General features: G+C 63.6%; 54 protein-coding genes (2 of these 54 cut by a window edge). 27 read left to right on the top strand and 27 right to left on the bottom strand.

Annotation, left to right across the window (positions count from 1 at the left end):
• The 5 genes from DMP05_RS04215 to DMP05_RS04195 form a co-directional block, all read right to left on the bottom strand.
• Positions 1-383, bottom strand: the start of a protein-coding gene (locus DMP05_RS04215; protein ID WP_123219300.1) for a hypothetical protein. It extends 535 nt beyond the left edge of the window; only the first 383 of its 918 coding nucleotides appear in the window; the start codon lies at positions 381-383; its stop codon lies beyond the left edge, outside the window.
• A gap of 76 nt (positions 384-459) precedes the next feature.
• Positions 460-3537 (bottom strand): type I restriction enzyme subunit R domain-containing protein, encoded by a 3078-nt coding sequence (locus DMP05_RS04210; protein ID WP_123219299.1) that lies wholly within the window; start codon positions 3535-3537, stop codon positions 460-462.
• 3 nt (positions 3538-3540) lie between these two features.
• Complete coding sequence (locus DMP05_RS04205) at positions 3541-4854, bottom strand: restriction endonuclease subunit S (RefSeq protein WP_123219298.1); 1314 nt, start codon at positions 4852-4854, stop codon at positions 3541-3543.
• The gene (locus tag DMP05_RS04200; protein ID WP_211326853.1) at positions 4854-6920 is read right to left on the bottom strand and encodes a type I restriction-modification system subunit M; all 2067 of its coding nucleotides are present in this window, start codon (positions 6918-6920) and stop codon (positions 4854-4856) included. The genes DMP05_RS04205 and DMP05_RS04200 overlap by 1 nt, the downstream gene beginning before the upstream one ends.
• A gap of 8 nt (positions 6921-6928) precedes the next feature.
• Entirely contained in the window at positions 6929-7135 is a 207-nt protein-coding gene (locus tag DMP05_RS04195) for a hypothetical protein (protein WP_123219296.1), read from the bottom strand.
• 909 nt (positions 7136-8044) lie between these two features.
• Here DMP05_RS04195 and DMP05_RS04190 point away from each other — a divergent pair.
• The gene (locus DMP05_RS04190; protein ID WP_123219295.1) at positions 8045-8410 is read left to right on the top strand and encodes a YraN family protein; all 366 of its coding nucleotides are present in this window, start codon (positions 8045-8047) and stop codon (positions 8408-8410) included.
• Between the two features lie 71 nt (positions 8411-8481).
• Here the strand turns inward: DMP05_RS04190 and DMP05_RS04185 are convergent, their stop codons facing one another.
• Entirely contained in the window at positions 8482-8772 is a 291-nt protein-coding gene (locus DMP05_RS04185) for a hypothetical protein (RefSeq protein ID WP_123219294.1), read from the bottom strand.
• 251 nt (positions 8773-9023) lie between these two features.
• Here DMP05_RS04185 and DMP05_RS04180 point away from each other — a divergent pair, with 251 nt between their 5' ends.
• The 6 genes from DMP05_RS04180 to DMP05_RS04155 all read left to right on the top strand — a co-directional run bounded on the left by DMP05_RS04180 (position 9024) and on the right by DMP05_RS04155 (position 14886).
• Entirely contained in the window at positions 9024-9791 is a 768-nt protein-coding gene (locus DMP05_RS04180) for a ParA family protein (protein WP_123219293.1), read from the top strand.
• Complete coding sequence (locus DMP05_RS04175) at positions 9788-10717, top strand: ParB/RepB/Spo0J family partition protein (protein WP_123219292.1); 930 nt, start codon at positions 9788-9790, stop codon at positions 10715-10717. Before DMP05_RS04180 ends, DMP05_RS04175 begins: the two co-directional genes overlap by 4 nt.
• 218 nt (positions 10718-10935) lie before the next feature.
• Positions 10936-11361, top strand: coding sequence for a ribbon-helix-helix domain-containing protein (locus DMP05_RS04170; protein ID WP_123219291.1), 426 nt, complete (start codon positions 10936-10938; stop codon positions 11359-11361).
• A gap of 2 nt (positions 11362-11363) precedes the next feature.
• Positions 11364-12665, top strand: coding sequence for a relaxase/mobilization nuclease domain-containing protein (locus DMP05_RS04165; protein WP_123219290.1), 1302 nt, complete (start codon positions 11364-11366; stop codon positions 12663-12665).
• A complete protein-coding gene (locus tag DMP05_RS04160; RefSeq protein WP_123219289.1) occupies positions 12662-13237 on the top strand; it encodes a hypothetical protein in 576 nt (191 codons plus the stop codon). The genes DMP05_RS04165 and DMP05_RS04160 overlap by 4 nt, the downstream gene beginning before the upstream one ends.
• 437 nt (positions 13238-13674) lie before the next feature.
• Positions 13675-14886 (top strand): ATP-binding protein, encoded by a 1212-nt coding sequence (locus DMP05_RS04155; RefSeq protein WP_244595034.1) that lies wholly within the window; start codon positions 13675-13677, stop codon positions 14884-14886.
• A 220-nt stretch (positions 14887-15106) separates the two neighbouring features.
• On the opposite strand, the gene DMP05_RS04150 is transcribed toward DMP05_RS04155, so the two are convergent.
• From DMP05_RS04150 to DMP05_RS04070, 17 genes are all read right to left on the bottom strand, one after another.
• A complete protein-coding gene (locus DMP05_RS04150; protein WP_123219288.1) occupies positions 15107-15832 on the bottom strand; it encodes a class B sortase in 726 nt (241 codons plus the stop codon).
• Positions 15833-15897: 65 nt separating this feature from the next.
• Positions 15898-18999, bottom strand: coding sequence for a VaFE repeat-containing surface-anchored protein (locus DMP05_RS04145; RefSeq protein WP_123219287.1), 3102 nt, complete (start codon positions 18997-18999; stop codon positions 15898-15900).
• A 9-nt stretch (positions 19000-19008) separates the two neighbouring features.
• The gene (locus DMP05_RS04140; RefSeq protein WP_123219286.1) at positions 19009-19500 is read right to left on the bottom strand and encodes a DNA gyrase; all 492 of its coding nucleotides are present in this window, start codon (positions 19498-19500) and stop codon (positions 19009-19011) included.
• Between the two features lie 66 nt (positions 19501-19566).
• Positions 19567-19962, bottom strand: a complete 396-nt coding sequence (locus tag DMP05_RS04135; protein WP_123219285.1) for a hypothetical protein — start codon at positions 19960-19962, stop codon at positions 19567-19569.
• 17 nt (positions 19963-19979) lie between these two features.
• Positions 19980-20990, bottom strand: a complete 1011-nt coding sequence (locus DMP05_RS04130) for a VirB6/TrbL-like conjugal transfer protein, CD1112 family (protein WP_425303943.1) — start codon at positions 20988-20990, stop codon at positions 19980-19982.
• Positions 20990-21709: a hypothetical protein gene (locus tag DMP05_RS04125; protein WP_123219284.1), complete on the bottom strand. Its 720-nt coding sequence runs from the start codon at positions 21707-21709 to the stop codon at positions 20990-20992. Before DMP05_RS04125 ends, DMP05_RS04130 begins: the two co-directional genes overlap by 1 nt.
• Before the next feature lie 13 nt (positions 21710-21722).
• On the bottom strand, positions 21723-23285 hold the full coding sequence (locus DMP05_RS10230) for a C40 family peptidase (RefSeq protein WP_280176481.1): 1563 nt from the start codon (positions 23283-23285) through the stop codon (positions 21723-21725).
• A gap of 23 nt (positions 23286-23308) precedes the next feature.
• Positions 23309-25705 carry a VirB4-like conjugal transfer ATPase, CD1110 family gene (locus DMP05_RS04115; protein ID WP_123219282.1) on the bottom strand — a complete coding sequence of 799 codons (2397 nt, stop codon included), beginning with the start codon at positions 25703-25705 and terminating at the stop codon, positions 23309-23311.
• Positions 25683-26111 carry a PrgI family protein gene (locus DMP05_RS04110; protein WP_123219281.1) on the bottom strand — a complete coding sequence of 143 codons (429 nt, stop codon included), beginning with the start codon at positions 26109-26111 and terminating at the stop codon, positions 25683-25685. The genes DMP05_RS04115 and DMP05_RS04110 overlap by 23 nt, the downstream gene beginning before the upstream one ends.
• A 10-nt stretch (positions 26112-26121) precedes the next feature.
• Positions 26122-26340: a hypothetical protein gene (locus tag DMP05_RS04105; protein ID WP_123219280.1), complete on the bottom strand. Its 219-nt coding sequence runs from the start codon at positions 26338-26340 to the stop codon at positions 26122-26124.
• A gap of 186 nt (positions 26341-26526) precedes the next feature.
• Positions 26527-28371 carry a VirD4-like conjugal transfer protein, CD1115 family gene (locus DMP05_RS04100; RefSeq protein WP_244595033.1) on the bottom strand — a complete coding sequence of 615 codons (1845 nt, stop codon included), beginning with the start codon at positions 28369-28371 and terminating at the stop codon, positions 26527-26529.
• Positions 28368-28958, bottom strand: a complete 591-nt coding sequence (locus DMP05_RS04095; RefSeq protein ID WP_123219279.1) for a hypothetical protein — start codon at positions 28956-28958, stop codon at positions 28368-28370. Before DMP05_RS04095 ends, DMP05_RS04100 begins: the two co-directional genes overlap by 4 nt.
• 41 nt (positions 28959-28999) lie before the next feature.
• Positions 29000-29269, bottom strand: a complete 270-nt coding sequence (locus DMP05_RS04090; protein ID WP_229087884.1) for a helix-turn-helix domain-containing protein — start codon at positions 29267-29269, stop codon at positions 29000-29002.
• Positions 29270-29618: 349 nt separating this feature from the next.
• Positions 29619-30773, bottom strand: coding sequence for an Lrp/AsnC family transcriptional regulator (locus tag DMP05_RS04085; protein ID WP_123219277.1), 1155 nt, complete (start codon positions 30771-30773; stop codon positions 29619-29621).
• Positions 30770-31288: a plasmid mobilization protein gene (locus DMP05_RS04080; protein WP_123219276.1), complete on the bottom strand. Its 519-nt coding sequence runs from the start codon at positions 31286-31288 to the stop codon at positions 30770-30772. Before DMP05_RS04080 ends, DMP05_RS04085 begins: the two co-directional genes overlap by 4 nt.
• Complete coding sequence (locus DMP05_RS04075) at positions 31278-32372, bottom strand: site-specific integrase (protein ID WP_123219275.1); 1095 nt, start codon at positions 32370-32372, stop codon at positions 31278-31280. Before DMP05_RS04075 ends, DMP05_RS04080 begins: the two co-directional genes overlap by 11 nt.
• Positions 32362-32586: a DNA-binding protein gene (locus DMP05_RS04070; RefSeq protein WP_123219274.1), complete on the bottom strand. Its 225-nt coding sequence runs from the start codon at positions 32584-32586 to the stop codon at positions 32362-32364. Before DMP05_RS04070 ends, DMP05_RS04075 begins: the two co-directional genes overlap by 11 nt.
• 133 nt (positions 32587-32719) lie before the next feature.
• Here DMP05_RS04070 and DMP05_RS04065 point away from each other — a divergent pair, with 133 nt between their 5' ends.
• From DMP05_RS04065 to DMP05_RS03965, 20 genes are all read left to right on the top strand, one after another.
• On the top strand, positions 32720-33151 hold the full coding sequence (locus tag DMP05_RS04065; protein ID WP_123219273.1) for a helix-turn-helix domain-containing protein: 432 nt from the start codon (positions 32720-32722) through the stop codon (positions 33149-33151).
• A gap of 1012 nt (positions 33152-34163) precedes the next feature.
• Positions 34164-34874, top strand: coding sequence for a hypothetical protein (locus DMP05_RS04060; protein WP_148039689.1), 711 nt, complete (start codon positions 34164-34166; stop codon positions 34872-34874).
• Positions 34875-34876: 2 nt separating this feature from the next.
• Complete coding sequence (locus DMP05_RS04055; RefSeq protein ID WP_123219271.1) at positions 34877-35623, top strand: hypothetical protein; 747 nt, start codon at positions 34877-34879, stop codon at positions 35621-35623.
• A gap of 645 nt (positions 35624-36268) precedes the next feature.
• Positions 36269-36424: a helix-turn-helix domain-containing protein gene (locus DMP05_RS04050; protein WP_280176480.1), complete on the top strand. Its 156-nt coding sequence runs from the start codon at positions 36269-36271 to the stop codon at positions 36422-36424.
• Positions 36425-36502: 78 nt separating this feature from the next.
• Positions 36503-36751: a helix-turn-helix transcriptional regulator gene (locus DMP05_RS04040; RefSeq protein WP_042433145.1), complete on the top strand. Its 249-nt coding sequence runs from the start codon at positions 36503-36505 to the stop codon at positions 36749-36751.
• A 5-nt stretch (positions 36752-36756) separates the two neighbouring features.
• Complete coding sequence (locus tag DMP05_RS04035) at positions 36757-37239, top strand: hypothetical protein (RefSeq protein WP_123219270.1); 483 nt, start codon at positions 36757-36759, stop codon at positions 37237-37239.
• Between the two features lie 14 nt (positions 37240-37253).
• Positions 37254-38042, top strand: a complete 789-nt coding sequence (locus DMP05_RS04030) for an ATP-binding protein (protein WP_161957463.1) — start codon at positions 37254-37256, stop codon at positions 38040-38042.
• 202 nt (positions 38043-38244) lie between these two features.
• The gene (locus tag DMP05_RS04025; RefSeq protein WP_033500213.1) at positions 38245-38778 is read left to right on the top strand and encodes a hypothetical protein; all 534 of its coding nucleotides are present in this window, start codon (positions 38245-38247) and stop codon (positions 38776-38778) included.
• 57 nt (positions 38779-38835) lie between these two features.
• Positions 38836-39387, top strand: coding sequence for a hypothetical protein (locus DMP05_RS04020; protein ID WP_123219268.1), 552 nt, complete (start codon positions 38836-38838; stop codon positions 39385-39387).
• Positions 39384-41201: a VirD4-like conjugal transfer protein, CD1115 family gene (locus DMP05_RS04015; RefSeq protein WP_123219267.1), complete on the top strand. Its 1818-nt coding sequence runs from the start codon at positions 39384-39386 to the stop codon at positions 41199-41201. The genes DMP05_RS04020 and DMP05_RS04015 overlap by 4 nt, the downstream gene beginning before the upstream one ends.
• Positions 41202-41285: 84 nt before the next feature.
• Positions 41286-41501 (top strand): hypothetical protein, encoded by a 216-nt coding sequence (locus DMP05_RS04010; RefSeq protein ID WP_006234636.1) that lies wholly within the window; start codon positions 41286-41288, stop codon positions 41499-41501.
• Positions 41502-41513: 12 nt separating this feature from the next.
• Complete coding sequence (locus DMP05_RS04005) at positions 41514-41939, top strand: PrgI family protein (protein ID WP_123219266.1); 426 nt, start codon at positions 41514-41516, stop codon at positions 41937-41939.
• Positions 41908-44385, top strand: a complete 2478-nt coding sequence (locus DMP05_RS04000) for a VirB4-like conjugal transfer ATPase, CD1110 family (protein ID WP_123219265.1) — start codon at positions 41908-41910, stop codon at positions 44383-44385. The genes DMP05_RS04005 and DMP05_RS04000 overlap by 32 nt, the downstream gene beginning before the upstream one ends.
• Positions 44386-44387: 2 nt before the next feature.
• Positions 44388-45989 carry an NlpC/P60 family protein gene (locus DMP05_RS03995; protein ID WP_238329196.1) on the top strand — a complete coding sequence of 534 codons (1602 nt, stop codon included), beginning with the start codon at positions 44388-44390 and terminating at the stop codon, positions 45987-45989.
• Between the two features lie 30 nt (positions 45990-46019).
• Positions 46020-46718 (top strand): hypothetical protein, encoded by a 699-nt coding sequence (locus tag DMP05_RS09955; protein ID WP_183907123.1) that lies wholly within the window; start codon positions 46020-46022, stop codon positions 46716-46718.
• Between the two features lie 2 nt (positions 46719-46720).
• Positions 46721-47722: a VirB6/TrbL-like conjugal transfer protein, CD1112 family gene (locus DMP05_RS03985; RefSeq protein WP_211326852.1), complete on the top strand. Its 1002-nt coding sequence runs from the start codon at positions 46721-46723 to the stop codon at positions 47720-47722.
• Positions 47723-47831: 109 nt separating this feature from the next.
• Positions 47832-48290 carry a DNA gyrase gene (locus tag DMP05_RS03980; RefSeq protein WP_123219264.1) on the top strand — a complete coding sequence of 153 codons (459 nt, stop codon included), beginning with the start codon at positions 47832-47834 and terminating at the stop codon, positions 48288-48290.
• Between the two features lie 12 nt (positions 48291-48302).
• On the top strand, positions 48303-51032 hold the full coding sequence (locus DMP05_RS03975) for a VaFE repeat-containing surface-anchored protein (protein ID WP_123219263.1): 2730 nt from the start codon (positions 48303-48305) through the stop codon (positions 51030-51032).
• A 72-nt stretch (positions 51033-51104) separates the two neighbouring features.
• The gene (locus tag DMP05_RS03970; RefSeq protein ID WP_123219262.1) at positions 51105-51836 is read left to right on the top strand and encodes a class B sortase; all 732 of its coding nucleotides are present in this window, start codon (positions 51105-51107) and stop codon (positions 51834-51836) included.
• 281 nt (positions 51837-52117) lie between these two features.
• A complete protein-coding gene (locus DMP05_RS03965) occupies positions 52118-53395 on the top strand; it encodes an EcsC family protein (protein ID WP_202875976.1) in 1278 nt (425 codons plus the stop codon).
• A gap of 178 nt (positions 53396-53573) precedes the next feature.
• On the opposite strand, the gene DMP05_RS03960 is transcribed toward DMP05_RS03965, so the two are convergent.
• The 4 genes from DMP05_RS03960 to DMP05_RS03945 all read right to left on the bottom strand — a co-directional run.
• Positions 53574-54128 carry a hypothetical protein gene (locus tag DMP05_RS03960; protein WP_123219261.1) on the bottom strand — a complete coding sequence of 185 codons (555 nt, stop codon included), beginning with the start codon at positions 54126-54128 and terminating at the stop codon, positions 53574-53576.
• Entirely contained in the window at positions 54125-55396 is a 1272-nt protein-coding gene (locus DMP05_RS03955) for a relaxase/mobilization nuclease domain-containing protein (protein ID WP_123219260.1), read from the bottom strand. The genes DMP05_RS03960 and DMP05_RS03955 overlap by 4 nt, the downstream gene beginning before the upstream one ends.
• Positions 55384-55830 (bottom strand): CopG family transcriptional regulator, encoded by a 447-nt coding sequence (locus DMP05_RS03950; RefSeq protein ID WP_123219259.1) that lies wholly within the window; start codon positions 55828-55830, stop codon positions 55384-55386. The genes DMP05_RS03955 and DMP05_RS03950 overlap by 13 nt, the downstream gene beginning before the upstream one ends.
• 211 nt (positions 55831-56041) lie before the next feature.
• Positions 56042-56788 carry the 3' portion of a ParB/RepB/Spo0J family partition protein gene (locus tag DMP05_RS03945; RefSeq protein ID WP_123219258.1) on the bottom strand. Its footprint extends 210 nt past the window's final position, so only the last 747 of its 957 coding nucleotides appear in the window; its start codon lies beyond the right edge, outside the window; the stop codon is at positions 56042-56044.

The raw sequence follows: 56788 nt of genomic DNA, 5'->3' as shown, positions 1-56788 counted from the left end.
GAGAATAGGAGCGCTATCTCGCCTCTACGAGGAACGTAAAGCAGGGTCCTCGTGTGCGCCGTAGGTGCCTGTTCTTCTGTGATGTGGAAGACGGGGTCGGGTTTCGCAAGGTCGAAAAGCTCCCCCTCTTCTCCTCGCTTTCCGGTCAGCGCATCGATGAGGAGAGATTCGGAATCTAATTTCTTGACAGAGTAGATCTTGAGGCAGTCGATTGACGACTTATCCATAAGGGGAATGTTCTCCTCATTGCTGGCCCAGTCGTGGAACAGATCTAGAAGATTGGCTCCATCCAAGTCGGACGGAGCATACGACTCAGCATCTTCTGGCTTTATGCCTTTTTGCCTAAATCGTAGCGATTTTACCCCTAGCGACCTTTTTGGCATTCCCAACTCCTTCTCTCGTGTGCCATGAGCCTCGTGATGTTGACAATCTCGTCTCCGAGAGGCCTCAAATACATTGTTATCGTTCTCTCGACAGTCCGTTGTACAGGTCGTCTACGAGCAGGTGCACGAGATCCTTTCGCACTTCAGGTTTATCGAGAAGGAACGAATACCAGTCCTCGTTCTGCGAGTAGTTGTCTACCAGCGCTTGCTCGGTCTCGTCGTCGATGGTGTTGGCGAAGTTCCTCTTGGGGTTGACCTTCGCGCTCTGACGCACCTTCTCGTTCTTCTCCAGGGAGCCTTTGAGCGCTATGAGGGATCCGGCGGCGATTTCGGTGTCGAACGCCTTGCTGTATCGGGCGTTCCACTCTGCGACAATCTGCGACAGGGTCTCCATGACGTCCTTCGAGAGGCCTGTTCCGATTCCGCGCGCGATAGTCACCTGCGGAGACGGGTCGAGAACTTCACCCTTGTGCTCGGCTCTCTTCTGGACGTCGAAGTCCTCCAGAGTGACCTTATCGGTGATGTCGATACCATCACCGTGACCGCCAGTCGAGAGTTCTCGAATGAGGAACTGACAGAAGCGGTACTCCATGTGCATATGTGTGTCAGTGAAAGGTGCCGACATGGACAAGAAGGCATACTGACGCACGAAGTGGCGGATCACCCTGCGCGCTCTATCTGCCTCGTCCTCCTCCATGGAGAGGACGAGTGATTTGGCCGATCCAAGGATCGCCCACATGCGCCCCTTGTCATCGGCGGTTTGGCGCTTCTTGGCGAGCAGACCATAGAACTCCCGGACGTCGTCTGCGTCGAGCACGCTCAGCTCGAGAAGGTGACGTTCCGTCTCCTTGAGATCAGACAGAGTCAAGGGGTTGTCCAAGACTGTGTTCTCGTAGTACGGGGCGAACGCCTCCGCTATATCCTCGTAGGAGTTCTTGAAGTCGAGCACGAACGGACGCTTCTCGTACGGTGCGCATATCCTGTTGAGGCGCGAGAGCGTCTGCACCGCAGCGAGTCCATGCAGCTTCTTGTCAACGTACATCGCGCAGAGCTTCGGCTGGTCGAATCCCGTCTGGTATTTGTCGGCTACGATGAGAATCCTGTAGTCGGAGCCGTCGAACGTCTCGGGTAGCTTGTCCTCGGCAAGGCCGCCGTTCATGCTCCTTTCGGTGTACTCCTCGCCATCTACCGTGATGGAGCCGGAGAACGCGACAAGCGCCTGGAAGCGCCCGAGCTTCTGTAGGTTCTCGCTGCGCAGTTCATCGTAAGCGAGGCGGTACCTCACCGCAGCCTCACGGCTCCACGTTACGATCATAGCCTTAGCCTTGCCTCCGAGCTCGCCAGCAACCTGAGACACGAAGTGGTCGACCATGACGGCGAGGTTCCCCTTTATCGTCCCGTCTGCGCACGCAATGAGATGCGCGAGCTGCCTTTTGGCGGATGAGGTCTCCAGCTCGGGGTCGTCGGGTACCGACTTGACCACCTTGCAGAACGAATCGTACGTGGTGTAGTTCGAGGTCACATCGAGGATGAACCCCTCCTCGATTGCCTGGCGCATGGAGTAGAGGTCGAACGCCTCTTTCTTACCTTCGGTGTTGAGCGTGCCGAACATATCGAGCGTCCTGCCCGTCGGTGTGGCTGTGAAGCCGATGATGGTCACGTTCTTCTGCCTTCCGGAACGCGCGATGTCTGCGGCTACGACGTCGGAGATCTTCTCCAATGCGGAATCGGACTCGTCGATGTCCGAGAGCGACGCGTTGAGCGACGCCATGGTCTGGCCGGAGGTCGATCCGTGGGCCTCGTCGATAAGCACGGCGAAGCGACTTCCCGTTCCGTCGAACGAACCCGGCTCGAGATTGAGGAACGTCCCCATGGTGCACACGACTATCCTGTGGCCGCCAGCGAGGGCGCGCTTGAGCTTTCCCGACTTCGAGGTCTCGCCGTTCTCATCGGACTTGCCTTCAGAGTCGATCACGCGGACGACGTGCTGGTCGCGCGCCATGTCCAGGACAGCTTCCTGGAGCTGTCGGTCGACGACAATACGGTCGGTCACGATGAGGACTTTGGAGAACAGAGGTTCGTCCTCTCCCTCGGCGTAGAGCGAGGAGAGTTTATGAGCGAGCCATCCGATGGTATTGGTCTTGCCCGAGCCCGCGGAGTGCTCGACGAGGTAATCACGCAGCGTCTTGTTCTTGACGATGTCAGAGGAGATCCTCCTGACGGCCCTCAGCTGCTGGAATCGTGGGAATATGGGCTTAGCGTCCTTAGACTTATTCGTCTTCCTGTCTCGCTTGACGTAAGCGAAATCAAACAGCAAGTCGAACACGGCGTCCTTTGTAAGCACGTCCTCCCACATATACGCCGTGGATGGGCCGTCTGTGCGCACGGGGTTTCCGGCCTCGGTCTCATGCTGCATTCCGCCTCGCCTCACCCCCTGGTTGAAGGGCAGGAACTTCGAGTCGAGACCCTTCAGTTCGGCGCACATCCACACCTGGTCGAGGTCCATCGCGAAGTGGGCTACTGCGCCGACCTTCGGCATAAGCAGGCGCGTTTTGCAGTCGCGGTCCTCCTTGTACTGCCTGATAGCCTCGCGGTAGTCCCACCCGGTGCCAGAAGTACTGCACTTCAGCTCTATGGTGAAGATCGCCAGGCCGTTCAAAAAGATGACGAGGTCTATCCTCTCGTCCTCCTTGTGGTAGACCTCCTCCATGACCGAGAGCTTGTTCTCGTTGTAGAGCGACTTCGCTTCGAAGTCGAATGTAGCGGCGGGACGTGGGTGAACAAGATCCAGTTCAATGCCGGAATCGAACTGCACGCCGTTCCTGACGCATGCGACTAGCCCGTCCTTTGCTATGGCGTCGGAAATTTTCGCGAGGACGGTCTGCTTCGATCCGCCGTTGTAGATGGCGTGGAGCTTGTCCATCTTGTCGGCCTGGGTCTTCTCGAGGAAGGCGAAGAGCATCTCAATGTCCATGGCATGCACGGGGTCATAATCGGTTTTCGCCGTTCTCTCGACATAGTCGTTCCCATTAACAAGTTTCTCGATGACGTAACGCTGGAACTCTTGCTCGGTGAGGGGGTTTCCCGAGCCGACGGACTTACTGCTGAAGTCCAAAGCGTAGTAGTCCTCGGGATAGTGATACACTTCGTCCATGGGCTATGCCTCCTCTTCAACGCGGCGTTTGCCTGTGACGTACTCGTAAATCAGCGACTCACGTCGTCTCTTTAGGACATCAATTTGCCTGCGCTTAATATCAAGAATGCTATTGATATTTGCACAACATGAATCAAGCGCATCGGCAATTCTCTTTTGTTCGCTTATTGGTGGCACAGCAATCGGTTCATTTTTAATAAGCTGCTGGCTGATGTTTGGCTGCGTTCCTCCAATAGCTTTCGATCTCAAATCCTCTTGAGCGGCATTTATAGCGTAGCGAAGGAATCTTGAGTCAAGACGCTTGCCTGGAACCAGTGCGCAGCAAGCTTGGTTTGTGCATGCGTCAATTATTGACAGAGCAGAATTTCCTATAGAAGCTCCGTACATGGCTACAACAACAAACGGTGCTTTGTATACTTTTAGTGCACTGCATTCCACCAACGCTTTGGTCGTAACGTTTGTCGATGTTTTGTTGAGAACCTCTATGTTGTACAGATCGCCTGACTGTATCCAATTGATTGAGCCATCGTAGTATTCGAGATTTCCACTATCCGGCGTTGTGCCACTCGAGGTTTCACATACGTACTTCATTCTCTCGGCAGACCAGTGTTCAGGAATATCGCCAATCCACTCGACTCCGCTCGGCTTGGTCCCGACCGTCTTGTCTAGCCCCTTCGTCACCGCCTCGTGGATGAGGGACTCTTTGTATCGCTCAAGCGTCTCCGCCTGTTTTTCAAGGATTGAAACCTCTTCGTCTAGGTTAAATATTTGCACGTCCAGAAAGCCTGAGATTCGTTCTTGTTCCACCAGAGTTGGGAACGGCAGGAGGAAATGCTTGAAATCACCTTGGAACAAATGCTGAATTGTACTAGCTCCTGCATTGATGTCCTTAAACCAAGATCGGAAAACCTCCGATCGAAGAACGTAATAGAGGAATCGAGTATCGTACTCGCCAGCCTTGGAAGCGATCCTCATAACTCCGCTGTTGAGAGAAGCATGGCCGGGAAGCTCGCCGATGATTGCAAGCTTGCCGATTGTACCGTCTTTGGTTATTAGCAAATCACCCTCTTGAAGCTGAATCTGAACTGCCTCCTCCCAGCGATGTTCTGGTACATGCACGCAAGAGTCCCAGTTCACAGAACCTTTATGGAAATCTGTTCCAGTAACGAGCCAAGCGCCTTCTTCTTGGTACTCGTCGCTTGTAAGGCCTTGCCAGCCAATACGTCCAAATAGATTTGCCAATGTATCTAGCCTGGCGACTCTCCAATCTCCTGGGATGTCACCAATGAACCAACACCCGCTATATACAGCCTCCATCAGTTCATCAACTCCCTGAGTTGATGTTCCAGTTCGTTGAACTCCTCGAGAAGCTTTTCAGAAGATTCAGGTTCCTCATATTTGTAGAAATATCGAGTAAAAGGAATTTCCGCACCTGTCTTGACGTGCTTTTCATCTTCTTCGTCGAACCACTGTGCGTCGGGAACGTACGGGTAGACCTCGCGTTCGCAATAGTCCTCAACGTTCTCGGATAGCTTCACGATCTCAACGTCTTTGGTCGCATCGTCATACACGATAGAGCCATCGCGTTTATGACGGATAGGCGCACGCTTGTCCATAACGCTCATAGCATCGACCACCTTGTCGATGACGGCCTTGCGCTGCGCGGGAGTCTCCTTCACCTTGTAGTCGGGAAGTTCTGCGAGGATGCCCTTCACTTTCTTAGAGAATCCCTCCCAATCGAGAGTCTCCTCTTCCATGACATTCTCGCGCAGAAGCGAGAGCATCTGCTCAAAAACGGGCTCTGCCTCTGCGAGGGAGTCACGTTGCTTCTTTTGCTTCTCGGTTAAATCGGCATCGTCAATCAACGAAAGCTCCTCCGCCTTCGCGGGATTGTGAAAGTCTTCCTTAAATTTCCCTTGGGACAGCGCGTCGATACGTTCATCGGTAATCTGATAACTGCGCTGCAAAGGCTGACGCACCGCATACTCCTTGTAGAGGAACTCCTCACATGGGAGGATATGCGAGAGTTCGCCCTCCTTAAAGGACTTGTAGACTTCGACGATTTCTTCGATCTGGCTGTCGGAGACAATCTTGCGCTTGTTGCCAAGCGACTTGCGCATCTTCTCCCACATGCCCGTAGCGTCTATAAGCTGCACCTTCCCTCGACGCCGCTCGGATTTGTTCTTTGAGAGCACCCAGATGTAGATTCCGATGCCCGTGTTGTAGAACAGATCGCAGGGAAGACCCACGATCGCCTCGATGTAGTCGTTTTCAAGAAGCCAGCGTCTGGTCTGGCTCTCTCCCGAGGACGTGCCGCCAGAGAACAGCGGACTGCCGTTCGAGATGACGCATGCGCGCCCTGCATCAGGGTCGAGTTTGTGTATGACGTGCTGCATGAAGAGCAGCTGCATGTCGCTTTTTGCAGGGAGCCGGTTTTCTCCGAATCTTCCATCCAGCTTCTTCGACTCCGCGATAACCGCCTTCTCCACTCCGTCGGCGGCATCGTTCCCGCCCCAGGCCTGGCCAAAGGGAGGGTTCATAAGCACGAGGCGCATCCGTTCCGTGGGAAAACAGTCTTCTTTCATCGTATCAGCAAGCTTGATGTTCTCCGCGCGCTGCCCTTTGATGAGCATGTCCGCGAGGGCGACTGCATGGGTATCCGGAACTACCTCTTGGCCGTAGAGATAGATGGTGGCGCTTGGACAGGTTTCTTCGAGCTGCTCCTTGGCGACCGAGAGCATTCCTCCGGTGCCGCAAGCGAAATCCCCGACCTTGATAACTTTCCCGGGTTCCGCCAGGTCCTCGCAACCTTCCGCGAGCGCGAGTTTGGTGACAAGGCGAACAACCTCGCGTGGCGTATAATGGTCGCCAGCCTCAGCATTCTCGGAAAATCTTCTGATAACCTCCTCGAACATATATCCCATAGCAACGTTGTTCACGTGTTCCGGGTTGAGGTCAAGCTCGGAGAACTTTCTCACCACGCCGGTGAGCTTTGACCCTTTTGCCATCTTGTCCACGTTCTTTTCGAAGTCAAGGTCAGAAAAGATTTCCTTGATGTTCGGAGAGAACGCGTTGACGTAGGTTTTGATGTTCTTCTTGAGGTTCGGAGCATCAGCCAACAGTTTGGATAGAGTGTACCGACTCGTGTTGTAGAAGGCGTAGCCAGACTTCCGTTTGAGCACCGCCTCGGGCGTCGAAGCATTCTTTTCATAAGCGGCGCATACATCATCCTTGGTTGCAGTGAGCGCGCATTCCAAACGTCTCAATATGACCATTGGAATAATGACGTCACGGTACTTGTCCGGCTGATATGTTCCACGAAGGGTGTTGGCAATGCTGAAAACTGTATCGATTTGACGTTTCACATCTGTTTGATAGCTCACGATTGCTCCTATTTCTGATCTTTCGTCAACTCATCTACAAGGCATTCACGAAGGAGCGAACTGAAAGTGGTACCCCGCAGCTCCGCTTCTTTCTTCGCAGAGTCACGTAAATTCTTCGGAAGTCTGATAGTGATAGCTACTTGATCTCCCTCGGAAAGAAATTGTCGTACTTGCGTTTCGTCGGCTTTGCTTCTTACAAGATCAATGTATTCCATCAAGCATCACTCCTCTTGCATTTGCAATACATAGTATTTTACAACTAAATTCTGACGCCCATTGCCTCGGATATGAGACAGGCAACCTCTGCCCAGCCTCCGGAAATAATTCTTTTCCTTAGAAACCCTTAGGAGGGCTCTACATGACGCTAACGGCATTTTCCGAGTTGAAACGCCCCTTCCTTCGCGGCACACGGCCATCCATAGGCTCGCATCTGTGGGCGCGCTTATCTGCGCATGGCTGTCACAGCACGCGTACATGCAGGAAGAGCCGTGGATTACGGCAGAGGCCGAAGAGCGCGGCAGCCGCCGCTGACGGCAATCGGCCTCATTCCCATATCGTTGCAAACCGCGGAGTGCAGTTCAGTCCTGGCTATCGGCTTCCCGAGAACGAATCGGTCGACATCGCCTCACATTGAAGGATGGCGGTGCCAAACGCTCCTAGCGCTCACGTGCAGGTCGACGAAGAAGCGGGGAACATCTCTGGTTGTGTTGCCGAGTCGGAATGCTGTTGCAAGCTCTTCGCGCGACCTTGTCAACTCTCGAATCACCACTTTCTTTTGCGATGGCCGATGATGCCAGGTCTTCGTCATGCGGACAATCGTTCTGGCTGCCTCGCTCGGCCCAACTGCCTTCGGCTCGAATTCGCGCTCATAGCAGGGTAGCCCATTCAACCGTCCTGAGTTCATTGCGCAGACCCCTATGCCGGGACGTCCTCCTTCGCCTTCCTTGACTCCGCCACACTCGCTCAGAACCAGGCTCGTCAGGCAAGGCGCGAAAAACTTTTGCTGCGCAAAACTCGGGCCCTGCCGGGTTTTCGCTTCACTCCTTGCCTTCGGCCAGAACCTGCGCGGCTTCCGGATCACAAGGCAGGCCAAAGGGGCCGGCCACGAACAAACGGAGGTCATCATGAGCAATTTCGAACTTCAGGAGAAGGCAGTCAAGGCAGCAACCCGTTTCATCGAGCGCAAGGGCTTCGAGCTTCTCGAGACCGGCTGGACTTCCCCCGAGGGAACCACAATCGACCTGATCGCCAGCGACGAGGACTCCCTGGTCTTCATCGACGTCACCGCCACCGAGTACGGCGAGGGAGGCTTCGAGGGCGGCAAGGTCAAGCGCAGCGACCTTGAGATCGCGGCAGCTTCCTGGCTCGCGGGCAACTGCCCCGACGGCGACATCCAGGTCCGCTTCGACATCATCGACATGTTGGTCGTGAGCGCCGACAGGGCCCTCCTGAGGCACCACATCAACGCCTTCAGCTGCGGGGTCGAGTAATCGACCTCCATCCCGGCCCCCGCTGGAGGGCCGGGAGCCCCTCGGGTTCGCCCGAGGGGCTCTTCCGTGCTTTATCGGCCTTCCCTCATGATTCGCTCTGCGGCCGCGATGACGCGGCCTAGCTGGTCGGAGAAGTTCTTCTTCGAGGATGCGTCCATGGACGCGTCGTCCAAGTCGTTGTCCAGAAGCTCGGAGAACGACGCGCCGCCGAACCTCTCGACTGCAAGCTCCTCGACAGCCCTTGCGAACTCCTCGGCGCATTCGGCAGGGATGGCGACGCCGGCTGCGATGTCGTAATCCTCGCGGTCTTCGTACATGTCGATGAGCACGAACTGGTTGTTCAGCTTGGAATAGTCCTTCATAGTCAAGCAACCTTCCTGAAAACGGCGCAATGCCGCAATTGACTCCAGGCATAGTCTTACACGAATTGAACCCCATCCGCTACTGACAAACCTTAGCCGTTGGCTAACTCAATTGATACAAAAACGTATCAGTTTGTGATACCATCGGTAATACAGGATGGAAACTGCGTTCAAGGAACCCATCCAGCCAACCGAATACGCAGCCCCTCACTTCCACGACCTCGGGGCTGCAAGACGCGAAGGAGCTTCCCATGCGCACCCTTGCAGTGAGCAACTACAAGGGCGGGGTGGGCAAGACGACCACGGCCGTTAACCTCGCCGCTATCTACGCGGCGCGAGGCCTGAGGGTCCTGCTCATCGACCTGGATCCCCAGGCATCCGCCACCGACTACTTCGGCCTCTACGACCGCGCGGCCGCGGACGGCAGGACGTCCATCCAGCTTCTCTACGAGAACGCCCCCGTCTCCGAAGTCGCCTACGAGACCGAGATTCCCAACCTTTCCGTCGTCCCGTCCATCATCGAGCTGACCGACCAGAACGAGCTGATGCTGCGAGAGCAGAGGCTCCGCTTCGCGCTGGACGACTGCGCGGGGGACTACGACGTCGCCATCATCGACTGCAGCCCGACCATGAAGAGGCTGGCCTTCAACGCCTACCTTGCCGCAGCCGACTCCGGCATGGTGGTCATCCCCGTGAAGCTCGACTCAACCGTCATGCGCGGAACCGCACTGACGGTAAACGCCATCCAGGCGATCGCTGACGCGCTCCGCATGCCGGTGCCAACCTTCAGGATCCTGCGCACCTGCGTGCCCGGCCGCATGACCAATGCCGAGAAGACCGGCGAGGCGGTGCTGGAAAGGTTCTTCCCGGATCAGCAGCTAGCCAACGTCATCCACGCATCCTCGAAGGTCTGCGAGGGAAGTTGGCAGTGGAAGCCCGTGTCCGTGTTCGAGCCCGGAAGCAGGCCGGCGAAGGACTACGAGGCCCTTGCGGACGAGTTGTGGGAGGCGATGGCATGAGCGCCATGGAAGTAGCCAACGGGTTCAGCATCAGCGGGCTTCTCGATGCCAGCGCACAAACCGCGAACAGGTTCCCCGTGAAGGAGATTCCCCTCGACGACATCAGCGAGCATCCCGGCAACGTCGCGTACTCGATGGACGAGGAGGGGATTGCGAGGCTCGCGGAGTCAATCGAGCGAGACGGCCTGACGGACCTTCCCCTGGTGCGCAGGCTGCAGGGCGGGGGATTCCAGATGATCTCGGGCCATCGAAGGATGGCCGCATTCAGGCTGCTTGCCCAACGGGGTCCCTCCTATTCCAAGCTCCCCTGCAGGGTCATCGCCGACATCTCGGACGAGCAGGCCCTCGTCCTGCTCCATACCGCGAACTTCTTCACGAGGGCGCTGACCGTCACCGAGCGCGCCGCTGCGACAAAGGCCCTGGGCATCCAGGTCGAGCAGATGCGCGCCACCGACCCGACCGTCGCGGGCATGCGCACCGAGGACGTCAAGGCGCGCATCGTGGAGGAGATGACCGGCCGCAAGGTCAGCGGCAAGACCATCAAGCGCGAGGAGGCCATGGCCGACAAGGTCGCAAAGCTCATCCCGGAGTGGCGCGAGGTCGCGGACTCGGGCGAGCTGTCCGCCAAGGCCATCGATGCGCTGGAAAGATCGGGAGAGGCGACGCAGAGATCGGCGTTCGACAAATGGGCGGAGTCGCCGAGAACGAAGGCGGCGACAACCGAGCTGGTCGCCTCGATGACGGCCTCCGAGCCCGCCGCCGACAAGCGGCTTGTAAGCGCCGAGAAGGCGCTTCGCCGCTTCGTCGCGAACCTTCCCAAGAACCCTAGTGCGGCGGACTCCGAGGCAATAGACCGTATCGCGGAGCTGGCCCGCCAGGCCGCGAATGCGGTCTCAGGGCTCACCGATGCCCATGGGGCTCGGTAGAACCCGTCATATTCGAATCGTAGCGAGTAACTCATTGCGTATTACAACGCAATGACTCGTGTCGGAGGTGGGTCGGGGCGCTTCCACCCCGGATGAAAGCAGCATCCGGGAAACCCTCCCCGACCTCCGACAACCGGAAGCGGCAATACGACTTCCACCGTCGCCGCTCCCTTCACGGGGGATCCCCCGTGGCCCCTAAAAGACGCAAGGAGACAACGATGGGCGAATACACGCGCACCGTGAGCTGCCGCATGACAGAGGAGGACAGGCAGCTCCTGGACAAGAGAGCGGAGGCCCTGGAGCTAGCGAACTCCGAGGCAATCCGCGCCCTCCTCAGGCTTCCCATATCGGACCCCGACGAGCTTGCCGCAATAGACGCAGGCAGCCGCGTCGTCGTCATCGACGCGAAGACCATGGGCCGCATCAACCGTGAGCTCATCCGCTGGGGTCGCCACTACAACCAGGCGGTCAGGGCCCTGAACACCATCGCCATGTTCGTGAGGAACAAGGGCGGCATCGACCCGCAGGTCGCAAAGGAGCAGCTAACCAAGGCAGCCACCGAGCTCGAGCTCGTCCAAGGCTCCGTCGAAGAGATCAAGGACATGGTCCAGGCGGTCCACGAGTCCGAGAGGTTCTGGCGGTAGCCATGGCGGTGCTCAAGGCGATCAACGGGCACACAGGATGCGGCCGCATAAAGGACTACCTGGAGAAGGGCGGAAGGGCGCTGATGCGGGACTTCTTCAACCTGTCCTGGGACGAGGTCGAGGACAGGGGCTTGGACGAAGCCCTCAAAGACGAAGTGGAGTGGGCTCTTGAGATGGACGCGCTTCGTCACGACTACGGAAACGACGAGCCGTGGAAAGGGAAGCGCGCCATTACCTTCCGTCACTACGTCATCTCGCCAGACCCTGGCGACAACATCGACCTCGAGGGATTACGTGAGCTAACTCGTGCCTGGGTGAGGAAGCATTTCTCCGACTATCAGGTGGCCGTCATCTACCACGACGACAACAGGCAAAGGATTCCGCATGCCCACATCGTGGTGAACAACACGAACCTCGAGACGGGAAACCGGCTGCACATCCCGAATGCACTGGACATGAACCGCAGCCTCCAGGAGGTGGCGAAGGCCAGGGGGCTGACGGCCTTCGACAACGAGATGCCGAAGGGCAGGGTGGGGCAGAGCGACCCCAAAACCCCTCCCCGACCTCGAACACGGTGGGCCTCGTACATCAACAAAGCCGAGCGCGGAATCCTCGACGCCGGCGCGTACTCGTGGGTCAGCGACATCAGGAACAGGGTGTCCGTGGCGAAGGTGCTGTCACGCAACGAGGGCGAGTTCATGCGCATCCTGGAGCTCATGGAGGTCGAGGTCGCCGAAAACTCGGCGCACGCGCCACGCGAGGACTGGATCTTCTCCCTGGCCGACCAACCGTCGAAGAAGGTCTCCGGGGAAAGGCTCGGTATGTCTTTCGGAAGGATCGCGTTGACGGAGCGCTTCGAGCGCATCGGTTCCTACCATCCGGACGCGGCGTCATCCAGGGCGATCCTGTCACAGGCAACCGATGCGGTTGAGATCAACGACTTGGCAGAGCTGGGAAACCTGGCAAAGACCGTCGAGACGAACGCAAGGTATTCCATCGGATCTAGTTCCGACTACGACGGGCGAATCGAGACCTTGCAAAGGCGTATGGAGCGCGAAACGGAGCCCAAGGCTGCAGCCAAGTGCGCCGAGCGCATCGAGGAGCTGAACGCCGCCAGGGATTACGCAGCCGAGCACGGCCTGGTTCCCAGTGAGACGGCCAGAAACGCCTCCAGAAGCGCTGACGCCGCACGATGGCAATACGAACCCAGAAGCAGGCAAAACGGCTCCCAGAGGGCCGCTCAGGGTTCCTCTGCCGCAAGGCAGCGAGACAACGAGAGACGACGGGAAGGACGCGAACGATGAAGGTTCAGATCAAGTACCGGAACGGTCGGCTGGACGTGTTCGACACGGACTCCTACACGCCCTCCCAGCCGTTCGGAGACGGCTGCATGCTGGCAAACTACGAGGTCCGCTTCGACCAGCTGGAGAAGGGCCTGTGGTTGCAGGCGCATTTCTACGAGACGGACCCGCGCTTCAAGGAGGACCTTGAGGACGACGTTGTCCCAGTCGGCCGAAGGGCCATGGGCTGGCGCTTCCTCCTCGCTGAGGAAGGCGAGCTGAGAGACGTTGAGCAGGTGCTCGTTGACGGAGACCGCATGCTTGTCCGCATGGGTGATGGCCTGGTGGACGTCATGCGGCTCGACTGCGCATCGGCGCTGCTCCTCTCGGATGGAGGCGGACCGTCCTTGGCAAGCCAGCTCCAAGGCGTAGTGGATGCGCTTAGAGCGTCGAATGACGCGATGGATGACGAGGCTGTAGCGAATCTCGCAGGAGCCTCGTGGGAGGCACTGGCATGGGCAAGGGAGCTGCAACCCTTGCAGCAGATTGAGGTTGAGAGCGAAGAGGAAGGTTGGATGGACTATGAAGGCGATTAGGGTGCTTTTAGGAGCCATTGGCGGCTTCTGCAAGTGGCTCATCAAGGCCGTGTTCAGGTTCATGTGAGCCGTCTCCCGCGTCGCGGGGCCGTCGGCACCGCGATCGAACCGTGCCAAAAACACAATGGTTATTACCGTATCAGTGATAGAGGTGATAACTATGACACGTTGCATACCGCAATGGCTCAGTCCCGTAGTGGAAGCCCCGAGCTCACCTGGCTCGGCTCCCGGGAATCGCCCTGGAACCGTCGGCGTCCGCCCGGTAGAACCACCCACAATCGGGATCCGCAAGGACCCCAAGACCCTGGGCGTTTGCAGCGGCCATCCACACACTGTTTTCGTCATTGCATGCAGTTGGCGAATACACAAATCCCCAAAACGGCATATAATTCAATTTTGGGGAATACACACAACGTACGTTGTCGAGGAGGATACCTGTGAAGCTTATTGAACGAACGGCGTACCTTTCGGAGATGTTGGAGCTTGCCGATACGCCGGACATCAAAGTCATCACCGGCGTCCGCAGGTCGGGCAAGTCGAAGCTTCTGGAGGCCCTGGCGCAGAAGATCTCCGAGCGACAGCCCGACGCGAACATCATCCGCATCAACTACAACCTCACGGACTTCGAGGACATCCTGGACTACCGCTCCATGGAGGCATACGTGGAGGAGCGCTACGCGCCCGGCCGGCAGAACTACCTTTTCATCGACGAGGTGCAGATGTGCGCATCCTTCGAGAAGGCGATAAACAGCCTGCACGCCAGGGAGAAGTACAGCATATTCGTCACCGGCTCGAACGCCTTCCTGCAGAGCAGCGATCTGGCGACCCTGTTCGTGGGCAGGACGTACGAGATCCCCGTCTACCCGTTCTCCTTCCGGGAGTACCTCGCATACTACCCGTCCCAGAACATCTACGACAGCCTGACCAGCTACACCTCGGATGGGGGCATGGCGGGGTCGTACCTGTACAGGACCGAGGAGCAAAAGCGGCGCTATATCGACTCCGAGGTCCTAAACGCCCTGGTGGTGCGGGATATCGTGAGCAAATACAAGCTGAAGAACGAGCAGCTGCTCCATGCGCTCATCGACTACCTCATGGACAACGTCGGGAACCTCACGTCCATCCGGTCGATTGCCGACACGCTCGAGTCGAACAGGACGAAGGCCGACCACAAGACGATCGGCAAGTACGTCGACGCGCTGTGCAAGGCGTTCGCCTTCTACCGAATCCGCCGATACGACATCCGCGGAAAGAGGTACCTGAGGTCGGAGGACAAGTACTACCTCGTCGACCAGTCGTTTAGGTTCGCCCGCCTCGGCACCAAGAACATGGACTACGGCCGAGTGCTGGAGAACATCGTCGCCATGGAGCTCCTTCGGCGCGGCTACGAGGTGTACGTCGGCGTGCTGTACAAGAAGGAGATAGACTTCGTCGCCATCAAGCAGGGCGAGAAGCTCTACATCCAGGTTGCGAACAGCATATCCGAGGAGCGCACGTTCGAACGAGAGGTGGCCCCCCTGCTGGCGGTAAGGGACGCCTACCCGAAGATCCTGATAGCGCGCACATACCAGCCCGAATACCAGTACGAAGGCATACGAATTATCGACGCCGCCGATTGGCTGTGCGGTTCGAATCCCCAAAATCAATAGCACTTGCTTTTTGGGGAATGTGCCATGTTCCGATGGTCGGACATACGACATTTTCCTTTGGGATGCCAAACGCAAGGATGCAGATCAAGAGTAGAAGTACATCATTCAGGGACCCTCAATAACGTAACAATGACGCGCTTGTAGCTGGTCCAGAAGCCGCAATGGCCGCCACGGGCGTCTATCGCAGCGGCTCTCTGTACCTATTCCTAAACTCAGCCTCTTATTCGACTGCATAGACGATGGTGCGCTCATGGCCGTTCCAGAGGCCGTAGCTGCAGGTGACGAAGGCATGCACACTCTCGGGATCGGTCGCATTCGGGTCGAGCACCATGTCTGAGCCCTCGAGCGTTTCCTCCCACCACGCAAGAAAGTCCCTCCTATCGACGAAGCCCAGCCTCTTAAACTCGTTGTAGGTGTCCACGACGTCCGCAGCCGCAACATGCAGCCGTTTCTTCTCCTCTGGCGTCTGGAGCAGGATCTCGCAGTGATCCTGCGCGAATGCCTTGTCCGAGTAGCTCGCCATCGCGGCGAACATGCTTCCGTCGTCCATGTGGTGGCCGAACACCATGGCAAGGGGGCTGTCGAACCCCTTCTCGGCACAATCAGAATCCAGGTAAGGGCAGCCGTAGAAGTTCCATTTTCGGTAAACATCGTGGCTCAGGTAGTAGGTCGGGTCAGACGCAGGCGCCTGGCAGATTGGCAGGTCTATGCCGGTTCCGGGGACGGTTATCCAGCCGATGACGTCGGGATTCTGGCTCTTCCAATAGTCCCAGTCCACAGCAGGGAAAGGATCGTCCTCCTCTTGCTCGATGCCGGCCACGGGCGAAGGGTCGACGCGGCCCGCGGTTTCAGAGAACTCCAGGAGTGAGAGCGCTAGCGCCAGGCCGGAGAGGGTCAAGGCGAGGCACGCCGCGAAGGCGGCTCTTGCTTTCGTCGCAGCTTTCATATTCCTCCTATCAGATGAAAGGAGGCGACCAAATGGCCGCCTCCAATTGGCTTCAGGACGAGCGATTAGGACTCGTCGGTTTCGCTGTCAGCGTCCTCGTCCGATTCGATGGAGGCCTGCTTGCGCTTGCGGATCGCGTAGATGCCGCAAGCGGCGCCCGCTGCGATCAGGATGACCACGGCCGCGAAGAGCATGGTGGTGTCGAAGCCGGTTTTGTCGTAGCCCTTGCCGGGCTCGTCAGGGACCTTCGGGGTGTCCGGGTTGTCCACCACGACGGTCTGGCCGTCGTCCTCGATGTCCTGATGGACCGCGATCACGTTGCCGTTGACATCGAGGCACTCCTCGAATGCCACCAGCTCAACGCCTTCCTCGATCTTGGAGGCATCGAACTCGAAGGTGACGTCAACGGTTCCGCTTGGCTTGTCGGGGGTGAACTCCGCCGTTGCGGTCACCGGTTTGCCGTCGGCGTCCTCCAGTGCCAAGCCGGTGGACTTGACCATCAGCGTGCCGTGGGCGGTGTGGGTCTCGCCAGGGACAAGGCCCTTGTACTCGATGGTGTCGGTCAGCTTCACCTTGCCGGAGACGATGACGTGGTCGCCGTCACTGGCATCGACGAGGGTGGTGCCGATCTCGACGACGGTCACGGTCTGGCCCTCGTCGTTCGGGTCTTCATGGGATGCGAGCTGGACGCCTGCGGAGAAGAGCTTCTCGTATACGACGAGGCTCTTTCCGCCGAAATCGGTGCCGTCGAAGGCAATCTCCACGGCCTGGGTACCGTCGGCTTCCTCGGGAACGAAGGTCACCGTGCCGGTCACCTGCCTCTCGATCAGGCCGTCCTTGACCATGACGGGCTCCCCGGTCTCGGCATCGACCAGGGTTGCCTCAAGCGTGTATTCGGTACCAGGGGTAAGGCCCTCGTAGGAAACCTCGTCGGAGATGACGATCTCCGTGCCGGTGACGAGCTTGTCGCCGTCGCCCTGGTCGGTGGCGGTGGTGCGGATGTCGACGAAGTGGACGGTCTGATCCTCGTCGCTGATGTCGGCGTGCACTGCGACCTCGATGCCGTCGGAGGCCATGGACTCGAAGGCGACGATGTCCTCGCCCGCGAGCAGGCTGCCGTCGAAGGTGAACTCGAGCTCGACCTCGCCGGAAGCGGTCCTTGGCTTGAAGGTGGTTGTTGCGGTGACGGGGTTGCTATCAGCGTCGAGCAGCGGCTCGCCGGTGGACTTGACCATCAAGGTGCCGGTCAGGGTGTACTGGGTGCCGTCGGTCTTGAGGTTCTCGTACCAGACGGTGTCGACCAGGGTGGTCTCGGCGGAAGCCTGTGCCACGTGGTCGCCGTCGGCCTTGTCGGTCTCCTCGGTCTGGATCTTCGGGCCCTCCTTGTCGTCGAGGCTCATCCACACGGGCTTGGCCGCGGTGGAGTCGCGCTCGATCACGAAGGTCTTGGTCACCAGGTCGTAGCCCTCGTTGGAGTCGCTGCGAAGCTCTTCCAGGACGTACTTGCCGTAAGGGAGCGCGGAGAGGCCGTCATCGACGGCCGCGTTGGAGCCGTCCTCGCCAAGGGAGAACCAGATGCCCGCCTTGGAGTCCATGTCAGACGCCTTGATGTTCTCGGAGGAGAGCAGGCCGTCGTTGCCGTTGGTGTTGCTGCTGTGCTTGTTCCAGGATGAGGCCGTGGAGACGTTGCCGTTCTTGTCGGTCACGAGGACGTGGGACTCGCCGGTTGAGACGTTGGTCACCTTGAAGGCCACCTGCAGGGACGCGTTGGTGTCCTCGGCCATCTTCACGATCTCCAGGTCGTTGCGTACCACCTGGTCGGAGAACTCCAGGGGCCTCTCGTACCTGTCGCCTGCGACCATCACGCCCTCTGCCCTCACCTGGAAGGTGCGGGGCGTGCCGTCGGTGAGCAGGTAGGAGTCGTTGGTCTTGGTCTCCTGGATGGTGTAGGTGCCGTAGGGAAGCTCGTCGGCCGCGGTCTGGGCGGTGTATGCCCCCATCTCGTCGTTCCATGCGGTCGCGATGGTCTCGATGACGTCGCCGGGCTCGAACCACTTGTCGCCAACGAGGACCTTGTGCTCGGATGCGTTGGCGATGGTGAACTCGATGCCGGAGAGGGTGGATCCGGTGGTCAGGGTGTCATGGGAGCTACCGCCCAGGGCCTCGGACGCCTGGAGCTCGACGTCGGACTTCGTCACCTGCACGCCGCCGCGGATGACGTCGTCTGCGCAGGGGCTGGATGTGAGGTCGACGACCCGTCCATCGGACCTGATCTCAGCTTTAGCGGACCAGTCGGACACGAGGTAGCCCTCGGGTGCCTCGGACTCGACCACGGTGTACGTGCCGCAAGGCAGCGCGTTGGAGGCAGTCTTGGCGATATACGCGCCGGCGTCGCCGTCCCAATGCCCGGTGATGGTCTTCACCACCTCGCCGCTTGCGTAGTAACGGCCGTCGACGAGGGCGTACTTGCCGGAGGAGTTGACGATGTCGTACTTGGCGCCGCTAAGCGTGGCATCGCCCTGGGGCTCGGCCCCTGCCTGGGAGTCAACCTTGGCGACCTTCAGGCCTCCCTTGTCCCAGGTGAAGCTCATGAGCACCTGGGTGCCAGGTCCGGTGTGGATGCAGAACGCCTCGAAGCCGGTCGAAACCTTTCCCTTGCTTGCCTTTATGGACTTCCAGGTGGTGCCCAGAAGCTCGCCGCGGGCCCAGTCCTCGAAGTCGCCGCTGGTGCCGAACACGGCATCGGCCTTGGAGTCCTGGTAGGCATAGGACAGGAGCACGTGGCTTGCGACGACGTACTTCTCCGCGCTCCAGCCGCTGCCGTCGTACCAGGAGTCGGGGAACATGGATGCGTCGAATCCCGGGGCACCGTAGCTGAACCACATGGTGGCGATGAGGTCGGGGTCGCTCACGCTGCTTTTGCTGTACGTGCCCGGGGACGGAGTGGCGGCAGACGGGTCGGCGCAGTACGCGACCTCGCCGTCGGCATACATGTGCGTTGTGGAGTATCCCGCGTAAGGGATGTCGTCGCCGATTGTGACGTTGACGCCGCCCGCCGCGAATGCGTTGACGGGCGTCACCACGCAAACGCTCAACGCCAAAGCGAGGCTCATGGCCACGCGGACGATCTTGGAGGAGACGATCCTCCCCGCTGTCTTTGCTTTCACGGCCCCTCCTTAGAACGGGATGTCTTCGCGGGCCATGCGGGCGTTGGCGCGGGCTGCGGCGTTGCGGCCGAGCCTCTCGCTGCCGTCGCGTGCCGAGCGCGCGCGGTCGGCGAGGCTCTCGAGGTACTCGGTCCGGTTCTGCTCGATCGCATCCCTGATCTGGGCGGGCATCACCTTGATCACGTCCTTGACCTCTACGCCCTCGTCGTTGACGACGGGCTTGCCGTCCTCGTCGAGGATGCTCCTGCGGAGCCAGACCTCGCGCTCGGTGAGGAGCGGGATGTCCCGGTAGTCCTCGCCGCGGTATCGCGACTCGTTGACGAACAGCGGGCTGAACTGGTAGTAGCTGACGTCGTGCCCGTCGATGACCGTGCCCTTGGGCAGGGTCACGGAGTTGAAGGTCCTTGTCTCACCGGTCCTTCGGTCGGTGTACTCGATGTCCGTGCGAACGAAGTTCTTGTGCAGCGTGACATAGGTGTTCTTTGGTGTTTCCTGGCTCATGCGAGCCCTCCTTTACGTCTAGTGCCGGCATGTTGTGGAAGTGCCGGGGTTCCTGGGTGCCAAGGGCTACCTGCCCATCCGATGTCCCTCCCTTCTCCTGATCTGCTCGACCGCGGGGATGCTCTTGGCGCGCTGCGCCCTGGACGAGAGGCCCTCGTCAAGGAGCAGCGCCCTCTCGAACTCTCCGTAGCCGATGCGCTCGATGTCTTCTGGTTCGTACCCGAGGTAGGCCTCGGCGGCGTCGACGAGCTCCTCGGCGTCGGAATAGCCCCAGTTGAAGCCGTTCATCACCTCGGTCCACCCGCCTTGTCGCCTGGCCCACAGGGAGAACGAGAATCCCAGGGTGTCCGCCCCCGTCGGGTCTGGTGCCGCATGGGCCTCCAGGAGCAGGCGCGATCCGTCCTCTGGGTCGTTCATCATCCATGCCGCTTCCGGCGTGGCCCCGCTGTTCGGTTCGTACAAGCTCTCTTTCCTTTCTCTTAGAATCCGCTAACTATGTCTCGAGCCCACGCTCCGCTCTTCACGAGCGAGAGGATGAGCAGGATGCACATCGCCAGGTACTGCAGCGCGTACGTGAGGCCGTTCGCGACGGTGTCCACGGGGGTGCCCGTGCCGGGGTTCGCGCCGGTTATCCCTCCGAGGATCACGGGGAAGGCGATCAGGAGGATGACGATGATCAGGCCTGCGATGCAGACGGCGGTGAAGTTCTTCAGATACCCGACTCCGATCTGCCTGGTGTCGTCCAGGGCCATGAAGGCAAGCGGGATGGGGCTGAACGCCGCCATGATGTAGAGCTGCAGCGCTCGAGCCCAGCACACGACCAGGGCGACGATGTAGGCGGCCAGCACCACCACCCAGCTGATGAGCGAGACGATGAGCATGGCCAGCAGCGCCGGGATGTCGTCGTCGGTGGTGACGATGGACACCGCCGCAAGGTCCAATGCGCCGCCGGTCCCGAACAGCGCCATGACCCTGTCGATGGCGATGCCGATCACCTCGTAGATCGACTGCATCAGCTCGAAGCTGTGCTGGATCAGGAACAGGAACACGGCGAAGAAGACGAGCAGGAACACGACCTCCTTGACCCCGGGCATCGACGCGTTGCCGTCGACCCTCTGCGAGATCTGGATGAGCTTCACGGTGAACACGAGGGAGAGCACGCCGCAGCCGATGGGAAGGATGGCGACCCTCCACACGCCGTGGGCGATGTCGTACATCGACACGCTTCCGGAGGTGGTCAGCATCGAGCTGAAGTCGGCGCCGAGGATGCCGTCGTATCCGATTCCCTTGAGGACGTCGACCTGCTTGGAGAACATCCAGTTCGCGGCATCCCTCAGGAGCTCCGCCAGCCAGTTGTTGATGTCCCCGGCGATGTCGGCGTAGGCGCTGTGCGCAGGGACTAGCAGCACCGTGAGGAGGGCGAGAGTCATCGCGAGGGCGATTTTGAAGCGGCGGTCACCGATGGCTTTGTTGACGATGGACATCTGCATCACATCGCGGAGATCTTGCCCGTCTTGCCGTCGATCGTGACGGTCACGATGGTCGCGTTGGGGTCATCGAGGGTGAAGGTCGAGCTGGTCCTGTCGTTGTTGGCGTCGATGTAGATCTCGCCGTCCCAGCTCGCGGTCTTCGCGTACGGGCACTTCGCGGTCACGTATCCCTGCAGGCACTCGGCGATCTTCGCCTGGTCGATGCCGGTCAGGCTTGCCAGGTATCCGACGTTTCCCGTGATGCCGAGCTCGACGCTCTCAGGCGCGTCGATGGTGTAGGACGCCGCAAGCTTGAAGGAGTCGCAGGCGATCACGAGGCTGCCGTCGCCTGCGATGTCGACCCTTATGGTTGACGGGGACTGCGTTGACGTGAGGCTGTCGCTGACCCAGATGGACTCGGAGAAGCCGCTCTCGTCGGAGGTTGACTTCTCCGGCGTCCAGTAGGTGATCTTCTCCTCGTCGCCGGACCTCTCGACGAAGGCGCCGTTCACTATGGACATGGCCGACTTGCCGTCCTGGGAGGTCCACTTGGTCCCGAGCAGCTTCTCCAAGCTGTCCTTTGCCTCCTCGGCATCGACGCTGGCGGTCTCTCCCTGCTCCTGGCCGGGTTGGTCTTGCTGGCCGCTATGGACCATGGTGCAGCGTGCGCATCCCGCCCCGATGAGCACGAGAAGGGCCACGCATGCGAGCGCGGCCATGGCCTTGCTCTTCCTTTCCATTCCTTGCTCCTTTCTAGTGACGCGCCGTCAGGGCGCATGTGAAGTAGTTGACTCCCGTCGCGATCCTGCACACGTCGCCCGTGTGCGGCTCGTGTATGTACTTGTCGCCGCCGATGTAGATGGCGACGTGGCCGTACTTGTAGAGGATGTCGCCGGGTTTCGCCTGGGATATGGGTATCTGCCTGAGCTCCTCCTTCTGGTCCTCCGTGTAGTGGCTGATGCGAATGCCCGCCTGCCTGTAGCAGTACTGCGTGAGCCCGCTGCAGTCCAATCCCTTTCCCGGGGTTGATCCGCCCCAGACGTACGGCACGCCGAGCTGGCTGTATGCGGCGGCGACGATGGCGTTGCCCGCCTCCTCGCCGGCTTTGAAGTCCTCCAGGCTCAGCCCGTCGAAGCGCCTGAGGCCGTAGGTGTCCATGATCGACTTCAGCGTCTCCACGTAGCTCGAGTCCGTGGCCCAGCCCGCGTCCTTGAGGCCCTCGGCCATCTTGTCGGAGTCGTGGTTTGCCATGGCCTCCCTGATGAGCGGGTTGTTCGCGTACCTGCCTGCCTGGAGGAACACGCGGCTCCTGAAGCGGATGCATTCCGCATCCCCCTTGAAGACGATGAACTGGGCGGTGGTCGTGTAGTGGCTGCCGTCTGCCGCCTCCTCGCCGGTCGCCCAGGACGACTTTCCCGCGACCTCGGGAGCGGATGCGTACGATGAGGCCCATTTCATGCCGAAGAGGTTGTGGTCCCTTGTGGCCAGCTGGCTCATATGGTCGCCTTGGCCGCTCTCGCAGATGATCTGGGCGATCGTGCAGCCTGCGGGGTGCCCGTACTTCTCCTGGGCGTCCAGGGCCGCCTCGACCATCTCGTAGGTGATGTACGGGGGGAGCCCCTCCATCGCCTGCTTGTTGGCCTCGTTCTCCCAGAAGCCGAAGAGCGCTGAGACAATTTGTCCCACCAGCAGGGCGCCCAGCACGAAGGCGACGATTCCGGCCACCACTCCTGCGACGGGTATTCCGGCGCTGGCGATGGCCCCTGCGACGCCCGCGGTTCCCTCGGCCGTTGCCGCCGCCGCGGCAGCCGACGCGTTCGCGCTGGCGACCTGGGTCCCGACGGCCTGGGCGGACATCTCCGCGGAGGCGCCGGAGGCTGCGTCTGCCGAAGCCTTCGTCGCGCCTGCGGCTCCGTTCGACTTGGCGCGCATCTCCGCGGCCTGCCTGTATGGGTCGGCTGCGGCCTCGGCTTTCCCCGTTGACTTGGGGACCGTTCCCTGCGAGCCGGCATTCTCCGCCGACTTTGCGGCCTTGCCCGCCTTGCGCGATGCCAGCCTCCTCCTGATTGCCCTGCCGCCCTCTGCCGCATCGTAGACGTCGCGTGAGCCCTCCAGCTCGTCCGAGTCGTCCAGCTCGTCAACGAGCGAGGCGGCGGCCATGCGCCTGAGGCCGAGGCCCGCTGCCGTCTGCTCCGTGGCGTCCTTGGCCGGCACGCCAACGCCGCTTCCGACGACGCCCTCGCGGAACGCATCCCCGCCGGAGACGACACCGGAGTTGAGGAGGTTCTCCCGTTCTCCGGCTACCACGTCGTGCATGGGGTCCCTGTCGGGCGATCGCGTCATCGGGCGGACCTTCCTCCGCCTCCGAGGGCGTTGACCTCGGAAGGCTTGGTCGTCAGCAGGTCGTAGATCCTTCCCTTGGGCAGCTCGTTTGCGATCGGCATCCTGGCGCCGCCTGCGACCAGCAGGCCGTCGCCGGGCTTGATTCCGTCGTCGATGTAGCGGACCTCCTCGTCGGAGAGGTTGAGCGTCTCCGCCCAGAGGTCTCGGTCGACGGTGGACTGCTTGTGGAGCATCAGGTAGTCGGAGTTGAGGATCATCGTGGAGCCGATGTCGCTTCCCAGCATGAAGCTGGCGTTCTGGGAGAGCCCGGTGGCTACGAGGCCGAACTTGCGGCCCTCCGCCCAGAAGCTCTCGAAGTACGCGATGACGGCCGGATGCTTGAAGAGGCTCTGAACCTCGTCGATGAAGAGCCAGGTGGTCCTTTTCTCGGCGAAGTTCTGGTACATTCGGTTGCGCACCTGCTCCAGCGCGGTCAGCATGCCGAAGACCTTCATGTCGGAGTTCAGGTCGTGGAGGTCGATGTTCACCATCGGGGCGTCGAGGGCCACGTTGGACCTTCGGTTGAAGAACGAGAAGGAGCCCTTGACGTGCCGCTCGTATCGCAGGGCGATGTCTCTGGCAGCCGCCTCCGGCTGCTCCAGGAGGAGGTCGTAGAAGTCCTCGAGCACCGGGGTGCCCTCGTCGCCGGCCCTGCGGTAGGCCTCTTCCACGCACCTTGCGATGATGGATCGCTCCGCCTGGGTGAGGCCCTGGTTTCCCTCCGCCATCATCGATGCGGAGAGCGCCAGGAAGGCGTCCACCTTGAAGGCCTTCTGGAGCGGCTCGTTAAGGGATTCCACGTCCTTCGTGTCGAAGGGGTTCATGAACTGGCCCGAGTCGGCTGCGAGCCTGATGCTCACGCCGCCGCCTGCCTCTGCGACCGGGCGTCCCTCACCGGTAGGGTCGATCCAGATTCCCTGGGCCTTGTCGCCGTAGAGCATGCGGACCTGCAGCCAGACGCTCTTCTGGGCGTTCGACTTGCCCGTGCCCGGCGTTCCGAAGTCGAATCCCATGGGCGAGGGCAGGGATAGCCTGTCCAGGATGGCCAGCGTGTTGGTGATCTTCGACTGCCCGAGGTAGATGCCGCCGGGCTGGTTGATCTCCAGCGATGCGAAGGGCATCTGCATGGCGATCTGGCCGCTGGTGAGCAGCCTGGTCACATCGCACTTGTTGGTGGCGAAGGGGAGCACGGAGCCCCAGCCCTCCTCCTGGCGGTAGTAGAGCTTCTCGACGGTGAGCGCAGAGCCCCTGGCCGTGGAGATGATTCTGTCGATTTGCTCGTCGAGCTCCTCCTCGCTCGCCGCGTAGGTGAACACGTAGCCGGCGTACTCGAAGAGTCGCTCGTTCTTGTTGCGCAGGAAGTCCAGAAGCTCCTCGGCGTCCGCGCGCGAGTAGCGAAGGGCCGTGGAGGTCTGCGTGAGGATGATTCCCTTGTTGGCGGCTCGGCTCTTCTGGCCTCGCTCCTCCATGTCCATCCAGTCGATCTTTCCCTGCACCATGTCGATGGCCTTGTCCTGCGGGATGGGCCTCAGGTGCAGCGAGACGGAGAGCGGGATGGGGAGGTCGACGATGCTCGCGAGGCAGTCGTCCATGAGGATGGATCCGAACGACCTGATGGCCATGACGCAGCACCATGCGTCGTCGGCCCTGAAGGCGTCGTTGCGGCCGTTGGGCTTGAAGTCGACGGACATGGGCGCCACGAAGTCGAGGCTCCGCGCCGTCGGGCACTGGGACAAATTGTCCCAGTCGAAGTCGAAGGGGGAAAGCGGGCTCAGCAGGCCGCGGGCTATCCTGAGCCTCTCCGCGCCCTTCACGGGCTCCGACTTGCTCTTGATCCTCGCCAGGGCCTGCGTGCAGTCGTTGCGCATGCGGGCGAGCTTTGGGATTGCCGAGTCGATGTCGTCCGCCTTGGTGGTGAAGGTCAGGTACCTCTGCCTCTTCAGGTTCGAGACGCCCTCGCGCATCTTGTCGTTGAGGATGCGGTTGTACTCCTCGACGTAGTCGTCCAGGCAGGGGTCGCTCTTTGGGAAGAACGTCCTGTTGCCGATCTCCTCGGCTGGCACGGGCTCGTTGGTGATCGTGACCTGGACGCTGGTGTCCGGGTTGAAGTAGTTGTAGAGCGCGCTCATGGTGCTGTAGATGTTCTCGCGGGTGTCCTTTCTGGCGCACTGGTAGGTGATGTCGCCGAACTGCACCATCTGGCTGAAGAGGCCTGGCGCTACCTGGGCGACCCCGTTCTCGAGCATGAGCTCGTATCCGCAGAGGTCGATGGTGCCCTTCTGCCTCTTCTGCTTCTCCTTCTTCTTCTCAGGGGCGCCTTCGACGCCCTTCCTACGCTTCTTCAGCAGGCTCATAGAGCTCCGCCCCCTTTCGGTAGGTTCTCTTTCTTTCCTTGCGGGTCAGCTTCTTCGGTTCCAGGGCCAGCGGCATGTCCGTGCCGCAGCGGTGGCTGGGCGTGAATTCGTAGTGGCGCTTGGCCATGTGGTGCCTGGCGACCAGCGGCAAAAACCTCTCGAAGGGCATGCCGTGGGGCTTCCAGAAGCCGGCGAGCCAGAAGGGCAGCGTTGCGAGCATGATGGGGAACGTCATGTCAGAGGGGTCTATGGCGAGCCAGAGCCACGAGGCCAGGGCGACGAGGACAGCGGTCGCGAATCCTCCCGCAAGGCAGACGCAGGTCCTGATGGACATGTCCCCGAAGAGCTTCTGCTCATACTCCCCGATGTCCTTCTGGATCGGGATGTGGAGCTTGTCGTCGATCAACCGGGGCCTCCTAAGCCGGCATCCATGAGGTGTCGAGCTGGCCGAAGTAGACCGCGGCGGCGATGATGATCGCGCCGCCGGCGATCGTCGCGATGCCAGCCTCCATGCCCTCGCCACCGCCACCGCGGTTTCCGATGGACCTGCCGAGCTGCACCGCTCCCCAGACAACGAGGAATCCGCCCAGGAACGTCACGCAGCCTGTGACGAGGGTGATGATCTTTGCAAGCATGTGAATGCCTCCTTTGCGTCTCTGGCGCCGAGGGTGGAAGGGGCGCCTTGTGTTGCGTGATAAGATTGCAGTGCGGAGCGCGCGAGCGCTCCTTTGCGTCTAGGCGGCGGCAGCCGCGCCGAGGGTGGAAGCTCGACCCGGCCTTGTTGCCAGAGGCATTGCCGCTGCCGTTCCCTTGCTCAGAGATCACCCCCTCATCCTGTTTGCGTACGCTCCGAAGTCGAAGGGCGTGCTGTGCTTGGCCCCCTTGTGCCCTGGCTCGACCTCATCCCACCGAGGATGCTGCGCCGCGTCGTACTTGTCGTCCTTGAACGGGTAGGTGCCCGCTATGAGCAGCAGGGCCTTCCGCCTTGACAGGCGGCCCACCTCGTCGGGCAGCATCAGCGGTCGCTCGAATATGGTCCTGTTCACGGTGGTCGACTTGTTGGCGCCCTCGGTGTCGTTGAGGGTGAAGGAGACGATGGTCTGGTTTCCCAGCATCTTGGAGATCTCCTCGTTGGTGCCGTAGAGCGTCGACCCCAGGAAGAGCGTCGTGTCGCAGCAGGCCCTGATGGACAGGGCCTTCTCCTCGCCGTAGGTGCCCTTCAGCTGCTCGAACGACTGCAGGATCATGGACATGGAGACGTTCCTGCTTCGGATGACGGCGATGAAGCGGTCGATGTCGGGCAGCTTGCCGATGTTGGCGAACTCGTCGAACACCAGGTGGACCGGGGTGGGGAGCTTGCCGCCGTGGTCGATGATCGCCGCGTCGCAGAGCTCGTTCACGGCCTGCCACATGAGCATGGCGAACAGGAAGTTGAAGGTTCCGCGCGTGTCCGGCATCGATGCGAAGACGACGGTCCTCTGCCCTGCGTCGCCCATCTTGTCCAGGTGGAGCTCGTCGTCTGCCAGGAGGCTCTGCACGTTGTCGGCCATCATAGGCAGGCACCGGGTGTTGCAGCTGATGATGATCGATTTGAGGGTCTCCCCGGCGGCGGTCTTGAAGCGCTTGTATGCGTTGAGGGCGAAGTCCTTGGAAGGGTCAGCGGGCTCCCGGACCTGCTCCCAGCGCACGGTGGAGCTCCCGTTGATGAACGCCCGCGAGTTCTCGTCGAAGGGCCTCTCGTCGCCTGCGGCGACTAGGCGCTTGCCCGTCTCAAGCTCGTGGAACAGCAGGTCGAGGGGGCTCATGTAGGATTCGTTTCCCTCGCGGGCCTCAGCCAGCGACAGCAGGGTGAGCATACCCGGGAGGTTCCTGTCCTCGGGCGGGCAGTGGTGGATCAGGTACGCGATGAGCGCCGTGTAGAGGAGACGCTCCGCGTTCTCCCAGAACGGGTCTCCCGTGTGCTCGGCGTCGCCGGTGGTGTTGGTGATGAGGCACTCCACGATGGCCAGCACGTCCACGTCGGTGCGCACGTATGCCAGGGGGTTGTAATGGCTCGAGGTCTCCATCCTGACGAGGTCGAAGTTGCGGATCCTGTAGCCTGCGGCCTCGAACATCCACCCTGTGGATTCTATGAGCGTTCCCTTCGGGTCGGTTACCAGGTAGCTGGCGTTCATCTGCATCAGCAGCGGAAGCACGTGGCTCCTGGTCTTGCCCGTTCCGGGTGTTCCGACGACGCAGATGTTGCGGTTGCGGTCCGTTTCCAGGTCGAAGTCGGACCTGGAGACGGGGATCCCGATGGAGCTTGTCAGCGGGATGTTCAGGTCCGGCTCGTCCTGGTTCATGAACGCTTTGCCCTCTTCGATGCTGCCCCAACGGGAGGAGCCGTGCTCCTCGCCGAGCCGGAAGGTCCCCCCTCGGAGAGCCTGGTGCACCCAGATGCCCCAGATGGCGCATGCTGCCAGCATTCCCGCCAGCGGTGCGAGAGCGTTCGCGTGCATGATCCCTCCGCGCGCTAGCCAAGCGGGCAGCTGCAGCAACGCCTCCATGGGATCAAGGGAGCCTCCCGGAAGGTCGAGGAGGCTCCCCACGAAGAGGAAGCCTGCGAGGGCTGCGCAGGCTGAGATGAGGGCGACTATCGCCACGGTATGTTTGTCGAAGGGCGTCAACGTCCCCTCGCTTGGTCGATGACCTCGCGGCTGCGGCCATGGGCGCGTTCCGCGAGCTCTGCCGATTTCCTGAAGGCCTCGACTCGGTCCTGGAGCGGCTCCTTGTCGGGGTCGCCAAGCGTTTCGCCGTCCCTGGCCGATGCCCGGCCCTTTTCCTTGGAGAGCTGCTGCTCGGCCTTCTTGCAGGCCCTCGTGGTCTCCGTTGCCAGCTCGTCGAAGCATCTGGCGACCTCGGGCGCGTCGTCCACCCTGAAGATGAGGTACGACTTCTCGCCCTCGTCGAAGAACTCGTGCTGGAGCGCCTCGCGTTCAAGCTTCGAGCCGATGATCTCCTTGATGGTGTCGAACTCGGGGAGGTCTTTGAACTCATGCAGGTTCAGCTTCGCCCACTCGGGCGCCTCGCTTGCCTGCTCGACGCCTGCGGTGATTGCCGATTGCTCGCTTCCGATCTCGCCGACGGCGTTCCTGAAGGCCATGGAGACCCTCGCCGCGCTGTGGGTCATGGCGGCCTGTCCGGCCTCCTGGCCCAGGCGGAGCATCCAGTCGAACAGCTTCTCGCCGGATTCGTCTCCGAAGTCGCTTGGCATGATTCCCCCCCTAGATGGACTGGGACAATTTGTCCCAGTCGTCAGCGTTTCTCTTTCCTTTGAGGTCGCGTGGATTCCGGTAGATCGCCAAGGCCCACGAGGAAGTACTCGGTGAACTCGATCTTGAACAGCCAGGTGATCTGCACCAGCTCGGTGGCCGACATGGCCACCTCTCCGCGCAGCTTCTTCCCGACGTTCGAGTCGCTCAGCCCAAGGCGCCTTGCGAGCTCGGTCGTCGACATGCCGCTTCGGTCCTTGTAGCTGTTGATCACCCCCAGGTACTGCCTGGTTATCGGGTCTAGGTGTTCCATCGCTTCCTCCATCACTCACGGCTGCGAGTTGCCGTAGCCGCGGCCCATACAGGCCCGGTGATGCTGGGAAGAGTAACGGTGCGCTTCATGTCTGTGGCGAAATCCGTCATGCGATGACGGAAACCCGTCACGAGGTTTCGGATCAGGCGGGCGCATCGCTTCGGGCAGCCTCTTGGCTGAACCCGCGCCTGTGCACAGTAATACAAGCATGAACTCTATAGAAAACCGCATGCCCGGGTATCCAATCTATGGGACAGCGGTTCCAAGAAGCACCAGATGGGACGGTGTTTTTTTCAAAGAGCCGGATGCCTTGGGGCTCCTTGCCGGGGAAAATTGCCCCGGCGCACCCCTAGCCGGGCTTGAACTTCTCGTCACGGTAGGCCCTGTATTCGCCCATGGCGTCTCCCATTCGGTCGAATCCGGCGCCATAATCCCAGGCCAGGGACCACAGTCGCTGGGCCTCGGGATCCGAGTCGCGCCACGCGATCTCGAGGGCCTGGATCCTTTCCTCCTCCATGCGGCGCCGCTCTTCAGCTCTTCGCTCGGCAGCCTGCCGCTCTGCGCGCGTCCGTTGCCTGCGGCGGTTTTCGAGCGCCGTATCGAGGCTGAGTCCGGTGATGGGCCTGTTGGGCTTCAGCCAGGTCGACAGCGTCGCGATGAACCGGGCCTCCGTGCCGGCCTGCTCCTGCTGGATGACGTAGCGCCTGTAGCTGCCTGCGAGGAAGTCCTCGTCTACATCGTCGCCTAGAAGCGATTCCTGCCAGACCCTCCAGGCCTTCTCCTTCGCGCATTGGGATGCTTTGGAGCTGGGAACCTTCTCCCAGGCCCTCTCGAAGCTCTCGCTCGTCTCCGCCAGCCCTCCATCCCCCTTGTCGCAAGAGAGGTTTTCTGGCTGGTTGGTTGGATGGTCAGAAGATGATCTCCTAGTAGTCTCTGAGTAGTCTTTGTATATGTCTGTCGGAATTTCGCCACACCTATGACGAAATGCCGACATAGGGGTATCGGGTTCGACGTCGCTTCCGTCATACCTATGGCGTTTTTCCGCCATAGGGTCCAAGCCGCCTGATTGCTCGGGATAGGTGAGCTCGAAGATGCGCGCAGGCTCGATGGCGATGAACATGACATTGCCCATGGTGCCGGCGCCATAGTCGACGTTGCGGAACACGCGCCTGATGGCGCCCAGCTCCTCAAGGCGTACCACTGCGTCCTTCGCCTGCCGCTTGCTGAGACCGAAATGCTCTGCGATCTGGTCGTAGCTTCGCTGCAGCAGGTCTGCCGAGAACCTCTTCCTGTAGGCGATGACGTCGCCCGTGGATTCGTCGCGGATCTCGCTCGGGCGGTACCAGTAGAGGACGTCCGAGAGGATGTTGATGGCTGCCAGGTCGGCCTTGCCAGAGGCGGTAGTAATTGTCTTGTACCAGGTCGCGGGGATGACGTTGCCGCTTATGGCCATCGTGGCGATGGCGTCCACGGATGCGTTTCCCGTGAGCTTTCGAGGAATCATCTCTTGTCCTTTTTGAACATTCCCTTCGTACTTCTCCTGCGTCTCTCGGGTTTTCTCTTCTCCGCGTCGGCGACGGGCTCCACTTCCTCGGGCGTCAGAGGAATCTGCCTCATATCAGGCGTCATGGTCCTGCGCAGATCCGATAGCTCCATATCCTCAATGGTCAGCCCGTCGGCAAGGGTATCGATGGCCATGCCCTGGTCGTTCATTTGCCTGAGGACGTCGAGGATGGCGCCTGAGACGTCCATGAGCCTTGCGTTGACCGGGGAGCCCGCAGCGACCCTTGCAAGCTCGTCAGCGACCCTCTTGGCCTGGATCGCCAGGGCCTTCTGCATCCTGGTCGTGGCAAGCACGGTTATCTCGTTTCCCTCGAGCCGGTCGATGATGAAGGCCTGCTTCGTCATGCCGCTAAGGGCTGCGAGCTGGTTGATCCTCTCGTTCTCCTCTTCCGAGACCCTGAAGCCGATGGTGATGTCCCTCCATCGCCCCTCTCTGTCCAGACTCTTAACGCTCATGGTTCTCACTCCTCGCATTCATGAGCGCGTCAAGCACGTCTGCCATGTTCCTCTGCTGGTTCGGGAAAAGGTGGGCGTAGCGATAGGTGATGTGCACGCTCTCGTGGCCCATCCTGTCGGCGATCGCGACCGCGGTGAAGCCCAGGTTGATCAGAAGCGAGACATGGCTGTGCCTCAGGTCATGGACCCTTATCTCTTTCACACCGGCAAGCTTCGCAGCGGTTTTCAGCGTGTTGCTGAGCGCGTACTTCGTGAAGGGGAAGAGGCGGTCGTCTTCCTTGATGTCGCATTCCATCTCCATGTACTCCTGGAGTTCCTGCGCGAGGAAGCGGGGCAGGGCGATCACTCGCTCGGACTTCTTGGTCTTCGGAGGGCCGATGATGTCCCTTCCGTCGAGGCGGGAGTAGGACTTCGTCACGCTGATGGTCCTGTTCTCAATGTCGATGTCCTTGGCGGTCAGGGCCAGCAGCTCGCCCTCCCTCAGGCCGCACCAGTAGAGGATCTCGTAGGCATAGAACATCTCGGGCCGGTCGATGACCTTCTCGGAGAACCTCAGGTACTCGTCCGTCGTCCAGAACCTCATCTCCTTTCCCTGCTTCTCACCGACCCTTCCGGCTTTCTGAAGGGGGTTTGCGGGAAGTCCGTAATGCCGTACGGCGTGGTTGAGGATTGCGGAGAGCTGGTTCTCCACCGTTCTGATGTAGGTCTCCGAGAGCTTCTTCCCGTTCTCGTCCTTTGCCTTCAGCAGGCTGTTCTGCCAGTCCATGATCTCTTTCGATGTGATGTCGACGACCCTCATCTCGCCGAAGAACGGGATGAGCTTCTCGTTGATCATGTACTCCTTGCTGCGCCATGTGGTCTCCCTCAGCCTCGGACGAACGTCTTCCGCGTAGACCCCGACGAACTGCTCGAAGGTCATGCTCGTGGACCGCGCTTCATTGGCCAGAAAGTCCCTCTCCCATGCCAGGGCCTCGCCCTTGGTCTTGAAGCCTCGCTTCGTCGAGTCGACGGTCTCTCCGTCATGGTTCGTGTAGTGGAGCTTGACGAGCCAGGTGCCCCTCTTCTCGTCCTTCCTAACGCTCATCGCCGGCCCTTGTCTCGAGCTCGCTCAGGTCGATTTCGTCGATTCTCCCGAAGAGCCTTTCCTCGTAGTAGCTGCGGTTCGTCTTTCCCCGCATCGTGAAGCAGCCCATTTCGGTAAGCTCAGCATTGAGCTGCCTTACGATCTTGTAGGCGTGCTGCATGCTGCATTCCAAGTCTTCGGCCACTTCCTTGGCCGTGATAAGTCTTCCATCCATCGTTGTGTCCTTTCCATTGATACAAAAACGTATCAGTACTACAGACACAATAACTGATACAATTATGTATCAATGAACTATTTCGTCGAGATTCGCCGAAAAACACATTTGGTATTACAGGTCAGGAGGCCCGATGAAGATCGGAGAGAAGATCCATCGCATCAGGAAAGAACGCGGTTACACCGCCGAGCAGTTCGCCGAGATGCTTGGCATCTCCGCTGTCTCACTGCGCAAGTACGAATACGGGGAACGCATGCCGAAGGATCCCATGATTGCCGAGATCGCACGCTGCCTTGAGGTGAACCCCTCGTCCCTGAAATCCGATTGGGGAAGCGATGCGAATGATGCGATACACATATTGTTCGAATTGGAGGAGGCGTTCTGCCTCGAGCCTATCAAGGTAGGCGGGACGGTGGTTCTCGCTTTGCCGGAGAGCTTTGAGAACGAGGACCAGGAGGCTTTGGCGAGGGCGCTTCACCACTGGTACAGGAACAACAGGGACCTGAAGGATGACGAGCTGACACGCGATGAATACATCGCCTGGAAGGATTCATTCCGAGCCTAACGGCTGCAACATATGCTCAAATGGCCTCGTCAGGGGCCACTTTTATGCCCTGACCCGTTCGTGACCCAAACCGAAAAAAATTGGGCAATAAAGAATGATACGGATTCGTATCAATTATGTAGTTGCAGGTGGCTAACGGGTTGTAAGGAATTCTGCATCACGGTTTTTGCAGGTAATGATACGTATTCGTATCAATCGATATTCTGCATTAGCTATGCTACTTTTGGAAATAATTGCAGGTGAGAACAGGTATTCCAACTTGTTAGCCACTTGCAAAACGACTTCATATCGACTTCATTTTTGTGGGTCACGTTAATACTAATTTGCATTCGATGGCTTATTAATAGATATGAAAACACCCCTTGAGCTGGTGTTTCTCAAGGGGTGCGTTAGGTCACGAATTGATACGGAAATGTATCAACAACTATTCCCACTCGATGGCTTCGGTTCTGCCGTCCCGTCATTCCAGTTGCACCCAGTTTTCGGTTCCGTCTCGATCCGAGTGCCGCCAAGTAACACCGTGTCGTGTTTCGTCGGCTTCGGGGACAAAAGTCGGGACAACTTCAAAAACTTTTTTCGAACTCAGGGCCTTGAGTTTTTGTTTTTGTCCCAAAGCGCGCGGCGGGCCGTCTTTGGAGGCTCGATAGCGCCGAAAACGCCCGTTTTGAAACTCTACCGCCCTCTAGTCCGCAAGCCGCCAGCTGCAATCGCAAGTGAATCAACGCGGGTGGCTTGCAGACGTTTCGCAAAACCGCAGGTCGCTGGCACTCACCATCGGTGAACAAAGTGAGTAGTCTCGGGTGGCTTGCCCATGAGTTGAATCGACACCGCGATTCGGCGCGCAGCCGAGGCATCTCCGTCGTCTGGACTTCGGGCCCGTATTGGCCATCGCACGATGTGGCAGCAGCTGCAACGCGGTGAGATAATACCAGCAAGAAAGACAAGAATGCCCGTAGCAGAGAAGCAACTGGCATGGCTCGAACCGATAGCGACAATCGCAAGGGGGACGCACATGGACAGAGAAGGACTGGATGAGCTGATGTCCATCGACCTTGAGACGCGCAGGGATGCGGAGACGATCCTTTTCGCGCTCGAGCAGGCGCCCGACGGTTTCAACACCACGACCTACCGCCAGGCAAAAGCGCAGCTCGGCTGCGATGCCGATGCCGCCGATTGCTACCTGCTCGACCTGCACGCGGCCATCATGCTGCTCTCCGAGGCCCATGGCCTCAAGCTCGACATGAGCCGCCACGACTATAAGGAAGAAGGGCTGCCGTTCGTCCTCGACTACGACGTCTGGCACCGCAAGGACGCCGCTGCAAACGGGATGTTCGACGACGAGGCCTCGCCGGAGAACCGCGACTGGCGCGACGAGCACGATGGCATCATCGCCGACACCATTGCCGGCATCCTCTTCAAGGCGCTGCCGGCACATACCATCCCGCCGAAGCTCAGGTTCAGCTATGAGAACGTGCCCGCCCTCGACGCCGAGATTCTAAGGGTATGCTGCGGGTTCGAAGCCGCGGGGCTCTCGTTCTCCCTGGATTTCGAGCTCAATACCGGCAGGGGCGGCAACCGAATTTTCCTCGAGCCGGAGCCTGAACCCTCCGCAGGGAACGTAAGCCTCACCTGCGAGGGAATGGACGACGATTTCACAGCCGCTTGGAATCCCGATACCGCAAAGTGGGACAAGCCCCTCCCCGCCAAGCAACAGGGAAAATAGCCATGGGCGCGTATCTGGGCCTGCGCGACGGCTGGTTTTGGGAAGACGACGCAATCCTCGACGCGATCGAGACGCTTCAGGGCCAGGCGGACGGCACGTTCTACCCGACCGAATACGGGCCGGAGGGCCACACGGACATCGCCTGCCCCGACCTTTGGGGCTATCTGATCCCTAAGGAGGAGTCGGAACCGTTCGAGCGTCTTTTCGCGGCACGCGAAGACGAGCAGGTCGCAAAGCTCTACGGGACCCGCTTCGTCTACGCCCGATGGTACGTCGGTGCCGATGGCGAACCCAAGGTTTGCTTTCTCCCCGCGCCTGTCTCCCGTGAGGAGCCCCTTGCGGGAGGCGTCGGCGAGAAGGCGACGTGGGCGCGGTTCTGGACGTGGGGGCCTGCCCTCGAGGACAACATAGACATGAGCTGCGATCTGGTCACGGGTTGGTGCGAAATCGAGTACGTCTCCAGGAAACGCGACCTTCCCGCCGCCAGGTTCAGGGTTGCCGCGGCCAAGCTCGCGCCCTACGCCACCATCGGCGAAGGCGTCCACTATGGCGAGCGTGGGGAAAGCCCTTGGATGATCTACGACGGTTTCTACTGGAGCTACATCCTCGGGACCGACGATGCCGTCCTGCTTAGGGGGACGAGAAGCGGCTCTTCCGAGAAGAGCGACGAGCCCATTCTTTCCCTGTTCCGCTCGATAAGAAGGTCCGCTCGCGGCGCGACGCGCCGGCTTTGGGGATTCGCCATCTAGCAATGGCGGAGAAGAACCCAGCCTAGCAAGGGAATTCTTGTATTGCAGATGGGTTCAAAAAAAAGCAACGCAAAGGCCACCGAGCCTTACGGGGCGTCCTTGCGCATACCCTCGCCGTTCGTCTGCTCCCGCTCAGCCGAATCACCAACCGCAACAGGCCATGTCCCAACGGATGGGTACCATTTACCCGGGTGCACCTGGGGCAACGGGCTGAAAAACCTGTGCAAGGTCGCTCGCAGAACACGCAACATCAAACACGACAAAAGAGGCGAACGACAGATGCCGGACCCCGGACGACAGCACCGCGGAAGAGAAGCATTCCAACCAAAACTGAACAACTCCAGCTACTAGGCAGGCGCCCGCATGGGCGCCTTTTACTTTTCAGGGACTTAGCTGCGAGCTAAGGCATGCGGCTCATGGCCGTTTCGTGGAGGACCGACCAGCTCGACCCACCTCGACCCGTCTCCGCTCGCGCCGTGCTCACTAATCGCCATCAGGCGGTTCAATCGTCGCGCAGACGAAGAGGCACACGGTGTCGTGCGGTGTCCTCGCGCGGTGCCGCACGGGAAGATTGGAGGAACCATGGCACGCACAGCCGAATGCGCCGCGCCCGAGGGAAGCCAAGATCGGGACGAATGGATGACGGTGATCGAGATGCAGGAGTACATGAGGGCGAGCCGAAACAAGGCGTACGACCTCATCTGGTCGGGAGAGATCGACTCGTACAGGCTCGGAAGGAAGCTCCTGGTGTCGAGGGCGTCAGTGGACGCCTACATCGAGTCGAGGAGCGGCAGGAAATGACGGCGGCGACCGCCCCAGGAGCCGCCCGCGGCCGGGCACGCGAGGGAGCCTCGAGACGAAAGGAGCTCGAGGACGACCATGACCAAGAGCATTAGCAGGAGCCAGGTGAGGCTCATCGCATCGACCAACGCGATATTCGGAGCCGACGAGGCGTGCGCGATGCTGCGCATCAGCCGCGACGCAATGTACCGGCTCGCCAAGGACCCCGACGACCCGTTCCCGATCCGCTACATCGGCGGCAAGACGCGCGACGGCATCGTTCTGCACGACGAGCTCGTCGCATGGGTCGAGCGAAACAGCGTCGTCGGCTCGCCCAGAAGGGGCTAGCGCCGATGGCGGCCGCAGGCCCAAGGGGGCGCGACGGCCCCTCCCCGCGCGAGTTCACGGCGGTACGGCACTTCATGATGGCGGACCTGGGCCTCTCCGGCCTTCCCCTGCTCGTCTACGCGCGCATCTTCGGCTTCTGCGACGCCGGATGCGGCTACTTCGAGAGCAAGGGTGGCCTGGCCCGATTCCTCAACGTGCAGGAGCGTAGCGTCCACCGCGCCATCCGCGACCTGCTCGACCGGGGCCTCATCGAGGAATGCGGCGTGCACGCCCCGGCGCGCGGGCACGCCACCAAGCGGTACCGCATCGTGCGCGAGAGGCTGCCGCCCGGAGCGCTGGCAACCCCTGACGATTCGTCAGGGTTCCCGGCGCGAAAGGGTGACGAAATGACAGGGTTCGCAGCCCGAACCCCTGACGAGATGACAGGGAAACCCCTGACGATATGCCACCCAATAAGCAAAAGGGACAACAAGGACTTCAGAAGATAAGGAAGGGGCGCCCGATGGACCGAGCGGGACTCATCACCCTGGAGCAGGCCCGGGCGGCCGGGCTCTCCTTCGACGAGCCGGAGCCGAGGGCGTGCCCGCACTGCGGCGCCGCCCTCGATCCGCTCGGCGCGGCGCTGGCGGGCAGGGTCGCCTGGGTCTCCGCCGCCCCCTGCCCGTGCGAGGGCGCAGCCAGCGAGCGGGAGGCCGAGGCGCGAAGGCGCGCGGCCCTCGTCGCCAAGGAGGAGGCCGCCCGCCGGGAGAAGGCGCTCTCGCGCGCGGGCATCCCCAGGCGCTACTGGGCCGCCGAGGCCGACCGCCCCGAGTTCGCCGAGTACATTGCCTCGTTTGCCGGCAACGGGGGCGCCGGGCTCTACATACACGGGGGCGTCGGCGCCGGCAAGACGCACGCCGCCTCCGCCATGGCCAGGCTGTTCGCCGAGGCCGGCTACGACGTCGCCTTCACGACGGCCAAGGGCATGCTCGAGCGTGTGAAGGCCACGTTCGACGAGGGCGGCACCGAGGCCGCCGTCGCGCGGTACGCCAAGTGCGATGTCCTCGTGCTCGACGACCTCGGCAAGGAGGACGCGACGGAATGGTCCGTCGGCACCGTGTTCAGCGTGCTCGACGCGCGCTACGAGGACATGCGCCCGACCATCGTCACGTCGAACTACGCGCCGGGCGCGCTGGCGGACAGGCTCGCAAGGCGCGGCGAGCGCGTAACGGCAGAGGCGATCGCGAGCAGGATCTCCCAGACCTGCAGGACCGTCTACCTGGGCGGAAGGGACAGGCGCCGCCTCGGCTAGCTTGTGCGCTTCTCGTGGAGGCGCGGACGGCTCGACCCAGCTCGACCCATCGCAGGCGGCCCCGATGCCCGCCGCAATCGAAATCGCTATACACGTCTTGGGCGGCGCCGACGCGCCAGCACGCACGCCTGCTCCGACTCGCACCGTGCCCCCATCGCGAGGACGCCGCCCGCCATACGAGAAAACGAAAGGCGGAGGGCCCATGGACGGCTTCGAGAGGATAACCGGCCGCGAGCACGACGGGCTCGTGGAGAAGTGCCAGGAGAACGGCTGGCTCAAGGTCGGCGGCTTCGACTGGCAGGACGACCCGTTCCTCGAGGAGTACCCCTACGAGTTCTCCCGCACGGACAGCGTCGACAGGCTCCGCGAGGCGCTCGGCTCGGGCAACTGGGCCATACGCCAGGGGTTCTGCTACCGCGACCTCGCGTTCATCCAGCAGGTGAACGGCGGCGACGAGTGGTGGACGCTCAAGCGCGACGGCGACGCGTGGACCGGCTTCGAGAGCTGGAGCTTCGGCGCCATCGCCCAGGAGCCCGAGCGCTTCGAGCGCGCCATGCGCGACATGTGCGAGGCGACGCCGGAGCAGTGCCGCAGCGGCGAGTGGGCCCATCTGCACGAGAAGGCGCCCGAGCCGCTGGCGCAGCGCGCCGCGTCCGCCCGCGAGGCGAGCCGCGCGCACGCCGGGCAGGAAGCCCGCGCCCCAATGGCGCGCGAGAGGGCCGTCGGGGCCGAATAGGGACGACCGGGGCGCGAAGGCGCCCCTTTTTCATCTCGACTGGAAGGGAGGCACGGGATGGCGAGCGACTATGGGGACGAGGCGGGCGGCAAGCTGCTCGACTGGATGCTGAGGATCGGCCAGGAGGCCGGCGCCGAGGCAATGGCGCGCAGAGCGAGGGAGCTCTCCGAGCGCCTCGTGGGAATCCGCGGGACCATCGCCGGCGGGCGCGCCGAGGCCATCGCGGCCGAGGGCGCGCCGACCTACGCGAAGCTCAGCCTCGAGGAGCTCTCGGGGCTTCCCGAGTACGCGACGATCAAGGAGGTCGTCTCCGACAAGCTGCGCGCCGCGTCGGTCGAGCACCACATCATCCCCGGCGAGGGCCGCGACTGGCTGCTCTTCAAGGTGGAGGACGCGCCCGAGGTCGACGAGGCCTTCCGCCAGCTCGAGCAAGAGACGGGAAAGGCCGCCGAGCGCGCAAGAGAGCGGCTCTCCGAGGTAGCCGAGAGGCGCCAGGCACCCGAGCGGCTGGCCGAGCGCGCCGAGCGTGCGCGCGAGGCGTCGAGGGCCCACAGCCAGGGCCCCGGCCGGGAGCGCGGCCCGCGACATATCGAGGGGCCCGAGAGATGAGGTGGCAGGCGGCGGCCGCGCTGGCCGCGGCGGCGTTCGCCGCGGGAGACTTCGCGGCCGCGGCCCTCGCGGCGTCGGGCGCGAACCCGATCATCGACCCGGAGGCCGCCATGGCGGCGATCCCGGCGGCGCTCCGCACGGGGCGCGTCTTCTCCGCGGAGGCGCTTCCCCTGTGCGCGGGGACCGCCTGCGCGTGCGCGGCGCTCCTCGCCTGGGCGCGCTCCCTAGGGTCCAAGGGGGCCCGGCGCGACGGCGAGGAGCACGGGAGCTCCAGGTGGGCCACGCGTAAGGACATCGCGCCCTTCGGCGACGCCAAGAACCCCGACAACAACATCATCCTCACGGACAACGCGCGCATCCGCCTCGTGAGCCGCAGGTTCGACCTCTCCACCGACACCAACGACAACGTGCTCGTGGTGGGAGGACCCGGCACCGGCAAGACACGCTACTACGTCAAGCCGAACCTCCTGCAGGCCAACGCCAGCTTCTTCGTGACCGACCCGAAAGGCACGCTCATCCGCGAGATGGGCGGCGCGCTGGCGGAGCTCGGCTACGAGATCCGCGCGTTCGACACCATCGACTTCTCGCGCTCCATGCGCTTCAACCCCATAGCCTACATACGCGACGAGGCGGGCGTGATCCGCTTCGCCCGCGGCATCGTCGCCAACACCGAGGGCGAGGCCGACCACAAGGGCGACCCCTACTGGGAGAAGGCCGAGCGGCTGGTCTACACCGCGCTCACGGCCTACCTCGTCATGCACTGCGAGCCCGCCGACCGAAACCTCGACGGGCTGCTCACGCTGCTCTCGCTCGCCGACGCCCGCGACGACCCGGGCTACATGAGCCCGCTGGACATGGTGTTCCGCGAGCTGGAGACCGGCGAGCGCTACGTCAGGCGCGGCGGCGCTTCGGCGGAGGGCGGATCGCTGCGCGGCTTCGCCGAGGAGGACGGCGCGTGGGAGTGGGTCAAGGTCCGCGAGCCGGCGCCGTCCGACGACTTCGCGCTCGCGAGCTACCGCGAGTTCCGCGTGGCCGCCGGCGACACCATGAAGTCGATGCTCTCGAGCTGCAACGTCCGCCTGAAGCCGCTGTCCATCCGCGCCGTCCGCGACCTCACCTCCGAAGACGAGCTCGACCTCGCCCACATGGGCGACGAGGGCGCCAAGGTCGCGCTCTTCGCGTCGATGAGCGACACCGACTCGACCTTCGACTTCCTGTTCGCCCTGCTCATGGACACGGCCGTGAGCGCGCTTTGCGCCGAGGCGCTCGAGGCGCACGGCGGCTCGCTGCCCACGACGGTGCACTTCGTCTTCGACGAGTTCGCCAACATCGGGCGCATACCCGACTTCGAGCGGACCATCGCCGTCACCCGCAGCAGGAACATCGCCGTCTCGATGATCGCCCAGTCGCTCTCGCAGCTGAAGGAGACCTACGGCGACAACAACGCCGAGACCATCGTGAACGCCTGCGACACGCTGCTCTACCTGGGCGGCAAGGCGAACGAGACCAACGAGGAGATCAGCAAGATGGCCGGCAAGCAGACGGTGGCGAGCGAGACGCAGAGCGACTCGCGGGGCGCCGGCTGGACCCGGACCGTGAACCGCGGCATCTCCGAGCGCGACCTCATACAGCCCGCCGAGGTGGCGCGCATGCCGCGCGAGGACGCGCTCGTGCTCGTGAACGGGTGCATGCCGCTCATGGACCGGAAGTACCGCCTCGAGCGCCACCCGCGCTCGCGCCTGCTCGAGGAGGCCGCGCGCCGCGGCCCGTTCGACTTCGCGGAGTACCGCAGGCGTAAGGAGGGCGACTCGTGACGGGGCCGCGGAGGGCGCGGGCCTCCCCCGCCGCGGGGGAGGAACGGCAAGGAACATCGTCAACCGAAAGCAAAGGAGAGCAGCATGCTCGCAAACGTCATCAAGCTCGTGTCGGGCTGCGTGACCTTCCTCGGCGGCTTCCTGGTCGTGTGGGGCGCGGTCTCGCTCGGCCTGGCCATCAGGGAGCAGCAGGGCGGCCCGCAGATCGCGACCGCCATATCCACCATCGCCGGCGGCGCGATCATCATCGCCGCGTCGGTCTACTTCGGGCAGCTGGACACGTCCTGGCTGCCGGCATAGGGGGCGTCGCGGATGGCGCTCAGGATACCGGTGCAGAAGGACATCGGCGAGTACGAGGAGAAGATCGTCGGGAAGATGAGCCTGCGCACGCTCGCATGCGTGTCGCTCGGCTTCGGCAGCGCGGTCGGGGCGGCGGCCTTCGTCCACCTGGGCCTGCGCGCAGACGTCGCGGACGCGGCCTTCCCGATCATGCTCTGCAGCATGCCGTTCTGGCTCGCCGGGTTCTGGCGGCCCTTCGGCATGCGCGCCGAGGAGCTGCTGCCTCTCCTGGCGGCACACGAGCTCTCCCCGCAGCTGCTCGCGTACGAGCCCTGCCTCGCCGCGAGCCTCCCCGAGGGCTCGCCGCGCCCGGGCCGCCCGGGGCGGCGCGCGAGGCGCAGGGCCAGGAAGAAAGGAGCCGAGCTCTATGAGCCGAGCAAGAAGCAACAAGGAGAATAGGCCGAAGCGCCCGAGCACCCTCGGGCTGCTCCTCGGCGGCACGGGCGGGCGCAAGGACGCCTCGAAGGGCGCGGAGGCCGAGCGGCAGAGGCGCCGCCGGGAGCGCGACCGCTCGCGCGAGATGGCCGCCTACGTCGGCTACGACGCCATGTACAGGGACGGAATCGCCCAGGTGATGCCCGGGGTGTTCAGCCAGACGGTCGAGTTCTCCGACATCAGCTACCAGTCCGCGCGCAAGGAGGCGCGCGAGACGGCCTTCACCGTGATGAGCTCGCTGTTCAACTACTTCCCGGCGGACTCCCACGTGCAGCTCCAGGTAGTGAACGCGCCCATCCCCGCCGACGAGGTCGGCCGCAAGGTCTTCTTCGAGCCCGGGGAGCGCGCCACCGCCGGGCTCGCCGAAGAGTACAACCGGATCCTCAACGACAAGATGCGCGAGGGCGTCTCGAACCTCGTGCGCCACCGCTACCTGACCTACGCCGTGGGCGCCGACGACGTCGACGCCGCGGTGCCCAAGCTCGCGCGCATCCGGGGCGACGTGGAGCAGACGCTCGCGCGCATACGCTGCTCGTCGCGCGCCCTCGACGGCGCCGAGAGGCTCGAGCTTTTGCAGGGGCAGCTGCGCCCGGGGTCGCGCTTCGAGTTCTCCTGGGACAAATTGTCCCCGACGTCGGGCGCGCGCACGAAGGACTTCGTCATGCCCTCCGCGCTCGACTTCAAGCCCGAGGGCAGGTCCGACTGCTTTTGCAGCGACGGGCGCTACGGCGCGGTGCTCGCGGTGCGCAGCTTCGGGTCGGTCATCGAGGAGACCTACCTCGCCTCCATCATCGACCTGCCGCTGCCGCTCAACGTGACGCTGCACGTGCAGCCCATCGCGCAGAGCGAGGCGCTCGCGCTCGTGAAGCGCCAGATCGACTGGATGGACAAGGAGATCATCGACGAGCAGATGAGCGCCGTGAAGAAGGGCTACGACTACCAGATCCTGCCGCCCGAGCTGCGCTTCTCGAAGGAGGAGGCCGAGGAGCTGCTCGACTTCCTGCGCAACAAGTCCGAGCGCCTGTTCGTCTACACGGGCCTCGTCTACACCTGGGCCGACAGCCTCGAGGAGCTCGACCGCCGCGTCCAGCAGGTGACGAGCGTCGCGCAGGGCTGCACGATCGGCCTCGAGCCGCTCCACTTCCGGCAGCGCCAGGCTCTCAACTCGGTGCTCCCGCTCGGGGACAACCACGTCACCGTGAGCCGCTACCTCACCACGGGGCAGGTGGCCATGCAGATGCCCTTCGCCAGCCAGAGCCTCGACGAGGCGGGCGGAGGCTACTACGGGCAGTCCAAGGAGAGCGGGAACCTGGTGCTGTGCGACCGCAAGCGCCTGGCGAGCCCCATGGGCTTCGTGTGCGGCAAGCCCGGCTCGGGCAAGAGCTTCTCGGTGAAGCGCGAGATAACCAACACCGTTCTCGCGCACCCCGAGGACGAGGTCGTGATCTTCGACCCGGCCGGCGAGTACGGCAACCTCGTCGGCGCGCTCGGCGGCGCGAACGTCGAGCTCGCCCCGGGATGCTCGGCGGTGCTCAACCCCCTCGACACCGCCGACGTCGCGGACCGCGCCGACGCCGCCAAGCTCGCGTACAAGACCGACGCGGTGCTCGCGCTCTCGAGCGCGCTCATGGCCGAGGGCCGCGAGGGCCTGCCTGAGCGCGACCGCTCGATCATCGCCCGCTGCGTCGGCGAGGCGTACCGGGAGTGCGCGAGGGACGGCCGCCTGCCCACGCTCGGCGACTTCCACGCGGCGCTGCTCGCTCAGCCCGAGCCCGAGGCCGCCGACGTCGCGCTGCGCTACGAGCGCTACGTGAAGGGCGCGTTCTCCTTCTTCAACGGCCAGAGCAACGTGGCGCTCGACAACCGCATCACCAACATCGACATGCACGGCCTCGGCCAGAACATGCGCGTGTTCGGCATGATCACGGCGCTCGAGATGGTGCGCAACCGCGTGATGGTAACGCCGCCGCGCCCCAACTACACCTGGCTCTACATCGACGAGGTGCAGAGCCTCTTCGCGCACCCGACGGTGGTCGAGTACTTCGCCCGCCTGTGGCGCGAGGGGCGCAAGTTCGGCCTCATCTGCACCGGCATCAGCCAGAACACGAGCCACATGCTGGCCAACGCCGAGGCCCGCGACATGGTGCTCAACTCCGAGTTCTTCCTGCTGCACAAGCAGTCCACCGCCGACCTCGACGCATGGGCGGAGATGCTCCAGCTCTCCGCCACGGAGCGCGGCTACATCGGCGACGCCGTCAAGCCCGGCGAGGGGCTGCTCATCAGCGCCGGGATCCGCGTGCCCATCACCGACGACTTCCCGAAAGGCCCGCTCTACGACCTGTGGAACACCAAGCCCGCAGAGGTCGCCGAGCGCGAGATGCGCCGGGCGGCGCGAAAGGCGGAGGAATAGGAATGGCCGGACCGAGCGAGGGCGGCGGGATGCTCGAGGTGGTCGGGGCGCAGCGCCGCGACGTGCTCACCGAGGGCGACGTCGCGGAGACCGAGCGCGACGCCCTGGGAAACGTCTCGGAGGGTGCCGGCCCGCTCGACGAGGCGGGAGGCCCCGCCGCAACGGCGAAGGGGCGCCCATCCAGGCCCGACGCGCCGGAAGGCGGGCTCGGGGACAAATTGTCCCAACCAGCCGGCGACCGGCGCGCGGCGGCCGCGATGCGCTCGCGCGTCGATGCGGCGAAGCTGGCGATCGCCCGGGAGGCCGTCTCACAGCTCGACGACTCGGAGGAGCTCGAGGGCGCCTCGGGCATGTACGACGCGGGGCGTGCGGCCAAGAAGGCCGCGGGAAGGCTGCGGCAGAGGAAGGCGAAGAAAGCAGCCCAAGGCAGCCGCAAGGCGGCGACCGCCCTCGGCGCCCCCAAGGGAGGCGCGCGCGGCCCCGAGGCAGCCGGCGCGACCGCCCCGGCCAAGCACCAGGCGGCCCAGGCGGCCGTGCAGGCGTCGGGCGAGGCGGCCCGCGCCGCGGGGTCGAAGGGCGCCGCCTCCGCGATCGCGGGCGCGGTCTCGGGCGCGGCGCCCGCCCTGCTCGGGGCGGTGGCCGGCATCGTGGCCTTCGTCGCGTGCGCGCTCGCCGTCGCGCAGCTGCTGAGCGCGCTGTTCGGCTTCTGGGACGACGCGGCCTCCAAGCAGGGCCTCGAGGGGCTGCCGCCCTACATCACCTACGAGATGGTCGAGGCGGCGCTCGAGTGCCAGGAGGAGTACGGGCACCCGGCGGGCTGCACCATCGCGCAGATCATCCAGGAGTCCGGCCAGGGCGACCGCATGAGCCAGCTCGCAGAGCGCGACCACAACCTCTTCGGCATGAAGTGGTGGTCGGGCTACGCGGGCTGCCCCGAGGTGGCCGGCAAGGCGAACTGGGCCACCAGCGAGGAATATGTGCCCGGCGAGCACACCCAGATCACGGCGAGCTTCATCCGCTTCACCGGCGACGCCGAGTGCATCCGCTTCCGCAGCAGGGTCTTCCTGCAGGCGGAGCGCTACTCGGGCAACGCCCTCATCCGCGAGGCGATCGAGAGGCACGACTCGGACAGGATGGCCGAGGGGCTCAAGGACGCCGGCTGGGCGACCGACTCGTCCTACGTCGAGTCCCTGAAGTCGATCATGGCGCAATGGGGCCTCTACAGGTTTGACTCCATGACGGTCGAGGACCTGAAGGACTCGACCGCGAACGGGAACGCGATCGTCGAGGCGGCGTACAGCCAGCTCGGCGTGCCCTACGTGTGGGGAGGCTCGACCCCCGGCAAGGCGCTCGACTGCAGCGGGCTCACGCAGTACTGCTACGCGCAGGCGGGCATCCGCATAAGCCACTACACGGGTTCCCAGTACGAGGAGCTCAGGCGCATACCGCTCTCGGAGGCGAAGCCCGGCGACATCCTCTACCGCTCGGGCCACGTGGCCATCTACATCGGCGACGACAGGTACATACACGAGCCGCGAACGGGCGACGTGTGCCGCATAGCGAGCGGCATCGGCAGCTTCAGCTGCGCGCTCACCGCGAGATAGGAGAAACCAATGCAGGGAAAGTCAAGGGTCATGGCCGCCGTCGCGGCAAGCGCGCTCGTCGTGGCGCTCGGCGCGGGCGCGGCGCGCTGCGCAATCGCCCCGCAGGAAGGCGCGCAGGATAGTCCCCAGGAGCAAGAGCAGCCCGCGGCTGCAGGCGCCGACGCGGCAACCGGGAAGGCCGCCTCGGGCGCCGAGGCGCTCTGGAACACCGCATGGACGGGCGCCGACGACCCGACAGCCACGCTGCGGATCGTCGAAGGCGCCATGGTGGAGAGCTCAGGCGGCACCGAGCGCGCCTGGTTCTTCTCGGCCGAGGAGCCCTCCGAGGCCGGCGGCGTGCTCAGCGTGCCCATCGACGTCAAGGGAACCAAGGAGAAGCCGGGAGGCCTCTCGTTCATCCAGGTCTCGGGCGACGGGGACGCCCGCACCCTGGCCTGCGACCTCCTGACGCAGGCCTACGTGCCCCAGAAGGCGCAAGACGGAGCGTTCTCCGTCACCGGCACCGACGGCCGCCTCTCCGAGGCGCTGGGCGCAGACTCGGCCGACATCGAAGACATCGTCGCCAGGAAGGCGGCGGAGGTATCCCCGCAGGCGACGGGTGCCTCCTGGGACAAGGAGGTGTGGCTCGACTACGCCGGGAACGTCGCGTCGACGACCTTCACGCTCGACGACCCCGCCTCGACGGTGGTCACCGTGGTCTCGCGCGGCGGTTCGCTGGAGGCGATGTAACCGTGAGGGCGCTTGAATCGCGACGCCGAAGGGTCTTCGCCGTCTCCGCCGCGACGGCGTTCGCCCTCTGCGCGCTCCTGCTCGTCCCCGCGCAGCCGGCATACGCCGACATAGCCGGGGACGTCAACGATTGGCTGTGCGGCCTCCTGCGCGACTGCTGCAACTGGATGTTCAAGGCGCAAACGGGCGTGCTCGGGTCGATCGGCGCGAACGGGATCCTCTCGGCCGACTTCGCGCACATGCTCACGAGCTCGAGCGACCTGACCATGCACGACGTCGCCCGGGGCGTGTGGCAGGTTGCCATCCTGCCGATCGGGTGCGGGGTGCTCGGCCTGGTCTTCACCCTGAAGCTCATCGAGATCTCCCAGCGCATGGACGGCAGCCAGAGCCTTCCCGGCGTCAAGGAGGTCGTTTTCCTCCTCGTGTTCTTCGCCGTGTTCCTGTTCCTCATACAGAACAGCTTCGACCTGATGGCGTCGGTCTACGAGGTCTGCGGGCTCGCCATCGACCGAGTCGAGGCGCTCTTCGGCGCCGGAGGCGCGCTCGACCTGCCCGAGGTGTCCGTCGTCACCACCGACGACGACATCCCGTCGCTCATCGCCATGCTCGTCGTGAGCCTCATCAGCTGGGTCGTGGTGCTGGCGGCCTACGTCGTCGCCCTCGTGGTCTGCTGGGCCCGCGCGCTCCAGCTCTACATCATGGCCGCGTTCGCCCCGATCCCGCTGGCGTTCCTCGGCATGGACGCCACGCGCCAGATAGGCCTTGGCTACCTGAAGAGCTTCGGGGCGGTCTGCATCGCCGGCGTCATCATCCTCGTGCTGCTCATATCGTTCCCGCTCGTGCTCGGCGGGCTCACCGGGGCGAACCCCGGGACGGGCACCCCGGCCGACGCGGTCGCGAACGGGCTCACCTACGCGCTGCAGTACCTGGCCATGTGCGTGCTGCTCATCCTGGCCCTCGTGAAGAGCGGCTCCTGGGCGCGCGACATCGTGAGCGGCTTCTAGCGGAAAAGCGAGGAAGGGGGCGGTCGCCATGAGATAGGGGCGCCGCGCCGGGGCACGCGTCCCGGCGGAAGAAGACAAGCACAGACGAACGACGAAAAGGAGGAAAGACATGGATGAGAGGAAAAACGTGTACCTCTCGCTGCACAAGAGCTTCGTGCGCGAGGGAATCGAGTACACCGACCGCGCGACCGGCGAGGCCAGGACCTTCAACTCGGCGACCCTTCCCAAGGGCACCGTCGTCGACGGCGTGGACGTGGGAGGCTACGAGTTCAGCCCCATGTTCGTGAACGAGAGCCGCTTCAAGGGGGCCGACTTCAGGGACATACCGCTGCTCGCGAACCGCGAGGTGTGGCTGAGGAAGACGGTGATGGGACCGGACGGCCGGCCCGAGCTCGACGAGGGCGGCCGCGCGGTCAAGGACACCGTGAAGGTCATGCCGGCGCAGCTCAAGGAGGCCGTTGACGCAGGGCGCTCGCGCTACCTCGCGGAGCGCGCCGAGCACGCCCGCCAGGCGAGCCGCGCCGCCGAGCACGAGGCGCCCCGCGCACAGCGAAGCGTCGAGAGATAGGGAGGCGGAAAGATGAACGCAGCGAAAGACTGCACCCTGCAGGAAAAGCTCCTCCGATGCGTCATGGCGCTCATCCTGGCGGCGGGGGCGCTGCTCGCCTCCGTGGCGGCCTCGCCCGCCTACGCCGCGCCGAGCACGGTAGACGTGTCCATTGGCGGCAAGATCCCGTACGGCGGCTTCGCCACCACGTGGATGAGCGCCGACGGGAACATCGCCTACTGCGCCGAGCCCTCGTCCCCGACGCCCGCGCCGGGCTCCTACTCGACGAGCCCCGTGCCGAGCGGCGACGTGACAGCGGCGATCTGGTACTCGTTCGGCTCTCCCGGCTTCGACGCGTCGATGTTCCCGGGCAGCTGGTACGACGGCGGCGGCTGGGACGACGCGAAGTACGCCGCGGCGAGCCATGTGCTCATCGCCTACGCCTACTCTGGGTCCGAGTCGGCTGCCACGCACGGCACGAGCGCCGAGTTCGCCTCCTGGGCGAAATCCGAGCTGATCGGCGGGACCTTCGCCAAGATGAAGGCGGGCGCCGGCAAGGTCTCCGCCGGGTTCGAGGCGTTCTGCGTCAGGACCGGCGGCGGCTCCCAGACGCTCGTGAGCTTCAGCTGGTCCACGGGCGGAGTCAAGGTCGCCAAAACGGACTCCGAGGCGGGCGCGGAGCCCCAGGGCGACGCCTCACTCGACGGCGCGAGCTTCTCCGTCGTTAACGAGACCGGCCGCTACGTGCTGGTCGGCGGCAAGTACTACGCCGACGGTGAGGTATGCGCCACGATCAAGACCGCGCCCGAGGACGGGTCGCACGTCGCCGCGACCGGCGCCGACGCACTTCCCGCGGGCAATTACCGCATCGTCGAGTCCGGCGCGCCCGAGGGCTACGACGCCAGCGACGCCCCCGTCGCGTTCACCGTGAAGGCCGACGAGGTGCGCGACCTCACGGGCGACCCCGTGACCGACGAGGTCTTCCGCGGCGGCGTGCAGGTGACCAAGTCCGACAAGGAGCTGCAGACGTCCGAGGCGCTCGCGGGCAGCGGCCACAAGGAGGCGCCTGGCGAGCACCCCGGCCTCGACGGGATCGAGTTCACCGTCACGAACCGCTCGGCGCACAAGGTCCTCGTTGACGGCGAGTGGCGCGAGCCGGGCGAGGCCGTGGCCACGCTGACCACCGCATGGAACGACGAGGCCGGCGCCTACACCGCGCAGACCGCGGTCAACGCACTGCCGTACGGAACCTACGACGTGCGGGAGACGGCGACGAACGGGAGCTACCTGCTGACCGACGGCGAGCCCCGCACCTTCGAGGTCCGCGCCGGCGGCGAGATCGTGAGCGCCTCCGCGGACGGCGCCGCGCTCGAGTTCCGCGACCAGGTGGTGCGCAACGACCTCGAGCTCTCCAAGAAGAGCGAGTCCGACAACGCCGGCCTCATGGTCCCGTTCGCCATCGAGAACGCGGCCACCGGCGAGACTCACGTGCTGGTCACGGACCGCAACGGCGACGCGTCGACCGCGAGCAGCTGGAACAAGCACTCGAGGGACACCAACGCCAACGACGCCCTGCTCGGCCATGAGGGCCCGATCGGGGCCGCCGACATGGACCCGAAGGCCGGCATCTGGTTCTCGCTCGGCGAGGACGGCTCCTCGGCGCCGGTCGACGACTCGCTGGCGGCCCTGCCGTACGGCGCCTACACCATGACCGAGCTGCGCTGCGATGCCAACGAGGGCCTCGAGCTCATCACGAGGAGCTTCTGGATCGATCGCGACTCGACGGCCGCGAAGGCCGTGTGGATGGGCCTCGACGACCAGGAGGGCCCGCGCATCTCCACCACGGCAAAGGACGGGGCGGACGGCGACAAGGACGTCTCGGCCGACGCCGAGGCCAAGGTCGTCGACGCGGTGGCCTACGAGGGGCTGAAGGCCGGCGAGGAATACGAGCTCTCGGCAACCCTCGTCGACAAGGCGACCGGCGAGCCCGTGGCCGACGCCTCGGGCAAGCCCGTGGAGGCCAAGGCCCAGTTCGAGCCCGCGCTCTCGACCGGCAGCCAGGACATCGAGATCGCCTTCGACGCGAGCCTGCTCGGAGGCCGCGACCTGGTCGTGTTCGAGAGCCTGCGCAAGGACGGCGCCGAGGTGGCGTCGCACGCGGACCTCTCCGACGAGGGCCAGACCGTCCACGTCGCCGTCGAAGTGGGCACCCAGGCGGCCGACGCCGCCGACGGCGACCAGGTCATCGAGGCCGGCAAGGCAAAGGTCGTCGACACGGTGGCCTACAAGGGCCTCGTCCCCGGCGAGACCTACATCGCCGTGGGCACGCTCATGGACAAGAGCACCGGAGAGCCGTTCCTCGACAAGGACGGCAACGAGGTGACCGCGCGCACGCCCTTCGAGCCCGAGGCGCCCTCCGGCACCGTCGAGGTGACCTTCGAGTTCGACACCGAGGGCCTGGCCGAGGGAGACGAGCTCGTCGTCTTCGAGAAGGTCCTGGACTCCGCCGGCAACGTCGTTGCGGCCCACGAGGACATCGACTCCGCCGAGCAGAGCGTCGTCGTGGACAACCCCGACACGCCCGAGGTGCCCGAGGAGCCCTACGCCAAAACAGGGGCCGACGCCCCCGACGGCACCGGCTACGCCGTGGCCGCAGGCATCGCTCTGGCAGCTGCGGCGGGCGCGGGCGGAGCGCTCGCGTACCGCAAGCGCAAGACGGCCGGCGCAAGCAAGGACGCGGCAGCCGAAGAGCCGGAAGAGTAGCGGCATCGTATCAATACCGAACCGGAGGCCCTGGGCGCTCGCCCGGGGCCTCCCCTGCGAACGGGGGAGGACATGAACAAGAGAAAAGCCGCCACGGCGCTCGCCGCCGGCGTGGCGTTGCTGGCGCTGGCGGCGCTCGCCGTCCTGCCGCAGCCCGAGAAGAACCCGTACAGGGTGCACGAGGTGCCTGCTGTGGAAGAGGGCACGACAATGGAGGGGAAAGAGTCGGGAGGCGGCATAGACTGGGACGCCCTTCCCGCCTCCGTCGTCGCATGGGTGCGCGTGCCGGGCACGACCGTCGACTACCCGATCGTCCAGGGCCGGCCTGAATCGCCCGACTTCTACCTCACGCACGACGCCGGCGGCGAAAGATCAGCGTGGGGCGCTCCCTACATCGACGCCGGGTGCGCGCAGGGCGCCGAGAGCCCGCTCGTCATCGTCTACGGGCACCACATGTCCGACGGCACCATGTTCGCGCCGCTCGCACAATACTCGTCGCGCGGTTTCGCCGAGGGGCACCGCACCATCCAGGTCTTCACCCGCGAGAATGCGATCGAGCTCGAGGTCTTCGCGGCCGACGTGGTCGACGCGAGCTCGGAGGGCAAGCGGACCGACTTCGCCGGCGCTGCGGAGCTAGACGCCTACCTCGGGGACAAATTGTCCCGGTGCGAGGTCGTCCTGGAAGATTCGGCGGACGTCGCGCATGCCTGGGCCTTCGTGACGTGCAGCTACCAGACGAGCAACTCGCGCACCGTCGTCTACGCGAAGGAGGTGGAAGGATGGGATTCGTGCCCTTCGGAATAGGGCTCCTCATGGGGCTCCTCACGCTCACGGCCTACGCCTGCTGCGCAGCCGGCGACGACGACCGAGACTGAACACGGCGTAAACAACAAGCGGCAGCCAAACGCAGCGCCAAAACCCTCACAACGCGGCAACATCCATGTTTGTTGTCGTCTACAAGACGCCAAAACCCTCTGCCTGGTATGCGCCCGTCGCATACGGTGGGATAATTACGAATGAAGCAGATTCCACGCGAGAATTGCATCCCCTATAGAGAATGCAGCTCTCGAAACCAGGAGGAGAAGATGGACGACGAAACAGTCGATTCGGGCCATATGAAGAATAGTGGCCTTTTAGGCAGGTTGGCAGCCGGTGTTGCAGATGCCGCGGATGCGGGTGCAAAAGCCGTGAACGCCGGCGCCGAGGCGATCAAAGCCGGAGCAAAAAGGACCCACCAGGCATTCGGAGGCGAATACGGAGAGACATTCGAGGGGAACCTTGTCGCCGAGGACGGCTCGTATATCATGCCGGACCCCGCGCTCGACGAGCGAGAGTTCAACGAGATCGAAACCCTCGCGAAACGCTACGAGAAGCTCACCTCGCCCGGCGCCCTCGCGAAGGCCGGTAAGCAGATCGGCGAGGCGCTGCCCGCGCCCGTGAAGGACCTCGCCAATAAGGCCGGGAAGGCCGCGAAGGACACCCTCAACGGGTTGACCGAGCAAGAGCTTATGGCAAACGCCATCAAGGCGGCAGCGGAGGGATTCGGGGAACTCGAGAAGCAGGCGGCGAAGGCGAGCGTCAGCAGGGAGTACGTCATTTCCCGCATCAACGAGGGCAAGCAGGAGGAGAAGGTCTCCTCGCTCTCCGAGATATGCCTGCTGCGCGCCTACGACGTCGCCGCAGTGTCTGCGAACGAAAGGCTGCACCACATGGGCATAGCCCTCGCCGAAGGCGGAGGCACGGGCGCCGCGGGCTTCTGGGGCCTGCCCGCCAATCTCGCCCTCAGCATGCTCATCTACTTCAGGGCCGTCCAGTCGGTCGCCATGTTCTACGGCTACGACGTCAAGGACGACCCGTCCGAGCTCGTCATCGCGAGCGAGGTGTTCCAAAGCGCCCTCGCCCCCAAGGCGAAAGTCGACGCCGCGAGCGAGTACATCGGCAAGGTTCTCGTCTACGCGGAAGCGGCCGCAGTCAAGCAGACCGTGAAGAAGGGCTGGTCGGCGATGGTCGAGCAGGGCGGCGCCGCCCTCGCGATAGCCCAGATCCGCGCGCTTGCCCACGGCGCTGCCCGCAAGGCGGTCGAGAACGGTGGCAAGAAGGCGCTCGAGGCCGGGGTCTTCAAGAAGGCGCTCACCCAGATCGGGCAGAAGATGACGCTCGAAACCGTCGGGAAGATGGTCCCGGTCATCGGCGCGGGCTTCGGGGCGCTGTTCGACACTGCGCAGATGAAGAGGATCCTGGACTTCGCGGACCTCTTCTACCACAAGCGCTTCATCGTCGAGAAGGACCAGCGCGCCCGCGCCCTCGTGGAGAGGAGTCCCGAGCCGCCAGCGTCCGAGGACCCCGCGTACACGGGAGAATAAACCACCTGTTTAACGAATAAGGTCTCGTGCTCGAGCACGAGACCTTATTCGTTTTCCTGCTTTCCAAGGCTGCTTCCGCACGGTTTTCGTTTCCTCTTCCTACATCACCCACTTGAACACGGCGCGGAACAGCCAGACGAAAAAGCCCAGCGTGACCCTAAGCGCCGCCATGAGGAACCTACCAAGCCTCTTCATCGACGTCACCCCAATCTTCCTTGACCTTGCGGGCGCCCTCGTCGGCGCCCTCTTCCTTCTCCTCCGCGAGCAGCCTCGCCAGCTCGTCGGGCACGCCCGGGACCTCCGCCCTCCCCAGAGCGCGCTGCAGGTCCCTTATCTGCGACTTCAGCGGCTTTGAGGGAGGGCCCACGTGCTCGCGGTAGCAGGCGCCGATCGCGGCCGCGTCGCACAGGTATCCCCGCACACGGGCGAACGCCTCGTCGCCGTCGAGCAGGACGCGCCGGGCGCGCCCGAGCTCGGCCTCCGAGGCCAGCATGAAGCGCCAGCCGCGGGACCTGCGCGCGGCCGGTATGCCGTCCGCGGGCGCGTCGGCGCGCCAGTCGTCGCGCACCTGGTGCCAGTTCGCCGTGAGCCAGAGCCCCTTCTCGGGCTCATCCCTCATCTCGAGCTCGAACTCCGTGAGCATGTTCGCGCCGGAGAACGGCGAGGCCTCCGTGAACGAGAGCGTGTCGAACAGCGTCGTCCTGCCGCCCTCGTACTCTATCCTCACCATCATCTCCGGCCCCTCTCCCTGCGCAGCTCCTGCTTGGCCCGCTGCCGCTCGGTGGCGAGTATGCGTTGCCGCTCGTCTTCTCGGCGGTCCTCACGTGAGTTGACATCATTCCCGTAGCGCCCTTCGCCGTCCCCGTAGCGGGTCTTGAGCGGCATGAGCCCGTTCTCGGCCATGTAGGCGCGGGCCGCCTCGAGGCGGCGGTGCCCCTCGCCGCCCGCCTGGCCGCGGCGCTCCAGCGTCGCCATCCTGAGCCCGAACTCCTCGATGGACTCGACGTCGAACTTCGCGCAGGTCTCGAGCGCCGAGGAGAGCCTGCTCAGCTCCGAGAGGTCGTTGAGCTCGAGGGCCCGCTCGGCGGCCTCGCGGATCCGCGCGGCGCTCGTGTCCGTGGGACGGTAGGCGCCCTCGCGCTCGAACCGCCGGCGGAGCATCTCCTTGCCGTAGACGAACCCCAGCCGCTCGCCGCTGACCTTCTTGGACGGCTCCTCCGCCAGGCTGAACACCCAGTCGTCCCGCCTCGCCTTGGCCGAGTTGTCGGCGACGTGCACGCCCAGGGCGTCGAGGACGCCGAGGAACTCCGCCTCGTCGCGCGCCGTGGTCTTGGCGAGCGCGACGCGGGCGCGGATGTCGCCGACCCACGAGTAGCCGCCAGAGCGCATGATCTCCTTCTCGGCACGGCCCAGGTAGACGCTCCTGCGGCTCCTGGGCCCGCCCGCGCTGGCGCGTCCTCGCGCTTTCGACGGCGATTCTGGCGCCCTGTCGTTGGAGAGTCCGGACAGCCCGCGCTCGCGGGCCATGTCCTGCAGGTCGCGGTTGAGGTCCTCGGGGTGCTGGGTCTGCATGCGGTAGCCGGTGCGGAGGTTCGCGTTGTTCACCACGATGTGCGCGTGCGGTATGCCGCGGGCGTTGTCGTCGTGGTAGACGATGGCGATCTCGTGGTCGCCGAAGTGCTTGAGCGCCCACGAGCACGCGAGCTCGCGCAGCGCAGCCAGGTCGATGTCGTCGCCGGGGTCCGGCGAGAGCACGAAGTGCTTGAACGTGCGCGCGGGCTTACCCCTCCAGGGCGCGTCCGTGCCGAACGCGGCGCGCGTGGCGTCCATCTCGGCGTCCCAGGCGCAGGCCTCCTTGGCGTCTTCCCCCAGCGCGCCGGCGTCGCGATCGTCGTAGCTCAGGTTGAACAGGTCGCGCGCCAGGGCGCGACCTCCCTTCTCGAGGTAGCGGCGGATGCCGCCCGTCGAGCCGTGGCCGCTTATCGGCTTCAGGATCGGCATGGCGAGCCCTCCACGAGCGAGTCGGCCCCGATGCGCCCGAGCTCGGCCGCCATCTCGCGGGCCGCGGCGTTCACGTCGGCGAGCTCTCGCTCGATCGTCGGAATGCTCTCCGCGACGAGGTCGCGGTCGACGCGCCCGTGGCGGGCATGGAAGTTGATGAGGTTCATCGCGTGCACGGCCTGGTTGTAGTGGTAGCCCCACTTCGTGAGCTCGCGCGACATCGCCCACAGGGCCCTGCGGTCCACGAGTATGCGGTGCTCGTCTCCCGCGTTGGCCTCAGTCGACAGCGGTATGCGCACGAGGTAGCGCAGATACTCCGACTTGCTGAGCCCGGCGCGCTCGCACCGCTCGCAGAGCGCGTCGTAGTCGCCTCCCTCCATGCGGAACGTGACGCGGCGCTCCTTGCCCTTGGCGGCGCCGGCTTCCTCTTCCATGGCGGATTCCTTTCCTCGGGCCCGCCGTGCGGCGGGCGCGTCTCTCTAGGGGCGCGGGGGATCCCCCGCAGGCGGCGGCCCGGCTCGGGCGCCGCCTCTGGGACCGGGCCTCGCGAAAGCGGGCTCCCAAACGGCCCGCGGCATGACGGGTCCGAAGCCGCCCGGTCCCCAAGTGCTATGGACGCCCGACCGAAGTGTCGGACGCCATAGGCTACTTGCTGGATTTCGAGTGTGAGGCCCTTCTTCGAACCTTCTGGGCTCCTGCGCCCGCCTCCGCGTAGGGCGCCGTCATGAGCGCCATCTCCCGCAGCAGCGAGAGGTCGGCCGCGCTCGGGCTCTCGGGCGGGCTCTCGAGGAAGTCGGCGACGAGCCTCGCGGCCTTGGCGATGCGCCCGTCGGGGCCGGCCTGGGCCTTCCCCTCGTTCCTTACGTAGTCGGAGAGCTCCCGCTTGGTGCGCCGCCAGGGCTCCATGGCGGCGTGCATCTCCGCCTGGCGCTCTTTCGGCATGCCTGCGAGCGAGCGCACCGCCTCGGCGCTGAGGTTGCCGCGGTCGGCCTCGGCGGCCCACTCGGGCGAGAGGTCCTCGGCGATCCGGCGGGCCAGCCTCTCCTCGCGCGCGATGGTCTTGCCGGAGACCTTGCGCCCCGTCTGCCGCTCGATGATGGCGGCCTTCACGTCGTCGACGCGCATGCCGGAAAGCGATGGGTCCTCGGAGCGCAGGCGCACGGCGTCGCCCCTGAGCGCCTCGGTCGCGGCGGCGCGCTCGGTCACGGTGAGGGCGCGGGTGAAGTAGTTCGCGGCGTGGAGCAGCGTCACCGCCCGCTCGTCGTCGATGCCCTCTATTACGCGGCAGGGCATCCTCTCGTAGGCGGGGTCGTCCTTCGCGAGCAGAGCGTAGGCTGCCTTGCGGCGGTGCCCGGAGACCATCTGCCACGAGCCGTCGCCGACCTTGCGCAC

Source organism: Slackia isoflavoniconvertens, from assembly GCF_003725955.1.
Taxonomy (GTDB): Bacteria; Actinomycetota; Coriobacteriia; order Coriobacteriales; family Eggerthellaceae; genus Slackia; species Slackia isoflavoniconvertens.
Note: the sequence above shows the minus strand (reverse complement) of the source record. Positions and strands in the feature narration are given on the sequence as shown.

What these genes read in the sequence shown, in the direction of transcription:
- DMP05_RS04015 (WP_123219267.1), top strand. Translation starts at nt 39,384, where the DNA reads ATGAGGTGGCAGGCGGCGGCCGCGCTGGCCGCGGCGGCGTTCGCCGCG.
- DMP05_RS03980 (WP_123219264.1), top strand. Translation starts at nt 47,832, where the DNA reads ATGGATGAGAGGAAAAACGTGTACCTCTCGCTGCACAAGAGCTTCGTG.
- DMP05_RS04195 (WP_123219296.1), bottom strand. Translation starts at nt 7,135, where the DNA reads ATGGAATACATTGATCTTGTAAGAAGCAAAGCCGACGAAACGCAAGTA.
- DMP05_RS04115 (WP_123219282.1), bottom strand. Translation starts at nt 25,705, where the DNA reads ATGAGCCTGCTGAAGAAGCGTAGGAAGGGCGTCGAAGGCGCCCCTGAG.
- DMP05_RS04020 (WP_123219268.1), top strand. Translation starts at nt 38,836, where the DNA reads ATGGCGAGCGACTATGGGGACGAGGCGGGCGGCAAGCTGCTCGACTGG.
- DMP05_RS04185 (WP_123219294.1), bottom strand. Translation starts at nt 8,772, where the DNA reads ATGAAGGACTATTCCAAGCTGAACAACCAGTTCGTGCTCATCGACATG.
- DMP05_RS10230 (WP_280176481.1), bottom strand. Translation starts at nt 23,285, where the DNA reads ATGCACGACGTGGTAGCCGGAGAACGGGAGAACCTCCTCAACTCCGGT.
- DMP05_RS04150 (WP_123219288.1), bottom strand. Translation starts at nt 15,832, where the DNA reads ATGAAAGCTGCGACGAAAGCAAGAGCCGCCTTCGCGGCGTGCCTCGCC.
- DMP05_RS04000 (WP_123219265.1), top strand. Translation starts at nt 41,908, where the DNA reads ATGAGCCGAGCAAGAAGCAACAAGGAGAATAGGCCGAAGCGCCCGAGC.
- DMP05_RS04205 (WP_123219298.1), bottom strand. Translation starts at nt 4,854, where the DNA reads ATGGAGGCTGTATATAGCGGGTGTTGGTTCATTGGTGACATCCCAGGA.
- DMP05_RS04140 (WP_123219286.1), bottom strand. Translation starts at nt 19,500, where the DNA reads ATGAGCCAGGAAACACCAAAGAACACCTATGTCACGCTGCACAAGAAC.
- DMP05_RS04010 (WP_006234636.1), top strand. Translation starts at nt 41,286, where the DNA reads ATGCTCGCAAACGTCATCAAGCTCGTGTCGGGCTGCGTGACCTTCCTC.
- DMP05_RS04080 (WP_123219276.1), bottom strand. Translation starts at nt 31,288, where the DNA reads ATGAGCGTTAAGAGTCTGGACAGAGAGGGGCGATGGAGGGACATCACC.
- DMP05_RS04160 (WP_123219289.1), top strand. Translation starts at nt 12,662, where the DNA reads ATGAAGGTTCAGATCAAGTACCGGAACGGTCGGCTGGACGTGTTCGAC.
- DMP05_RS04090 (WP_229087884.1), bottom strand. Translation starts at nt 29,269, where the DNA reads ATGGAACACCTAGACCCGATAACCAGGCAGTACCTGGGGGTGATCAAC.
- DMP05_RS04180 (WP_123219293.1), top strand. Translation starts at nt 9,024, where the DNA reads ATGCGCACCCTTGCAGTGAGCAACTACAAGGGCGGGGTGGGCAAGACG.
- DMP05_RS04070 (WP_123219274.1), bottom strand. Translation starts at nt 32,586, where the DNA reads ATGGATGGAAGACTTATCACGGCCAAGGAAGTGGCCGAAGACTTGGAA.
- DMP05_RS04175 (WP_123219292.1), top strand. Translation starts at nt 9,788, where the DNA reads ATGAGCGCCATGGAAGTAGCCAACGGGTTCAGCATCAGCGGGCTTCTC.
- DMP05_RS04085 (WP_123219277.1), bottom strand. Translation starts at nt 30,773, where the DNA reads ATGATTCCTCGAAAGCTCACGGGAAACGCATCCGTGGACGCCATCGCC.
- DMP05_RS03955 (WP_123219260.1), bottom strand. Translation starts at nt 55,396, where the DNA reads ATGCCGATCCTGAAGCCGATAAGCGGCCACGGCTCGACGGGCGGCATC.
- DMP05_RS04095 (WP_123219279.1), bottom strand. Translation starts at nt 28,958, where the DNA reads ATGCCAAGCGACTTCGGAGACGAATCCGGCGAGAAGCTGTTCGACTGG.
- DMP05_RS03970 (WP_123219262.1), top strand. Translation starts at nt 51,105, where the DNA reads ATGAACAAGAGAAAAGCCGCCACGGCGCTCGCCGCCGGCGTGGCGTTG.
- DMP05_RS03965 (WP_202875976.1), top strand. Translation starts at nt 52,118, where the DNA reads ATGGACGACGAAACAGTCGATTCGGGCCATATGAAGAATAGTGGCCTT.
- DMP05_RS04075 (WP_123219275.1), bottom strand. Translation starts at nt 32,372, where the DNA reads ATGAGCGTTAGGAAGGACGAGAAGAGGGGCACCTGGCTCGTCAAGCTC.
- DMP05_RS04025 (WP_033500213.1), top strand. Translation starts at nt 38,245, where the DNA reads ATGGACGGCTTCGAGAGGATAACCGGCCGCGAGCACGACGGGCTCGTG.
- DMP05_RS03975 (WP_123219263.1), top strand. Translation starts at nt 48,303, where the DNA reads ATGAACGCAGCGAAAGACTGCACCCTGCAGGAAAAGCTCCTCCGATGC.
- DMP05_RS04040 (WP_042433145.1), top strand. Translation starts at nt 36,503, where the DNA reads ATGACCAAGAGCATTAGCAGGAGCCAGGTGAGGCTCATCGCATCGACC.
- DMP05_RS04030 (WP_161957463.1), top strand. Translation starts at nt 37,254, where the DNA reads ATGGACCGAGCGGGACTCATCACCCTGGAGCAGGCCCGGGCGGCCGGG.
- DMP05_RS04190 (WP_123219295.1), top strand. Translation starts at nt 8,045, where the DNA reads ATGAGCAATTTCGAACTTCAGGAGAAGGCAGTCAAGGCAGCAACCCGT.
- DMP05_RS04105 (WP_123219280.1), bottom strand. Translation starts at nt 26,340, where the DNA reads ATGCTTGCAAAGATCATCACCCTCGTCACAGGCTGCGTGACGTTCCTG.
- DMP05_RS03960 (WP_123219261.1), bottom strand. Translation starts at nt 54,128, where the DNA reads ATGATGGTGAGGATAGAGTACGAGGGCGGCAGGACGACGCTGTTCGAC.
- DMP05_RS09955 (WP_183907123.1), top strand. Translation starts at nt 46,020, where the DNA reads ATGGCCGCCGTCGCGGCAAGCGCGCTCGTCGTGGCGCTCGGCGCGGGC.
- DMP05_RS04130 (WP_425303943.1), bottom strand. Translation starts at nt 20,990, where the DNA reads ATGCAGATGTCCATCGTCAACAAAGCCATCGGTGACCGCCGCTTCAAA.
- DMP05_RS04005 (WP_123219266.1), top strand. Translation starts at nt 41,514, where the DNA reads ATGGCGCTCAGGATACCGGTGCAGAAGGACATCGGCGAGTACGAGGAG.
- DMP05_RS04035 (WP_123219270.1), top strand. Translation starts at nt 36,757, where the DNA reads ATGGCGGCCGCAGGCCCAAGGGGGCGCGACGGCCCCTCCCCGCGCGAG.
- DMP05_RS04065 (WP_123219273.1), top strand. Translation starts at nt 32,720, where the DNA reads ATGAAGATCGGAGAGAAGATCCATCGCATCAGGAAAGAACGCGGTTAC.
- DMP05_RS04165 (WP_123219290.1), top strand. Translation starts at nt 11,364, where the DNA reads ATGGCGGTGCTCAAGGCGATCAACGGGCACACAGGATGCGGCCGCATA.
- DMP05_RS04125 (WP_123219284.1), bottom strand. Translation starts at nt 21,709, where the DNA reads ATGGAAAGGAAGAGCAAGGCCATGGCCGCGCTCGCATGCGTGGCCCTT.
- DMP05_RS03950 (WP_123219259.1), bottom strand. Translation starts at nt 55,830, where the DNA reads ATGGAAGAGGAAGCCGGCGCCGCCAAGGGCAAGGAGCGCCGCGTCACG.
- DMP05_RS04060 (WP_148039689.1), top strand. Translation starts at nt 34,164, where the DNA reads ATGGACAGAGAAGGACTGGATGAGCTGATGTCCATCGACCTTGAGACG.
- DMP05_RS03995 (WP_238329196.1), top strand. Translation starts at nt 44,388, where the DNA reads ATGGCCGGACCGAGCGAGGGCGGCGGGATGCTCGAGGTGGTCGGGGCG.
- DMP05_RS04210 (WP_123219299.1), bottom strand. Translation starts at nt 3,537, where the DNA reads ATGGACGAAGTGTATCACTATCCCGAGGACTACTACGCTTTGGACTTC.
- DMP05_RS04055 (WP_123219271.1), top strand. Translation starts at nt 34,877, where the DNA reads ATGGGCGCGTATCTGGGCCTGCGCGACGGCTGGTTTTGGGAAGACGAC.
- DMP05_RS04170 (WP_123219291.1), top strand. Translation starts at nt 10,936, where the DNA reads ATGGGCGAATACACGCGCACCGTGAGCTGCCGCATGACAGAGGAGGAC.